Genomic DNA, 57,032 nt, shown 5'->3' on the forward strand with positions numbered 1-57,032 from the left:
GCAGATTATCGCATTGAAGATTATGAACAAACAGGTTTTCAAGGTCATTACACAGTGATTTGCCCAGATAATGAACGTATTAATGTTCTGTTAAATGTTCCTGGAAAACATAATGCGTTAAACGCGACGGCTGCACTTGCTGTAGCAAAAGAAGAAGGTATTGGCAATGAGGCTATTTTAGAAGCCCTTGCTGATTTCCAAGGTGCAGGTCGTCGTTTTGATCAGTTAGGTGAATTTATTCGTCCAAATGGTAAGGTTCGTTTAGTTGATGACTATGGTCATCACCCAACAGAAGTGGGCGTAACGATTAAAGCCGCACGAGAAGGATGGGGAGATAAACGTATTGTTATGATTTTCCAACCTCATCGTTATTCTCGTACTCGTGATTTATTTGATGATTTTGTACAAGTGCTTTCGCAAGTAGACGCATTAATTATGCTTGATGTATACGCAGCGGGAGAAGCGCCTATTGTTGGAGCTGATAGTAAATCGCTTTGTCGTTCCATTAGAAATTTAGGAAAAATCGATCCAATCTTAGTTTCTGACACCTCACAATTAGGCGACGTTCTTGATCAAATTATTCAAGATGGCGATTTGATTTTGGCACAAGGTGCGGGTAGCGTAAGTAAAATCTCTCGTGGCTTAGCTCAATCTTGGAAAAATTAAGACGTTTATAAATAGATTTTAGAAATTTGAGATGGCCTTATCTATTAACTAAGGCCATCAGAATAAGATATATAAGTAGGGCAAAATGAATTTAAAACAAGAAAAAATTGCAGTGTTATTAGGCGGAACATCCGCTGAACGTGAGGTTTCTCTGAATTCAGGTAAAGCAGTATTAGAGGCTTTATTAAACCAAGGTTATGATGCTCATCCTATTGATCCTAAAGAATATAATGTTGCTAATCTTAAAAAGGATGGTTTTCATCGAGTGTTTAATATTTTGCATGGCCGAGGTGGTGAAGATGGCACAATGCAAGGTTTATTAGAGCAAATTGGTTTACCTTACACTGGTTGTGGAGTGATGGCTTCAGCATTAACTATGGATAAAATGCGTACAAAAATGTTGTGGAAAGCATTTGGATTACCTGTAGCAGATATGGAAGTAGTAACCCGAGAAACCTTTGCTGAATTAGATGCTCAGGCTGTAGTGGAAAAACTAGGTTTACCATTAATGGTGAAACCTTCTTTAGAAGGCTCTAGTGTTGGATTAACTAAAGTTAAAGCTGTGGATGAGCTAAAAAGTGCAGTGGAATATGCCCTTAAATTTGATAATACGATTCTGATTGAAGAATGGTTGGCTGGCGATGAATTAACTGTGCCTGTATTGGATAGCCAGGTGCTTCCAGCTATTCGTATTGTTCCTGAAGGTGAGTTCTATGATTACAATGCGAAATATATTTCTAATAATACTCAATATTTCTGCCCAGCAGGTTTAACGCCTGAGCGTGAGCAAGAGTTAGCTATATTAGTAAAACGCGCTTATGATGCAGTGGGATGTCGTGGTTGGAGCCGTATTGATGTCATGTGCGATGCAAAAGGTGATTTTCGTTTAGTTGAAGTGAATACGAATCCAGGAATGACTAGTCACAGTTTATTCCCAAAATCTGCCGCAAGCGTGGGGATTTCTTTTGAACAGCTTGTTGTGAAAATTTTGGAGCTAAGTGTGTAATGAACATTCTGAAAAGGAAAACTCCACAGAATATTCGTTTTGGTGAACAAAAGCCTAAATATTATTTTCATATTCGGGCTTTCTTGGCCTTGCTTGGTATACTTTTTGCTCTAGGTATCTATTTTAATTGGCAAACTCTGCTAGAGAAAATGGATGATAAGCCTATTAGCGGTTTTGCATTGGCTGGACAAAAGGTTTTTACTACGGATGCCGATATTAAGGAAAGCCTACTCAAGATGGGCACGCTTAAAGGCTTTTGGGGGCAAGATGTTGAGCCAATTCAAGCGCAAATAGAAGCTTTACCTTGGGTTAAAAGCTCAATTGTGCGAAAAATATGGCCAAATCGTTTAAGTATTTGGATTACTGAATATCAACCAGTGGCATTTTGGAATCAGAATCAATTTGTTACTCAGGATGGCGTTGTATTCCAACTTCCAATTGAACGATTAAAAGAAAATACTTTGCCTTATTTAGGTGGGCCAGATTATCAAAGTTTAAAAGTATTGGAAGCATGGAATCAGATTTATGCCGATTTTAAATCAAAAAATTTAATTGCAAAAGGCATGAATATTGATGAACGCGGTGCATGGCAAGTAACACTTGATAATGACATTGTGTTAAAGTTAGGTCGTGGAGAATGGAAATCTAAGCTTGAACGATTTGTCACGATTTATCCGCAAGTTGATGTTCCAGAAAATAAAAAAATAGATTATATAGATTTACGATATGCGGCAGGTGCTGCTGTGGGTATGGCTGATAAATAAAAACTAGGTGCGAAAATGGTTAAAGGTGTTGAAGCTAAAACAATTGTAGGATTAGAAGTCGGTACGTCAAAAGTTGTTGCCGTAGTGGGTGAGGTATTTCCTGATGGCGTAGTGAATGTGTTAGGTGTTGGTAGTTGCCCATCTAAAGGGATTGATCGTGGCAGTATCACCGATCTTGAAGCTGTCGTAAATTCTATTCAAAGAGCCATTGAAGCAGCGGAATCTATGGCTGATTGTCAGATTATGAGTGTCACTTTGGCAATTACTGGTGAACATATTCAAAGTTTAAATGAAAGTGGTTTTGTGCCAATTTCAGATGGTGAAGTAACACAAGATGAAATTGATTCCGCACTGCATACAGCGAGCTCCATCAAGTTGCCTGAAGGCTTATCCTTATTACATGTGATTCCACAAGAATATGCGGTGGATCGCCAGTTGAATATTAAAAATCCATTGGGTTTGCAAGGTGTCCGTTTAAAAGCACAAGTACATTTAATTGCCTGTCATCAAGATTGGCAAAACAACCTGAAAAAAGCGGTTGAGCGCTGTGGTTTACAAGTGGATAAAGTGGTTTTCTCTGGTTTTGCAGCCACACATTCAGTATTAACCGAAGATGAAAAAGATCTTGGTGTTTGCTTGATCGATTTCGGTGCAGGCACAATGAATGTGATGGTTTATACGAATGGCGCATTACGTTTCAGTAAGGTTATTCCTTATGCAGGAAATATTGTGACTAACGATATTGCTCATGCTTGTACTATTTCGCGTGCAGAAGCTGAACGAATTAAAGTTAATTATGCAAGTGCATTTTATCCAGCTCGTTTACACGGTGATAAAAAAATTGAAGTTGCAAGTATTGGTGGGCGAGCGCCTCGTTCATTAACAAAGAGTGATTTATCCTTAATTACATCTGCTCGCTACACGGAACTTCTAGGTGTTGTGAAAGACGAATTAGATAAATTAAAGGCTGAATTGGAAACAAAACATGTGAAGTTTGAGCTTATTGCTGGCGTAGTGATTACTGGTGGTGGAGCGCAAATAGAAGATTTGAAAGAATGTGCATCTGACGTATTTAATTGCCAAGTACGTATTGGTAGCCCTCTGAATATTACTGGATTGACAGATTACGTCAATCGCCCTCAATATTCAACGGTGGTGGGTTTGTTGCAGTATAACCATAGTAACAGTGATGATGATTTGATTTCAGGAAATGATGAATCTGATGACGGAGTACTAAAACCAATTTGGAATGGAATTAAAAAAATTGTGAATAAAGTGCGGTCAGAATTTTGATTATTTTGATTTTTCATCTACAATAGAGAGAATTTAGGTTTTATATTGAGCCAGCTTATCTGGCCTTAACGGAGAACATCGATGTTATACCCAGAGTACCCTGAGTACGATAATTTTAATGAGTCCGGCGCACTGATCAAAGTTGTAGGTGTTGGCGGCGGTGGCGGTAATGCTGTAAACCATATGGTTATGAGTATGGTAAAGCAAGAAATGGGTGGAACTTATTTGGGTGAAAGCTCATTAACTTCAGAAGAGCATGGCCGTATTATTTTTTACGCTGTAAATACAGACGCTCAAGCATTACGTAAAAGCCAAGTTCAACAAACCGTACAAATTGGTGGAGAAACTACCAAAGGTTTAGGTGCTGGGGCAAATCCAAATGTTGGTCGTAAGGCTGCGGAAGATGATCAGGAAGAAATTCGCAAAATGCTTGAAGGTGCGGATATGGTCTTTATTGCAGCTGGTATGGGTGGTGGTACTGGTACTGGTGCAGCGCCTGTTGTCGCAAAAATTGCTAAAGAATTGGGCATTTTGACTGTTGCTGTTGTGACTAAACCATTTGCTTTTGAAGGCAAGAAGCGTATGCAATTTGCAGAGCTTGGTATTAAAGATTTAGCTCAGTATGTTGATTCGATGATTATTATTCCTAATCAACAAATCCAAAAAGTTCTCCCTAAAAATGCTAAATTAATTGATGCTTTTGCTGCAGCAAACGATGTGTTACGTAATTCGGTTATGGGCATTTCGGATATGATTACATCGCCAGGCCTAATCAATGTGGACTTTGCCGATGTAAGAACGGTTATGTCTGAAATGGGACAAGCGATGATTGGTTTCGGTTCTGCTATTGGTGCTGCAGGTGAAGGTAGAGCAGAAGAAGCCGCTCGTATTGCAGTACGTAATGATTTATTGGAAAAAATCGATCTTTCTAATGCTAAAGGTATTTTAGTAAATATTACAGCTGGTATGGATCTTTCTTTTGAAGAGTTTAATATCGTTGGTGAAACTGTCGGTAGCTTTGCTTCAGAAGATGCAACAGTGGTTATTGGTACGAGTTTAGTGCCAGAGATGAGTGATGAAATTCGAGTGACTATTGTGGCAACAGGATTAGGAGAAATCGCCCCAACTGAGTCTGTTCAAGTATTGCGTCCTTCTCGTCCAGTTGAGCCAGAAGGTACAGGTCGCGTAAATATTGTGCCTGATATACATACTCGTGAGCCAGTAGAATCTCAAAAAACTCCAGCAGAAGAATATCATCGCCCGCTGGATAAACCTATCACAGATCGTTTAGAAGCATTTAAGAAAAACAGTTTCTTCAATCCTGCGCAACGTGAAGAGAATTAATTTAATTGGTTTTTAGAAATACCTGGAATATTAAGGTAGTAGAATGATTAAACAAAGAACATTAAAACAAAGTATTAAAGTAACAGGTGTTGGTTTACATAGCGGTAAGAAAGTGACTTTAACGTTACGTCCAGCTATACCAAACACTGGTGTTGTTTACTATCGTACAGATTTAAATCCTGCAGTGGCATTCCCTGCTGATCCTAATTCCGTACGTGATACAATGCTTTGCACTGCATTAATTAATGAGCAAGGTGTGCGCATTTCTACTGTTGAACATTTAAATGCCGCATTATCGGGCCTTGGTATTGATAATATCATTATTGAGGTTGATGCGCCTGAGATTCCTATTATGGATGGTAGCGCGAGTCCATTTATCTATTTGTTGTTAGATGCGGGAATTGAAGAACAAAATGCACCTAAGAAATTCATTCGTATTAAAGAACACGTTCGAGTTGAAGATGGTGATAAATGGGCTGAATTTAAACCTTACAATGGTTTCCGTTTAGATTTCACTATTGATTTTGATCATCCAGCTATTGGTAAAAATGTTCGTAATTATGTTATGGATTTCTCTGCTCAAGCATTTGTTCATCAAATTAGTCGAGCAAGAACATTTGGTTTCATGAAAGATATAGAATATCTTCAATCTCAAGGTTTAGCATTAGGTGGTAGCCTTGATAATGCTATTGTTCTTGATGATTATAGAATTTTAAATGAAGATGGCTTACGTTTTAAAGATGAACTTGTTCGTCATAAAATGTTAGACGCAATTGGCGATCTTTATATGGCTGGTTATAACATTATTGGTGATTTTAAAGCTTATAAGTCTGGCCATGGTTTAAATAACAAGTTACTACGTGCTGTATTAGCAAATCAAGAAGCATGGGAGTTTGTAACTTTCGAAGATAAAGAACAAGTACCGCAAGGGTATGTTGCACCTGTTCAAGTATTTATCTAATCATTTTATTTTTGAAAAAGCTATATTTCTGCTAAGAAGTATAGCTTTTTTATTTTCATCGCACTTTAAATGACTAATGCTTAAAAGTGCGGTTTGTTTTTCTTATTTTTTACAAGGGGATGCTATGAAGCTAGAATTATCTGAAATTCGCCAACAAATTACGCAAATAGATCGTAGTTTATTAAAATTGCTTTCTGAGCGTCATCGTTTAGCTTTCGATGTGGTGAGAAGTAAAGAGATCTCTCAAAAAGCTTTACGTGATGTAGAGCGAGAGCAGCAACTTTTACAAGAATTAGTTCAATTTTCAGAAAATGAGAATTATCAACTTGAACCACAATATATCACTTCAATTTTCCAAAAAATCATTGAAGATTCAGTATTGACCCAGCAAGTCTATTTGCAGAATAAACTTAATGAACAACGTAATCAAAATTTACATATTGCTTTTTTAGGTAAGAGAGGTTCTTATTCAAATTTAGCTGCACGTAATTATGCTGCTCGTTATCAAAAACAATTTGTAGAACTGGGATGTCAGTCTTTTGAGCAAGTATTTGAGAAAGTGCAAAATGGTGAAGCAGATTTTGGTATATTGCCTTTAGAAAATACAACATCAGGTGCTATTAATGAAGTCTATGATTTGCTCCAGCATACTGACTTATCATTGGTAGGCGAGCTAGCTTACCCAATTCAACATTGTGTTTTGGTAAATGGCACCACTGAATTAAGTGAAATTGATACTTTATATAGTCATCCTCAAGTGATTCAACAATGTAGTCAATTTATACATAGCCTTGATCGAGTACATATTGAGTATTGTGAAAGTAGCTCACATGCAATGCAACTTATTGCAAGTTTAAATAAGCCGAATATTGCGGCATTAGGAAATGAAGATGGTGGTAAATTATATGGACTTAGCGTATTAAAAACTAATATTGCTAATCAAGAGAACAATATTACCCGTTTTATTGTCGTTGCTAAAGAACAGCGTGAGGTTTCACCACAGATACCGGCAAAAACATTATTGTTAATGACAACTTCACAGCAAATTGGCTCATTAGTTGATGCACTTTTAGTTTTCAAAAAACATCAAATTAATATGACGAAATTAGAGTCTCGTCCCATTTATGGGAAACCTTGGGAGGAAATGTTTTATCTCGAAATAGAAGCGAATATCCATCATCCAGATATTCAGCAAGCGTTGGAAGAGTTAAAGAATTGTAGTAATTATCTAAAGATTTTAGGTTGTTATCCTAGCGAGATTGTAAAACCTGTTAATTTATAAAAAAGTGCGGTCAATAAAATTATTTTTGACCGCACTTTTTTATGCCTTTTTATTTCGTTCTAAAGATTTGTGCTGAATTTGGACGATTTTCCCTTTAGCTTGAAAATATTCGCCTAACTGCTGTGCAATATAAACGGAGCGGTGTTTTCCCCCTGTACATCCAATGGCAATGGTTAAATAGCTACGATTGTTTTTTTCTAACATTGGCAACCAAGTATCAATATAGTTACGAGTGAGGTAGATAAATTCATTTACCTGCGTGTGACTATTTAGAAATTCTGCTACTGGCGCATCTAATCCTGTCATTGGGCGTAATGTTGGATCCCAATGCGGGTTAGGTAAGAAACGTACATCGAAAACATAATCAGCATCTAAAGGAATTCCATATTTAAAGCCAAAAGATTCAACAACGATTTTTAGTTCTTTATCACTATTTCCTCGTAAAAATTCGCGTAGGCGTTCCGCAAGGGTATGGGTAGAAAGATGGGTGGTATCAATAATAAAGTTTGCGTGTTGAATTAATGGCTCAAGGTAGCGATATTCTTCATCTATTGCTGCTTCAAGAGATAGATCTTTCAAGGAAAGTGGGTGCAGACGGCGTGAGTCGCTATAACGACGAATCAATGTGCCACGATCTGCTTCAAGAAAAATAATCTTTAATTGATGATATTTTTGTAAGGTATTTAGAGTTTGTTCAAGAGTATTGGCTGAATTAGGAATATTACGAATATCAAGGCTGATTGCGACCGAAGATTGGGATTGAGATAGAATATCAGTCAATTGAGGAAGTAAATCTAGAGGAATATTATCAACACAATAATATCCGGCATCTTCTAATGCTCGTAAGGCTACGGATTTTCCTGCGCCAGAACGTCCACTAATAATGATAATTTCCATAATTCCCTCTTTAAATTATTCTTGGGTTTCTTCAGGCGAAGTTTCTGCCCTATCTGAAATCTCAAAAACTTGCCAAATTTCATCTGCACTTTTGGCTGAACGTAATTGTTTTAACATATTTTTATCGGTAAGTTTTTCGATTAATGATGCCAATATAGGGATGTATGTTTCGCACTGATTCTCTGGAATAAGTATAGCAAAAATTAAATCTACAGGTTTACCATCAAGCGAATCATAATTAATTGGGTTATCCAATTGCATAAACATGGCAATTGCTTTGTCACATACCTCAAGAGGAATTTTCGCCTTAGGCATTGCTATGCCATTGCCTAGCCCCGAGTTACCCAGCTTTTCTCGATCAAAAAGAGATTCAAAGCACGTTTGCTCACCTTTATCACAGTGAAGTTTTTCTTCTACAAAATGTGCGATAGATTCAAATAATCGTTTTTTGCTAGAAAAACTAACGCCCTGACGAATATTCTCAGGGCTTAATAGTTCAGTTATTTTCATTTTTATAATTTGAATTGTTCGCCTAGATAAACGCGTTTAACGTGTTCATCGTTCATGACTTGTTCTGGTGTGCCTGTTGCGATAATTTTACCTTCGCCAACAATATAAGCGCGTTCACATACATCAAGTGTTTCACGTACATTATGATCGGTAATCAAAACGCCTAATCCTCGGTTACGTAAGTCGGTGATAATTTTCTTAATATCGCTCACAGAAATTGGATCTACACCAGCAAATGGCTCATCTAATAGAATAAACTTGGGATTTGCAGCTAATGCTCGTGCAATTTCAACTCGACGGCGTTCACCGCCAGATAATGACTGACCTAAACTATCCCGAATATGGCCAATATTAAATTCCTCAATCAACTCATCAGCTTTTTCTCGACGTTGTTGAGAGGTTAAATCTTTGCGTATTTCTAATACAGCCATTAGATTTTCATATACAGTCAAACGGCGAAAAATAGAGGCTTCTTGTGGCAAATAACCGATTCCACGTTGCGCACGATTATGCATTGGGAGCAAACTAATGTCTTCTCCGTCAATAATAATTTTACCTTGATCTTGGCGAACTAACCCGACAACCATGTAGAAAGTTGTTGTTTTCCCAGCACCGTTTGGACCCAGTAAACCGACAATTTCATTAGAGTTTACAGTTAAACTTACATCTGAAACAACTTTACGGCTTTTATAGCTCTTAGCTAAATTTTCAGCAGTCAAAATTGACATAAATTACTTCCCTTTAGCTTGTTGTAATTGCGATGGAATAAGGACTGTTGTTACACGTGATTTTCCATTGCCATTAGCTTTAAGTTGCTGTTTTTTCACATCGTAGGTAATTAGTTGTCCATTAATCTTACTATCAAGTTGCTTTAATTCAGCATTATCAGTTAATATCAAAAATTCAGTACCAAGATCATAGTGAACTTTATTTGCTTTTCCATACACTGGCTTACCATTATCTAGCTGTTGATGGAATGTTACTGGGGTACCAAATGCTTCTACGGTTTCTTTTTTACCTGAATTTTCAGGTGGGCGCGTAATGACAACTTTATTTGCCTTGATTAAAATTGAACCCTGAGTAATTGAAACGTTATCAGTAAAAGTAACAACACTTTTTTCCATATCTAATGATTGATTATCAGAAACAATGTTGATTGGTTGATTCGTATCATCTTTCAACGCTAAAGCAGAGAAAGAGGTCATGATTAATGAAGCGAGTAAAATAATTTTATTATTTGTTAATTTCATAATATGTTTTTACCTGTTCTTTTAATGTTGCAATTTGTTGGCGTAGATTGCCAATCATTTTTAAGCCTGTTGAGTTAAAATTTTGCCCGTTTATTTTCACCATTGTATCTGATGAAATATCTTGAGTTTTTAAGTTAACCTCTGCAACTTGTGTTTCGATTCGCTGTAACCGAGAAGTTGGTTCTAAACTTTCAGCAACGACATCACCCTCTAAATAAAGCATTTCATCTTTCGTCAATTTGGCTTTTTTGGCGCTAAGTTTCCAACTTTGAGATTCTAATAATTTTGCTGAATTATTTGATTTTTCAGCATTATTAGATGTAGAGGCATCGAATAAGTACACCAAAGGCATTTCAAATTCAGTATGGCCATCAGATGTATAATGTTTCACTTTGTCTGCGGTCGAAAGATATTGTTTCTTACCTTCAGGGGAAAACACCGTAGTTTCCATTTTATTTCCAATATAATCTGGACTATCTGGTTTTTTTACTAAGTTTAATAAATCAGGTTTATCGCTATTTAAAGAATAAAACCATCCCAGCGAACCGAGAGCGATAAGACCTAAAATTACATTCCAACGAATATTCATATTTTTAAATTTATTACTCGAAAAGTGCGGATAAAAATTTAATATTTTTTAATCTTCTAACATCAATGTTTTGAGCATTTGATAAATTTCTCGATAGGCTTTCGATGGTTTATTTTGCTCACGTTCTTTTTGTGCCGAACGAATAAGATTACGTAGTTGTTGACGATCTACATCGGGATAATCATTGAATAAATAGGTTAGAGCCACGTCACCTTTTTCTACTAATTCATCCCGCACTTTTTCGATTTTGTGCAGCATAGCCTGCTGTTGGTTATGTTTATTTTCGATTTTATCTAATGCTTCACGAATGGGCTCAACATCAATTCCTCGAAATAATTTTCCGATATACTGTAATTGACGGCGACGAGCTTCTTTTTGTAAACGCTGTGCAAGTTCAATGGCATCAAGTAAGGATTCATCAAGTGGGATTTTGGCAAGATTGGCTTTGGTTAAATTTACAATCTTCTCACCAAGTTGTTTTAAATCTTCAGCATCGCGTTTGATTTCGCTTTTACTTACCCAAATAATTTCTTCTTGCTCTTCATCTTCCCAATCGAAAACTTCTTTTTTCTTGCGTTTTGCCATAATTTCTCTCAACTAAAATTTGGCGCGTATTTTAGCACAAAGTTTCAAAATAATATAAAATGTGACAAATTTTTAACGGGAAAAAATAATGAAAATAGCCGAAAATCAAACCGCACTTTTGAAAGCTCAAGAACAAGAATTACGTCAAGCAGTTAGCTTTGCTGTTGAATTAGCAACAAAATCAGGCGCGAGTGCAGAAGTCGCTGTCACTAAAGTGAGCGGATTGTCAGTATCCACACGCTTGCAAGAAATTGAAAATGTTGAATTTACTAATGATGGTGCATTGGGGATCTCCGTTTATATGGGACAACAAAAAGGCAATGCATCAACATCAGATTTAAGTGAAAGCGCTATTCAAAACGCAGTGGAAGCCGCACTTGCTATTGCAAAATACACTTCACCCGATGATTGCACAGGCCTTGCGGATAAGGATTTAATGGCTTTTGATGCGCCTAATTTAGAGCTTTATCATGCTGCTGATGTAGATGTTGATAAAGCAACAGAACTTGCACTTCAGGCTGAAAAGGCGGCTTTAGAGGCGGATGAACGCATTATAAATAGTAATGGCGCAAGTTTTAATTCACATACAGGCGTGAAAGTGTATGGAAATAGCCATGGCATGTTGCAAAGTTATTTATCAAGCCGTTATTCCTTATCTTGTTCGGTTATTGGTGGCGTAGAAGATGCCTTAGAAAATGATTATGAATACACGATCTCTCGTGAATTCGACAAACTCCAATCGCCAATTTGGGTTGGAGAAAATTGTGCAAAGAAAGTCGTTTCTCGTTTAAATCCTCAAAAATTGAGTACACGAGAAGTGCCTGTTATTTTCTTAAATGATGTTGCAACTGGTCTTATTTCTCATTTTGCTGCTGCAATAAGTGGTGGTAGTTTATATAGAAAATCGAGTTTCTTGCTCGATCATTTAGGTAAACAGGTCTTACCTGATTGGTTCAATATCAGTGAGAGACCACATTTATTACGCCGTTTGGCTTCAACGCCTTTTGATAGTGAAGGTGTTCGTACGCAAGATCGTGAGATTGTCGAAGACGGGATATTACAAACTTATTTAGTGACAAGTTACAGTGGTAAAAAACTCGGTATGCCAAGCACTGGTCATGCTGGTGGAATTCACAACTGGCTTGTTAAGCCAAATTTGGCCGGTGGATTGACCGCACTTTTACGTCAAATGGGAACTGGATTGTTAGTAACTGATGTCATGGGACAAGGTGTCAATATTGTTACAGGCGATTATTCGCGTGGTGCATCAGGTTTTTGGGTGGAAAATGGTGAAATTCAGTATCCAGTCGCCGAAATTACTATTGCGGGACAATTGCAAGATATGTTGAAGAATATGGTTGCTGTAGCGGATGATATAGAGCATCGTTCTAACATTCAAACTGGTTCTATTTTGTTAGATAAGATGAAAATTTCAGGAAATTAAAAAATATTTTTAAAATTGAGAATTATTCTTATTGACAATAACTAAATGTCTGCTACTATATGTACATCTGTTAAGCGATTGCAGGTTGCTCCAACAGGTAGAGTAGAAAGTAAATTCGTTAGGGTTCAAAAAGGCTGAAGGTTTAAACTTCAGCCTTTTTTTTGTAAAATAGCAAACGATTTTATCCCCTGTCATTTCATAAGGAAACACAATGAAAAAACACCACGTTGACGTTTTAATCTCAGAGAACGATGTTCATGCTCGTATTGCTGAATTAGGTGCTCAAATCACAAAATTTTATCAAGAAAAACATATCGATAGCCTTGTTGTCGTAGGGCTTTTACGTGGTTCCTTTATGTTTATGGCGGATATTGTTCGTCAGATAAATTTACCTGTGGAAATTGAATTTATGACCACTTCAAGCTACGGCACAGGCATGACCACGAATCACGACGTTCGTATTACCAAAGATTTGGACGGTGATATAAAAGGTAAACACGTTTTAATTGTGGAAGATATTATTGATACGGGTTATACCTTGGAAAAAGTGCGTGATATTTTGAATTTGCGTGATCCTGCTAGTCTTGCAATTTGTACATTACTTGATAAACCTTCTCGTCGCGAAGTGGAAGTTCCTGTTGAATGGATTGGTTTTGAAATTCCTGATGAATTTGTGGTGGGGTATGGTATCGATTACGCGCAACGCCATCGTAATTTAGGCTATATCGGTAAAGTTGTTTTAGAAGAATAATTTGCTTTTATAGAAAAGTGCGGTTGAAATTTTAAATGAATTTTTAACCGCACTTTTTATAACTTAAATCGATGAATAATTTGATTTGCGGAACCTCGCCAAACTAAACTCGGGTCTGCCTGTTCTTGAATAAATTTCCCATCAATTAACACATCAATATAAGGCAACATAGCACGTTGTTGTTCGTCTAATTCATCCAGTTTATAACCCGTCCAAACCCAGATGTCTTTATCTGGGCATTCTCGTTTTACACGTTGCACAAATGGCAATAATGTTTCTACGTTGAGGGGATGAAGAGGATCGCCACCTGAAAGCGTCAACCCTTGGCGTTTAATGCGAGTGTCTTTTAAATCATTGATGATTTGTTGTTCCATCGCTTCATCAAATAATACACCCGCTGAAAATGACCAACTTTTTTGGTTATAGCAACCTTTGCAAGCATGCGTACATCCACTGACGAAAAGAGTGCATCTTGTACCTTCGCCATTGATAACATCGGTCGGGTAGTATTGGAGATAGTTCATTTCATAAAAATCCTAAAGCTTAAATTCTCACCAAATTCACCGCACTTTTTAATTAATCTTTGCAATACGGCGGTAATTTCTGCATAATAGCGCGCAATCGCATTGCGATATCAATGGAAACCTTCTCGGTCTCTCGCAACGGTGTCTGGTTTACTCGGTCAGGTCCGGAAGGAAGCAGCCAAAGTCGGAATTACTGTGTGCCGAGAAGAAGCTGGGAAGGTTTCCGCCTAACTTCCTTTTCTTATACTCGCTCAATCAATCTTTTAAAGAAACCATTTTCTTTGGTGATTAAACTATTGTAATCGCCTTCTTCGATTAATCTTCCGTTATCAATTACACAAATTCTATCGAATTGTTCAATTGAACTTAGACGGTGCGTGACCATAATTAGGGTTTTATTTTCGGCGTGTTGAAGAATCAAACGTAAAATTTGACGTTCAGTTTCGCGATCTAAGCCTTCTGTTGGTTCATCTAACAATAAAATTGGTGCATTATTGAGTAAAATACGAGCTAAACCTAAACGTCGTTGTTCCCCACCAGAAAGCGGGCGACCACCATCCCCAAGCCAAATATTTAAACCTTTTCCTTCTTGCTCAAGTAATTTGCTTAAACCAACCTGATGTAGCACTTCAATCATTTGTTCATCAGAAATTTCATCCGCACTTGCAAATTGTAAATTTTGACGAAGCGTATCACTAAACACATGAACACGTTGAGTTAAAAAACAAATTTGGCCGCGTAATGTCTCTTCTGAATAGGCGGAAATTGGTTTTTCTGCTAATAAAAGCTCACCTTGATTCGCATCATAATTGCGCACTAAAAGTTGAAGAAGTGAAGATTTCCCACTTCCAGTTTTGCCTAAAATAGCAATTTTTTGTCCTTGTTCTAAATCTAATGTAAGATTTTTTAATACAAGTGTTTCTTGCCCTGGATAGGAAAAACTTAAATTCTTCGCAGAAATCAACCGCACTTTTGTTTCAAATTCCTCGTTACTATTAAACTCAACAAGCGGTTTTTGCTCAATGATTTCGGTCACACGTTCTGCTGCAGCAATCACTTGACCTATATGTAAAAATGCAGCACCCAATGGCATGATGATCTCAAAGGCTGCAAGTGCAGCAAAAGTGAAAAGTGCAATATAAGCCGTGCGATATTCATCTGTGCCAAAATCGGCGTTACTTGCAAACCATAGCATTCCAGAAATTAATAAACCATTTAGAAACAGAACAAGTGCGGTAGAGAATCCGCTTAATTTTGCTTCTTTGGCTTGATCTTCCTGCCATGTTTTTTCTGTGGCGGACATTTTCTCTTTTAATTTATCTTCTGCATTAAATAATAAAAGCTCGGCTTGTGCTTGGATAAATTCTAAAAACTGGGTTCGATAGGTCGCGCGTGCTTGGATTAAGCGTTCGCCAAATTCCTGCCCTAGTCGATAGAAAACAGTTGGGATAATTATTAATAAAATTAACAAAAATAAACCTAAACCAAGAGCGAGTGGAATATTGACGAAGCTGAGTCCAATCGTCATGGCAATGATAACAAATGCAACAGTGAAGAATGGTGCAAGTAAACGTAAATAGAGGCTATCAAGTGTATCAACATCGGACACTAAACGATTTAACAAATCGCTGTTGCGATAACGATTTAACACTGCTGGACTTAAAGGGATAATTTTTTCAAAAACTTGTACGCGTAATTTGGACAAAATGCGGAATGTTGCATCATGCGTCACTATTTTTTCAAAATAGCGCATGACGGTTCGTCCGATAGCTAAACCTCGCACACTGGCTGAAGGGTAGAAAAAGTTAAATAGCGTGCCTAGTCCTGCAATGGCTGTAGCGGCTAAAAACCAGCCTGAAACGGTAAGCAGGCCCATGCTAGAGCCTAAGCCTAAAATCATCAGCACCAAGCCTAAAATAAGAGGAAATTTGGCGAATTTAAATAAACGTATAAACGGAAGTAATGTGCGCATTATTGGATATCCTGTTGTCGTTGAGCGAGTAGTTCAGCAAAGAAACCTTCATGTTGTAATTCGGCAAATTTACCTTGCTGTACTATTTCTCCTCGTTGCATCACAAAAATTTGATCACATTGTTTCAAATCTTCAATTCGGTGTGTAATCATCAGCGTAGTTTGATGCTGGCTTGCTTCATTCAGTGCGTGCAAAACAAGATTTTCTGATTGCGCATCTAAGCTTGCGGTTGGCTCATCGAGCAAAAGTACATCGCCTTTGCGTAACAAGGCACGCGCAATGGCAAGACGTTGAGCTTGCCCCACAGAAACGCCTAATCCACCATCTTTGATTTCGTGATGAAGTCCAAGTTTATCGGTAAATTCTTTCGCTTGAGAACGTATTAACGCTTGATTAATTTCTTCATCGTTGGCTTGAATATTGCCAAGTAGTAAGTTTTCTTTAATTGTACCTTGTAATAACAATGGATTTTGTCCTACCCAGGCAATATGTTTGCGCCAGTCAGCTAGATTGCTTTCGCGAAGTTCTTGTCCATTAATTTTGAGAGAACCCTCATAAGGTAAAAAGCCTAAAATTACATTCATTAATGAGGTTTTTCCTGCGCCACTTTGTCCTACAAGCGCAACATTGTGATTTGCTGGAATTTGGAAATTTAACGGCTTGGTTAATGCTGAACCCTGTGTCGAAAGTACCACTAAATTTTCGGCAGAAATTTCAACCGCACTTTCCAAAGAAATTGTTTTTTCATTTTGATGAACGGTTAAATAATCGGATTCTAAGAAATCAACAATGGCATCTGCTGCACCAATACCCGCTGCGCGGTCGTGGTAATAAGCGCCCAGATCGCGTAAGGGTTGATAAAACTCAGGTGCAAGAATTAAACAAAAGAAACCGGTGAAAAGTGTAAGCGGTGCATTATAGGTACCAAATTCAATTTGACCTAAGTAGCTAAAACCAAAATAGACCGCCATCAGTGCGATGGAAATAGAGGTAAAGAATTCCAATACGGCAGAAGAGAGAAAAGCGAGTTTTAGCACATCCATTGTGGTTTCACGGAAATCTTCAGTGGCATTTTCAATATGCTCAGTTTGTTCAGAAGTGCGGTTAAAAAGACGCAAGGTTTCCAAACCACGTAAGCGATCTAAAAATTGGGCACTGAGGCGAGAAAGAGTATCCATATTTTTTTGGCTGTTGTCAGCCGCAGCAATACCGACAATGATCATAAACAGAGGAACAAGCGGTGCGGTAATCATTAAGATTAAGCCAGCAGCCCAGTTCAACGGAAATACAGCAATTAAAATAACGACTGGAACAATGGCTGAAAGACTTTGTTGAGGCAGAAAACGGGCATAGAAATTATGTAAGTTTTCAACTTGTTCCAACATAATGCTTGCCCAACTTCCAGCTGGTTTTTGATTGATTGTCGCAGGGCCGACAAGATGGATTTTATCCAGAATTTTTTGACGAATATGGTTGCGTAATAATTGTCCGCTTTGGAAACCAATTTTTTCTCGTGCCCATAAAATAATAGCACGAATCCCGAAGCCGATAATTAGTCCGAGAAAATAAGGAATGAGTTCATCACGAGGCACATTTTGCATAATCAGTTTATCAAGCAACGTTGCAAGAAAATAAGTTTGCGCGACTAAAGTGAGTGCAGAAAGCGTAGCTAAGACAATGTTTGCGCACATTAATTTTTTGATAGGTTCTTGTTGTGCGCGAAGCCATTTTTGTAAATATTTTTGGCGAAGTTTGTTCATAGTTTTATCGTGATATAGAAAAAGTTCCCCTCTTTTAAAAAGAGGGGAGTTAGTTAGAGAATTTATGCTTCTTGAGCATCTAAATAGCGTTCTGCATCCAAGGCTGCCATACAACCAGTTCCCGCAGAGGTAATGGCTTGGCGATAATTGTGATCCATTACATCGCCTGCTGCGAACACGCCTTCCACAGAAGTGGCTGTTGCATTTCCTTCAAGACCAGATTTTACAACGATATAGCCATTATTCAATTCTAGTTGCCCTTGGAAAATGTCCGTATTTGGCGAGTGACCAATCGCCACGAATAAACCATCTAATTTGAGTTCTTCTTTCTTTCCAGTTTTAGTGTCGGCTAAACGTAATCCGGTTACGCCCATGTTGTCACCTAACACTTCATCTAAAGTGCGGTCAGTATGAAGAACGATTTTTCCTTCTTCTACTTTTTTGTATAAACGGTCGATAAGGATTTTTTCTGCACGGAAGCTATCGCGACGGTGGATTAAATGCACTGTACTTGCAATATTGGCTAAGTAAAGGGCTTCTTCCACTGCAGTATTTCCACCACCAATCACCCCAACTGGCTTATTGCGATAAAAGAAACCATCACAGGTTGCACAAGCAGAAACGCCACGACCTTTGTAGTTTTCTTCTGACGGTAAGCCAATATAGCGTGCAGAGGCGCCTGTTGCGATAATTAACGCATCACAAGTAAAATTTTGCACATCGCCAAAAAGTTTGAATGGACGAGAGGATAAATCTACGCGATTGATATGATCGAAGACGATTTCTGTTTCAAATTTTTCTGCATGTTGCAACATACGTTGCATTAAACCTGAACCAGTAGTCATCTCAAAATCACCTGGCCAGTTTTCGATTTCATCGGTGGTGGTAAGCTGGCCGCCTTGTTGCAAACCCGTCACCAATACTGGTTTTAAGTTTGCACGTGCTGCATAAATGGCAGCTGTATAACCAGCAGGGCCTGAGCCTAAAATTAAAAGTTTTGCGTGTTTGATATCTGACATAAAGAATCCTTGTTTTTTGTAAAGAGAGAATTAATTGAATTTAAGTTTATTCTGATGATTGCTATGTATGAAATTGTTCTATACACCTTATCAATTATAAACCTTTCGATTAATAGAGCAGTGAATAAAGCAATCGGCGAAACTTATTTGTTAACGGATCAGCATTGCCCATTGCACTTAAAATGGATAAAAATTGTTGTTTAACTTCACCATTCTGCGCACCTAAGTCGGTTTTTAAAATATCGAAAAGTAGTGTCAACGCTTCTTCATTTCGTCCAGCTTGATGAAGTTGTATAGCAAGTTTTATTGCAATTTCAGCTGTTGGGTTTTTAGCATAATCGGCCTGTAATTGTTGGATTTCAGGTGTGTCGGCAGCTTGAATTTGTAGCTCAATTTGTGCCTGTAATCCGTGCCAACGACTATCACGATCTTGCAACGGAATTTGTTTTAGAATTTCTTGTGCTGGCTCCGTTTTTTTCATTGCAATATAGGTTTCAGCGTAGAGCAGGGCGACATCACTATTTTTCTTATCTGAAAGTTCCCATGCGTCTTTCAATAATGGCAATGCAGCCTCATAATTTTCTACTTGCAAGAAATCTAATGCTTGTTGGAATTTTAAATCTTCTTCTTTCGGTAAAATAATGCTTAATCGTTGGATTAATGACGCTTTATCAAGCGCACCTGGAAATGCATCTAATGCCTGTGCTTCTTTAAACAAATAGGTGGTTGGCAATGCTTGGATGCGGAATTGTGCGGCAATCATTTGCTCTTTTTCACAATTTACTTTTCCAAGAACAAATTGTCCTTGATATTGTTCTGCAACTTGCTCAAGTAAAGTCAAGAAATCTGATGATTCTTTATGCGTTGGAGCATAAAAATTGATGACAAGTGGTTTTTCTAAGGATTGTTGCAGTATTTCAGTAAGATTTTGTTCGTTGATGTCAACGATAAAAGGAAAATCAGCCATGTTTTATCCTTGTGAAAAAATAATGGCTGATTTTAGCAAAGTGCGGAAGATTTTAGAAACGTTTTACCATTTCTATTATTAAGCAAGTTTTTCTAGGATCAATTTTCCCATCATTTCAATATGTGCATGCTCTACATTAAGTGCAGGAATATATTGATAAGATTGTCCTCCATTGTTTAGGAAATTTTCTCGATTTTCTTTGTCAATTTCTTCAATGGTTTCTAAACAATCTACGGAGAAACCTGGACAAATAACAGCAATTTTTTGAATGTTCTGTGTTGCAGCAGATTCTAAAAATTTATCGGTATAAGGTTGTAGCCATTCTTCACGCCCAAAGCGAGATTGAAACGTCATTCCCCATTGGTTTTCTGTTAATCCCAATTTATTAACAACAGCAATAGTCGTTTGTTTACAATGTTCACGATAATAATCGCCCATTTTTTCATAACGTAAAGGAATACCGTGATAAGAAAATAGCAAAAACTCATCAGGTTTTAACCGCACTTTTATGGAGTCGGCTAAGGCGTTAATGTAATTTTCATCAATATGATAAGAATGGATGAAATCAAAAGGCACTAATCTTCGTTCTTCTTTAAGAGCGTTAGCGAAAGCATCAAATACTGCGCCCGTAGTTGAGCTAGAGTATTGCGGATAAAGTGGCAAAACAATAATTCGCTCAACTTGATTTTTAAGCAAATTCTTCACCGCACTTTGCATTGATGGATTGCCGTATGTCATGGCAATTTCTACTTGAGTATCGATATTTTGATTATCTAAATAGGCTTGTAATGCGTCTTTTTGTTGTCGTGAAATAGCAAGTAAAGGAGAACCTTGCGCAGTCCAAATTGATTGATAATTTTTGGCAATACGTTTAGAACGTAATGGCAAAATAATGGCTTTAAGCAGTGGATACCATTTGCAACGCGGTAGATCGACCACGCGAGGATCCGTTAAAAATTGCCATAAATAACGGCTGATTGACTTCGGTGTCGGGCTATCTGGCGTGCCTAGATTGGCAAGTAATACGCCGATTTTTGCGGATTTTGTCATAAATTGATTACGGAAAGGGTTAATCTAGAAACACAACAAAGTTTATTCTCTTCTGTGCGGATGTCAATTTGCCAAACTTGGATATTTCTGCCTAAATTAATTGGAGTGGCTCTCGCAGTTACTTTACCTGAACGAACAGGGCGAAGATGATTGGCGTTAATATCCAATCCAACTGCAGTTTTGCCTTCTTCTAAACAAAGCGAACCCGCAAGAGAACCAATTGTTTCAGCTAAAGCAACCGAAACCCCGCCATGCAATACACCAAACGGCTGCATAGTACGATGATCCACAGGCATTGTCGCTTCAATCCAATCTTCGCCAAAAGCAGAAATTTCAATTCCAAGATGGCTAACTGCACTGTTGGAGCAAAGTTGATTTAAGTTTTCGAGCGTGAAGTTTTTTTGCCAAATCATGATGTTCCTTTCATTACGCTAAAATTTCTAATAATGCCTGCACTGGGTGTTTTAGCACCACATATTCATAACGTTTTACCTGACTGCGACAAGAATAACCAGTTGCTAAACAAAAGTGCGGATCTTTTCCATGCAGTTTTTTATGCCACGATACATCGTAGATTTCTCGGCTCATTTTTTGATTTTGAACTTCATGTCCAAATACACCAGCCATACCGCAACAGCCTACTTTTTCTACATTAAGTTGTTGCCCAAATCTTCCAAAAATTTCTTGCCATTCTTTTGGACTGTTCGGCATAAAAGTAGATTCCGTACAATGCGGGAATAAATACCAATCGGAAGTGCGGTCAGTTTTGACGATGTTTTTCAGTTTATCTTGTAACGCCGTATTTTGTAAGCGTTGTTTTAACCATTCGTGAGCGGTGAGAACGTGAAAGTCACCATGTTTTTCTTGTAGTGCTTCCTTGTATTCATCTCGATAAGATAGCACGATAGCTGGATCAACGCCTACAAGTGGAATGCCTAATTTTGCCATTCGATTTAAAAACTCGGCTTGGTTTTGTGCTGTTTTGCTAAAGCGTTTTAAAAAACCTTTAATATGCATTGCTTTGCCATTTGGTTTAAATGGCAACAGAATTGGTTTAAAGCCTAATTTCTGCGTAAGCATAACAAAATCGCGTACCACTTTCGCATCATAGTAAGAGGTGTAAGGATCTTGCACAATAAATAAAATATCGTTTTTTTCTACCGCACTTAGACTTTCCAATTTTTCTAAGGATTTGCCTTGATAATGAATTTCCACCAGCTGTTGTTGCAAATTGGGTTCAGAAAGCAAGGGCAAATCGGTCATGCCTAGTGTTTTTTCCACTAATGTTTGCGTGACTTTTAGCTTGGTAAAATAATTAAAGAATTTTGCCTGTTTTGCCATATAAGGCGCAGCGATTTCTAAATTTGCCACAATGTGATCTTTTGCGGGCCGTAAGTAGCGGCTGTGATAAAAATGAAAGAATTTCGCGCGGAAACTTGGTACATCAATTTTAATCGGGCATTGGCTCGCACAGGCTTTACAAGCAAGGCAAGTATCCATTGCAGCTTTTACTTCGTGAGAAAAATCATAATCGCCTCGCCATTTTTGAACCGTATTGCTCAGTCTTTTCACAAGTGAAGTTAGCTTTATTTCTGTTTTACGGAAGTCTAATTGTGCGGGCGAAACATTTTCATTCGCCATCAATCGAAGCCATTCTCGAACCATAGCTGCGCGACCTTTCGGCGAAAATACACGGTTTTTACTGACTTTCATCGATGGGCACATAATGCTGTGTTCATCAAAATTAAAACATAAGCCGTTTCCATTGCAGTTCATCGCCCCCTTAAATTCATCTCGTATTTGGATAGGAATTTGGCGATCGTTATCCGCCCGCATCGGCGAAAGAATAGAATAAAGTTCCTCTTTGGAATCCAAAGGCGTACAGATTTTGCCCGGATTTAAGCGATTGTTTGGATCGAATAAGGTTTTGATATAACGAAGTTCGTACCAGAGTTCTGGCGTAAAGAATTTTTCGCCGTAATGGGAACGTACGCCTTTTCCATGCTCTCCCCAAAGTAATCCACCATATTTAATCGTAAGTTCTGCCACTTCATCTGAAATTTGTTTAAATAATTTCACTTGTTCTTTATCGCATAAATCAAGCGCTGGGCGAACGTGCAATACGCCCGCATCCACGTGCCCAAACATGCCATATTGTAAATGATGCTTGTCTAATAAAGCACGAAATTCACTAATATAATCCGCAAGATTTTCTGGGGGGACACAAGTATCTTCTACAAAAGGAATCGGTTTGGCTGCACCTTTTGCATTACCAAGTAAGCCCACTGCTTTTTTTCGCATTGCATAAATTCGCTCGATAGACGGTAAATCAGAACAGACTTGATAGCCAATAATGTGATCTTGATTGTGTTCGATTTTTTCATCAAGTGAGAGACAAAGTGCGGTGACTTGGCGGTCTATTTTTTCTTTATTATTACCAGCAAATTCCACAATATTTAAACCGAGAATTGGATCTTCTTCATCTTCTGTAAGAAGTTCATTCACCGAGTGCCAAATAATATCTTGTTTGGCGAGGTTTAAGACTTTGGAATCAATGGTTTCCACAGAAAGTGCATTGGCTTTCACCATAAAAGGGGCATTGCGTAATGCCGCATCAAAAGAACGATATTTAATATTGATGAGCGTGCGATACTGAGGAATAGGCAGAAGATTGAGTTTGGCTTCACAAATAAATGCGAGAGAACCTTCAGAACCAGTGAGAATTCTGGTGAGATTAAATTCACTTTCATCTTCATTGAATACATTTTTGAGATCGTATCCCGTTAAAAAACGGTTAAGTTGCGGCAGATCTTTAATGATTGCCGCTCTTTTTTCTTTACAGTGTTGCGCAATGGTTTGATGGAGTCTTTTGCTACTATCACTTAATTCAAGCGCATCGACGTTTTCTAAAACATCGACAGAATTGACCGCACTTGTATCTAAAATTTCACCGTTCATTAATACTGCGCGTAATGCCAAAACGTGATTAGAGGTTTTACCATATTGCAATGAGCCTTGCCCCGAGGCATCCGTATTAATCATTCCACCTAAAGTCGCTCGATTGCTGGTGGATAACTCTGGGGCAAAGAACAAACCATGTGATTTTAAAAATTGATTAAGTTGATCTTTTACTACGCCTGCTTGTACACGAACCCAACGTTCTTTTACATTGAGTTCTAAAATAGCAGTCATATGACGAGAAATATCTACTATTATATTGTTATTGATGGATTGTCCATTTGTGCCAGTGCCTCCACCGCGAGGCGTAAAGGTGAGCAATTGATATTCAGGTAAATTTGCTAATTTTGTTATACGCACTATATCAGCAACAGTTTTCGGAAAAAGAATCGCTTGAGGAAGCTGTTGGTAAACGCTGTTATCCGTAGCAAGACTTAATCTATCTGCATAATTTGTAGAGATATCTCCTTCAAAATGTTGTTTTTTAAGTGCTTGGAGATAGTTAAGGACATCTTGTTCAATTTGTGGAGTGCGATTTAGACTTGGCAACATAGCATTTAACTCATTTAAAGATATAAATAGCTGGGTGTTCTCGATAATATCTTAAGGTGCGAACAATGTCGAATTAGATTTTGAGCATTTTTAAGGAGTGTTTTATGGAGTAAACGAGTCAAGAATAGCATGTTTTTGAGTAAAAAATGAACAAAAAGTTCAAAATAATTTGATCTTTTCAATTTTTATAGGATAATAAGCGCACTTTTGAACGTTCCTTTGGCGTAAACAAAGGAATTGAATTTGTCAAAAGGTAAAAAGTAGGGCAAATTCAAAACCCTAGTTAAGCGACTGTTTAGAATGTAACTTCAATTAAAAGTTCAGTATAAACAAGGACACTTTTTTATTACTATTCGATGACTAAATAGAGGACATCAAAATGAAAAAAACTGCAATCGCATTAGTAGTTGCTGGTTTAGCAGCAGCTTCAGTAGCTCAAGCAGCTCCACAAGAAAACACTTTCTATGCAGGTGTTAAAGCTGGTCAAGCATCTTTCCACGATGGTATCAGAGGTCAAGCTCCAGGTTATCACCGTAATTCTTTCACTTATGGCGTATTCGGTGGTTATCAAATTTTAAATCAAGATAACTTAGGTTTAGCGGTTGAATTAGGTTATGACGATTTTGGTCGTGTTAGATACCGTTCAGATGCTCAACCTTTAGGTAAGCATACTGCTCATGGTGCTCATCTAACTTTAAAAGGTAGTTATGATGTGGGTAGCCTGGTAGGTTTAAATGGGTTAGATTTTTACGGACGTGCAGGTGTTGCTCTAGTTCGATCTGATCTTAAAATTACTAAAGCTGCATATGCAGCAAATCCTCAAGAAAATGCAACTTTTGATGGGAAACGTAAACAACATAATTTACATGTTTCCCCTGTGTTTGCAGCTGGTTTAGAATATGCTATTTTGCCTGAATTAGCAGCACGTTTAGAATATCAATGGGTGAATAAAGTGGGTCGTTTTAATGATGAAAACGGTCATCGTGTAAACTATTCTCCATGGATTGGTTCTATCAATGCAGGTATTTCTTACCGTTTCGGTCAAGGCGCAGCTCCAGTTGTAGCAGCACCTGAAGTTGTAAGCAAAACTTTCAACTTAAACTCTGATGTGACTTTCGCATTCGGTAAAGCAAACTTAAAACCACAAGCTCAAGCAGCTTTAGATGGTATCTATGGTGAAATCGCACAAGTTCACAGCGCTAAAGTAGCTGTTGCTGGTTACACTGACCGTATCGGTTCTGACGCGGGTAACTTAAAACTTTCTCAACGTCGTGCTGACACTGTAGCTAACTACTTCGTAGCTAAAGGTGTTTCTGCAGATGCAATCTCTGCAACTGGTTATGGTAAAGCAAACCCAGTGACTGGCGCAACTTGTGACCAAGTTAAAGGTCGTAAAGCGCTTATCGCATGTCTTGCTCCAGACCGTCGTGTAGAAATCGCAGTTAACGGTACTAAATAATTTTAGTGTTCGTTTAACGAAAGATTAAATACAGCAAAAGGCTTAAACTTCGGTTTAGGCCTTTTGTCTTTTATAAATAAGCCAAGCATTTCAATCAAGTTTTAACTTATGATAGAATGCGGTTCTCATTTATTTATAGGGAACATTATGGAAACCTTAGACAAAATCAAAAAGCAAATTAGTGAAAATCCAATTCTTATTTATATGAAAGGTTCACCAAAATTACCATCTTGTGGCTTTTCTGCTCGTGCATCTGAAGCATTGATGAATTGTAAAGTACCTTTTGGTTATGTAGATATTTTGCAACATCCAGATATTCGTGCTGAATTACCAACATATGCAAATTGGCCAACTTTTCCGCAATTATGGGTAGAGGGAGAATTAATTGGTGGTTGTGATATCATTTTAGAGATGTATCAATCTGGTGAATTACAAACTTTATTGTCTGAAGTTGCAGCAAAACACGCTTAAGATATGAGAAAAATGAAACCCGCTTATAGCGGGTTTTTTATACAAACCAATTTGTTTTTATTGAACAAATAGTCTAGGCAAGTTTTAATACCTTAGAAAGTGCGGTAAAAAATCGATTATTTTCTTCAGGTAAACCAATACTTATACGCAAATGATTCGGCATGCCATACCCACCAATTGGGCGAACAATTACGCCTTCATGTAATAATGCATCATAAATTGGGGCTGCGGGTTGTTTGAAATCAATCGTTATAAAATTTCCTTTGGAAGGAATATATTCTAATTGATGATGTTGGCAGAACTCTTCATAACGTTTCATTTCTACTCGATTATTTTTAGCTACTTTCTCAACAAATTCATCGTCATTCATTACGGCAACAGCAGCGGTTAATGCCAAAGAATTACAATTAAATGGTTGTCTAACTCGATTTAATAAATCTGCGATTTCTGGATTAGATACCGCATAACCAATGCGTAAGCCAGCCAAACCATAGGCTTTAGAAAGAGAGCGGGAAATAATTAAATTTGAATATTTTTTTAATAAACGGAAGGAATCCACTCGTTCTTCAGCTATGGTAAATTCAGTGTAGGCTTCATCTAATACCACGATTACATTTTGGGGGACTTCGGCTAAAAAATCTTCAATTTCTTGTGATGTTAAAAAATTGCCCGTTGGATTATTGGGATTAGCAATGTAAATGAGCTTTGTTTTATCAGAAAGTGCGGTCAAAAATCCTTGTAAATCATGCCCCCAATTTTTAGCAGGAATTTCTTTTGCAACTGCATTTATCGCTTTAGTCACTAAAGGATAAACAATAAAGGCATATTGCGAATAAATGATTTCATCGCCTTCGCTTGCGAAAGTGTGAGCAAAAAGTTCTAATAAATCATTTGAGCCATTTCCGAGTGTAATTTGATTTGGTTGAACGCCAAATTTTCTTGCGATAGTTTGTTTTAGTTCAAAGCCATTCGCATCTGGATAACGAGTCAGTTTATCTAATTGTTCGAAAATTGCTTTTTTTGCACTTTCTGGAAAACCAAATGGGTTTTCGTTTGAGGCAAGTTTAACGATATTGGAAATACCAAGTTCGCGTTCTAATTCTTCAATTGGTTTACCTGCTTGATAAGGTGATAAGGATTTTACGCCACGATTGGCAATATTTATGTACTGCATAGTGTTATTTGAAAATATTGGTGTGGATTAGGATTAATTTTCAAGTAAATTTGGGCGTAGTGAATACGCCCATTGAAAATGTTCTTTAACTATTGAGGAAGATTTTCAGCTTCAAATTTTTTCATAAATGAAATGAGTGCCTCAACGCCTTCTTGTGGCATAGCATTATAGATAGATGCTCGCATTCCACCTAAAACCTTGTGACCTTTCAGGGCTTGCAAGCCCGCAGCAGTAGACTCTGCGACAAATTTTGCATCTAATTCAGGATTGCCAGTGATGAAAGTGACATTCATTGTTGAGCGGTTTTCTTTTGCTATCACATTGCGGTAAAGTTTGCTCGAATCAATATAATCATAAAGCGTTTGTGCTTTTAGCGTATTACGTTTTGCGATCACCGATAAGCCCCCCATCTCTTTAAGATGTTTAAATACTAGGGAGCATAAATACCAAGCAAATGTTGGTGGTGTATTGATCATTGAGTCTGCATCACGTTGAGTTGCATAATTCCAAATAGATGGGGTTTCTTTACGTGCATTACCGATTAAATCATCGCGAATAATGACTAATGTAATGCCCGCTGGACCAAGATTTTTTTGAGCACCTGCATAAATTACCCCAAATTTACTGATATCGATTTGGCGTGAAAGAATATTTGAAGACATATCAGCGACCAATACGGTATTTCCCACATTTGGGACATCAAAAATCTCCACACCACTGATGGTTTCATTTGGGCAATAATGAACGTAGTCATATTGATCAGCGATATGGCTAAAATCAAGATTGGTAATTCGTGTCTGCTCGCCATTTTCTACAATAGTGATTTCATCAATTTCTGCAAAATTTCTTGCTTCTTTTGCCGCTGTAGCTGACCAATGCCCACTATTTAAATAAAGGGCTTTGCCTTTTTTACCGATTAAATTCATCGGAATCGCTGCAAATTGACCGCGAGCACCACCTTGTAGGAAAAGTACGCGATAGTTATCAGGGATATTGTAAACCTCACGTAGATCTTTTTCTGCTTGAGTAATAAGTTCCATGAAATATTTACCGCGATGGCTCACCTCCATCACGGATACGCCTTGATTGAGCCAGTTTGTCAGTTCACCTTGTGCTTTTTGTAGCACTTCTGGAAAAATCATCGCTGGGCCAGCGCTAAAATTAAAGACTTGTGACATTGTGTTTCCTTATTTTTGTAGATAGTTGAATCTGTTTTATCACTAGAAAAGCAGAGAATCAAACGCTTTTTCGGTAAATAAAAAATTTTTTTGAGCTGACTCACAAAATTTACTTTCAGCTTTTGACGAATTACCAAAAAGAGGCTACATTACCGCCATCAATTTGCTTACTAAAAGAGAGTCATTATGGAAACTGTAAACAAGCAATCTTTCCAAGAGGTGTTGGAATACGTGCGTATGTATCGTTCGAAAAACAAAATTAAGCGCGACATGGAAGACAATAATCGTAAAATCCGTGACAATCAAAAACGCGTATTATTGTTAGATAACTTAAATCAATACATTCGTGATGATATGACCATCGAAGAGGTGCGTGGAATTATTGAAAGTATGCGTGATGACTATGAAGGTCGTGTTGATGATTATACGATTCGCAATGCAGAGCTTTCTACACAGCGTCGTGAGATTAGTGCGAAAATGAAAAGTCAGAAAAAAGCGCATGCGGAATTGTTGAAAAATTCTGAAAAATAATTGTAATAAAATAGCCGCCTGAATCAGTCGGCTTATTTTTATAAGCTATTCATTGCATTAATGATTTTAGTTTCATCAAAATTGACAATATCTTCTTGGAATATTGTGCATTCTTGAATTTTCCCTTCTTGTAATAATTTTTCTCGTTGTGTGCCTAAAAGCAATGGCGTGTCTGGTGTGTACCATTTTTTCCCTTGTCGGAAAATTAAATTACCAATGGAACAATCTGTCACTTTTCCATTTTTGATAATAATAATTTCATCACTAGCGCCACGTTGAGCAAATAATGTATTAATTAAACTGCGATCAGAATATTTCAAGCCATATTCGATATCATCACAAATTACAGGTTGAAAAGTGAGGTAAATTTTTCGATGGTATTCAAAATATTGAATTTGTATGGTTTCGGCATTGTAATCAATGCGGCAGCGAACTAATTGATTTTGTAAGGACTCAGGAAGTTGAATGAGTGAAAAAAGATTAAAAATTTTCACCGCACTTTTGCCATAATATGCACGCAAGCTACGTTCATATCGCGCTTGGTGTAAATCGATATTTTGAATTTTCCCGTTTTCAATACAAAGGGTTTCAAATAGAGGATACATTAATCAGCACCTTCAATCGGTAAATAGACTTTTTCTAACAATTCTTCATATTCATCTTGCTCATTGCTATGAATGGTAATTCCACCTCCACTATGAAAATAAAATTTTTCATCTACTTGAGAAATAAATCGAATTGCCACCGCACTTTGTAGTGTTTTACCATCAAATATGCCAAAAATTCCTGTGTAATAACCGCGTTTTTGTTTTTCTGCTTGTTGAATAATTTGTGTGGTTTTTTCTTTTGGGGCGCCACTTATGGAACCAGCAGGCAAGAGTGTCGCTAAAATATCCCCAATTTGATTTTGCCAGTTTTCATGCAATTTTCCGTAAATTTCAGAACTGGTTTGCAGTATTTCACCTTTCTGTGTTTTGATGCGATCGATATAACGAAATTTTTTCACCTGAATGTTTTCTGCCACCATGGATAAATCATTACGCATCAAATCAACAATCGTGTAATGTTCTCGTTGTTCTTTTTCATTTGTGAGTAACTGATTTTCTGCATCGGGCAGAGATGCATTAATTGTCCCTTTCATGGGATAAGTAAAAATGCTGTTGTCATGAATATTGATAAAACATTCTGGTGAGAAGCAAACAAATTGATCTTGTAACCACAATTTATAAGGAGCATTGGTTTGATGAAAAATTTGTTCAAGTGACAGATTACCTGAAATTTCAGTAGGATAAGTTAGATTCAATAAATAAGAATTACCTTTTTTTAATTCACTTTGAACAAGTTCAAAACTTTGTTGATAACTCGAGAAGGGCATTGGATGTTTGGTCAAATTAAGAGGGAGAGGTTGTGGAGAAATTGTGTGATTTCTTTTCCCTAAAATATCAAAATAAATGCCTTGTTGTGCGCAATTTTTTAGAGGACAAATCAATGGTTTTTCTTTTTCAAAATCAATGAGAAAGAAAAATGGCGTGCGTTGTTTGCCATAATGATTAGCCTGTTCAATAAAATGTTGCATTGTGCTTTGTGTCATTTTGCGTAAAATTGCCTGATTATAACGAATGCCGAGCGGTTATGAAATTACTCATCATTAATAATCACGATTCTTTTACTTTTAACTTGGTTGATTTAATTCGAAAATTAAATGTGCCTTATGATGTTTTAAACGTGGAAGATTTGAAAGAAAATACAGCGGAAAACTATAGTCATATATTGATTTCTCCAGGGCCTGATGTACCACAAGTTTATCCACAACTTTTTTCGATGTTGGAAAAATATTATCAGCAAAAATCTATTTTAGGTGTGTGTTTAGGGCATCAAACCTTATGTGAATTTTTTGGTGGTACATTGTATAACTTAGAGAATGTTCGTCACGGTCAGAAAAGAACATTAAAAGTGCGGTCAAATTCTCCATTATTTTTTAGCCTTCCAAGCGAATTTAATATCGGGCTATACCATTCTTGGGGAGTACAGAAAGAAGATTTTCCTAGCGGTCTAGAAATCACCGCACTTTGTGATGAAGATGTGGTAATGGCGATGCAGCATAAATCGTTACCAATTTTTGGTGTTCAGTTTCATCCTGAGTCATATATGTCAGACTTTGGTGAGCAAATTTTGCGTAATTGGTTGACTATTCCTGCTGCGATTAATCAATAATAGCGCTTGCTTATTAAGCAAAAATACGTATTATAGACGTCTATACGTCAATACATCTAAATTTAGAAAAAAAGAGAGAAAATATGTCTAGCTATTTATTTACATCTGAATCTGTATCTGAAGGGCATCCAGATAAAATTGCCGATCAAATTTCTGATGCGGTACTTGATGAAATCCTAAAACAAGATCCAAAAGCACGAGTAGCTTGTGAGACCTACGTAAAAACTGGTATGGCATTGGTGGGGGGGGAAATCACAACATCAGCATGGGTCGATATTGAGAATTTAACGCGTAAAGTGATTTGTGATATTGGTTATGAACATTCTGAAATGGGTTTTGATGGCCATTCTTGTGCGGTGCTTAATGCAATTGGTAAACAATCTGCAGATATTAATCAAGGCGTTGATCGTGAAAATCCATTAGATCAAGGCGCAGGCGACCAAGGTATTATGTTTGGTTATGCCACCAATGAAACGGATGTATTAATGCCAGCAGCTATTACTTATGCACATCGCTTAATGGAAAAACAGGCTGAAGTGCGTAAAAGCGGTAAATTAGCATGGTTACGCCCAGATGCGAAAAGCCAAGTAACGTTAAAATATGAAGATAATAAAATTGTTGGTGTGGATGCGGTTGTGCTTTCTACTCAACATTCTGAAGAAGTTAGCCAAAAAGATTTGCATGAAGGTGTGATGGAAGAAATTATCAAACCGGTATTACCAAGTGAATGGTTTTCTAAAGAAACAAAATTCTTCATTAACCCGACTGGCCGTTTTGTTATTGGTGGACCGATGGGGGATTGTGGTTTAACTGGTCGTAAAATTATCGTAGATACTTACGGTGGTGCCGCTCGTCACGGTGGTGGTGCATTCTCAGGAAAAGATCCATCTAAAGTTGACCGTTCAGCAGCTTATGCTGCACGTTATGTCGCAAAAAATATTGTGGCAGCTGGTTTAGCAGATCGTTGTGAAATCCAACTTTCTTATGCGATTGGTGTGGCTGATCCAACATCTATCATGGTCGAAACCTTTGGAACTGGAAAAGTTGCGAATGAATTATTAGTGTCATTAGTTCGTGAATTCTTTGATTTACGTCCTTATGGCTTAATTAAAATGTTAGATTTAATCCAACCAATCTATCGTGAAACGGCAGCTTATGGTCATTTCGGTCGTGAGCAATTCCCTTGGGAAAAAGTCGATCGTGCAGCAGAATTACGTGTTGCAGCAGGATTAAAATAATCTTATTTTTTAATTTAGTAAATTATATAAAAGCCGCTTATCTAGCGGTTTTTTCTTTTCAATCATGACATCAATAGAGCAAATTCCATTTCGTCATTTAAAAATGCAAGTGCAACGCAAATTGAATCAGTCTTTGCTGCTTGCAGAGGCTTATTTTAAGCGAAAATTTACAATGCCTGAGGTAAATTATGAGTTACGTGGCATAAAGGCGGGAGTGGCTTACCTACAAAAAAATGAAATAAAATTTAACCGCACTTTGCTATTAGAAAATACAGATGAATTTATTCGACAAGTTGTTCCTCATGAGCTTGCGCATTTGATTGTGTATCAAATGTTTGGTCGTGTAAAACCACATGGGCGGGAATGGCAGCTTGTAATGAATGAAATTTTTAATCTTCCTGCGGATACTTGTCATCAATTTGATGTAAAAAGTGTGCAAGGGAAAACCTTTGAATATCATTGTGCATGTCAAACACATTTTCTAAGTATTCGCCGCCATAATAGAATAGTGAGAGAAAAGATTGAATATTTATGTAGAAAATGTAAGGGAAAATTAGTTTTTGTCGATGAAACAGAATAATTTTTGTGATATATTTTTCCAGTTCATTCAATAAATAAAGGAGTTATCCAATGAAAAAATCTTTATTAGCAGTTATTGTTGGTGCATTTGCCTTTGCTTCTATTGCAAATGCGAATATCTATGCTGAAGGCGATATCGGTTTATCTCAAACTAAAGCAAACGGTAGCAATAATACTCGAGTTGAACCTCGTGTAGCGGTTGGTTATAAATTAGGAAATACGCGTGTTGCGGGTGATTATACTCATCATGGAAAAGTTGATGGTGCTAAAATTCACGGTTTAGGTGCATCAGTATTATATGATTTTGACACGAATTCTAAAGTGCAGCCTTATGTAGGCGCTCGTGTAGCAGCTAACCAATTCAAATATGATAATAGAGCTAACCAAGTATATAAAAGTTCTTCTGAAACTAAAATTGGCTATGGTGTTGTAGCGGGTGCTAAATATAAATTAGATGGCAACTGGTATGCAAATGGCGGTGTTGAATACAATCGTCTAGGTAGTTTTGATAACACCAAAGTTAATAACTATGGTGCGAAAGTTGGTGTGGGTTACGGATTCTAATTTTTACAATACGTAAAATTCTTTTATTAAACACTTTAATTTAACGGTGATCGTCTAAGGCGATCACCGTTATTTATTTTAGGGCGGAGTAGAAAAGAGTTGAGTAAAAATGTAGTTAAAAACTCTCGGAAATCTTATTTTTCAATATCTTTTTGAGAGAACTATCACATTAAAATATAAAAAATCCCAACCTAGGTTGGGATTTAAAAATGACTAAAGATTCTACCGCACTTTATGCTTTGCTTACTTCAAAACGTTCAAATGCCAATACTTTTTTCTCTAATTTACGTAGCAATAAAGTCGCAATACCCGTAATAATCAAATAGATGCCGCCCGCAATGCCGTAAATTGTCAGTGCATCATATTCTGTACCATAAAGTTGGCGAGCATAACCCATAATATCCATAATCGTAATGGTAGAAGCTAATGCCGTGCCTTTAAATACCAAAATAATTTCGTTACTGTAAGACGGCAAAGCACGTTTTAAGGCATAAGGAATTAAAATTTTTAAAGTTTGTATGCGGTTTAATCCTAATGCTGCACAACTTTCCCATTGTCCTTTTGGAATGGCTTTCACCGCACCATGAAATAATTGTGTAGAATAGGCCGCACTGTTTAGCGCTAAAGCCAATGCAGCACAGAACCAGGCATTGGACAAGAGATACCATAATGGGCTGTCAATAATCCACTGGAATTGACCAGGCCCCGCATAAATTAAAAAGAACTGTACTAACAATGGCGTGCCAGTGAATAAAGTAAGGTATAAATTAACCGCTCTTTTTACCCATTTATTTTCCATTGAAAGTAAAAAAGTGAGAAATAATGCCAAACAGAAGGCAATCAGTAATGATACGACTGTAAGCAACAAACTCGTTGGAATCCCTTGTGCGATCACGCTTAAATATTCTTGAAACATTATTTCACGCCCCTTTCAAAACGAGTAAAACGTAGCTCTAATTTTCGAATACCAACTTGGCTAATTAATGTTACCGCTAAATAAATTAACGCAGCAATACCGTACCAAGTAAAGGGTTGATGTGTATTGGTATTAATCAGATCCGCTTGGCGCATCAAATCGTCCACACCAATCAATGAAACCAATGCTGTATCTTTTAGTAATACAAGCCATTGATTGCTTAAACCTGGTAAGGCATGACGCCATACTTGTGGCATGACAATGTGAATAAACGTATAGCTTTTGCTTAAGCCTAACGCCGCACCAGACTCCCATTGACCTTTTGGAATAGCTTGAATTGCGCCGCGTAATGTTTGTGAAGCATAAGCTGCAAAAATGAGAGAAAGTGCAAATACACCACAGCCAAATGCACCAAATTCGATATATTCGCCTGTCAGCATTTCTACTAATTCAGTAGAACCAAAATACACGAGTAATACAACGAGAATTTCAGGTAAACCACGCAATAAGGCAATGAGTATTGCCGTTGGTTTACCAACAAAACGATTTGCTTCAAGTAGGGCAAAAATTAGGCTTAAAAATAACCCTAGGATTAATGAACAGACCGCAAGCCCTAAAGTCATTAGGGCTGCGGTAAACATTAAAGAAAGAAAGTCATAACTCATAGATTATTTTGTCATCCATTTATCATAGATTTTTTGGTATTCACCATTTGCTTTAATTGCAGCTAAACCTTTGTTTAATTGCTCAGCTAATTCTTTATTTGATTTATGCATCGCAATGCCTAAACCATTACCAAAATATTTTTTATTTGCTACTTTTTCGCCTACAAATTGCATTTCTGGTTCTTTGCTAATCATATCTGCAAGTACTGCGGTATCACCAAAAATCATATCAATTCTACCGCTCTTTAAGTCTAAAATTGCGCTTTGTAAGCTCGCATAAGCCTTAGTTGTATATTGTTTGGTTTCAGCTACTGTGTATTGTTGGAATGTGGTTCCATTTTGAACGCCAACATTTTTTGCACTTTCTAACGTTGCTTTTCCTTTAAGGGTTACATAGCTTGCAGTGCTATCGTAATATGCATCAGAGAATAAAACCTGTTTTGCTCTCGCATCGGTAATATCAATAGCGGAAATGGATGCATCAAAGCGTTTTGCTTTTAAATTTGGAATTAATGCATCAAAAGCTTCGCCTTTGAATTTACAGGTTGCTTGGATTTCTTTACAAATTGCATTCGCCACATCGACATCAAAGCCAATAATCTCGCCTTTTTCATTTGTGGTTTCAAATGGTGGATAGCTAGGTTCCATGGCAAAAGTAAGCTCTTGTGCGCTTGCTGCTACAGATACGCCTAATAAAATTGCAGTTAATAATGTTTTTTTCATAATAAAATCCTTATTCTCTAGTGAGAAAGATATTGTTTAAATTGTTCGGTTTTCGGGTTTTCAAAACAATCTGCCGAGCCTATTTCGACAATTTTTCCCTGTTCCATATATACCACTTTTGTTGCTACTTTTTGTGCAACATTGACTTCGTGGGTCACAATCACTTGCGTAATGCCGGTTTCTTGTAATTCTTTAATAATATCTACAACTTGTGCCGTAATTTCAGGATCCAATGCAGCCGTTGGTTCATCAAATAATAGAACTTGTGGCTTCATCATCAGTGCCCGGGCTATTGCAACACGTTGTTGCTGACCACCTGATAAATGTAATGGAAAGCGATCTGCTAGTTGTTCTAAACGTAAACGTTTTAACAACTCCATTGCATCTGCTTTAGCTTCATTTTCGCTTACGCCACGCACTTTCATTGGCGCTTCAATTAAGTTTTCAATAACAGTTAAGTGCGGCCAAAGGTGATATTGTTGAAATACCATTCCTACATCTTGACGTAATTGTCGGATGGCTTTGGGATTTGCCATTGCATTGGATAAATTAAAATCATTGTTTGCAATGCTTAATTCACCAGATTTTGGTACTTCTAATAAATTTAATGTGCGAATCAATGTGCTTTTACCTGCGCCACTTGGGCCAAGCAATACAACGGTATCCCCCTCATTAGCTTCAAGATTAATATCAAATAATGCTTGAGATGAACCGTAAAAGAAATTTAGATTTTTAACACAAATAGTCATTTCAATTTTCTCGTCTTCTAAGATGAAAAAATATTACATTTTTATGCATAATTATGCAAGCAACATAAATAAAAAATCCCAAAAAAATTTGGGATTTTAGAAATTCAATTGAAATCAACCGCACTTTAGGCTTCTTTAACCATCTCGAATTCAATTAACATCATTAAAATATGAATGACTTTGATATGGATTTCTTGAATACGATCTGCATAACGGAAATGTGGTACACGAATTTCAACATCCGCTAACCCAGCCATTTTTCCCCCGTCTTTGCCTGTCATTGCAATGACTTTCATGCCTTTTGCTTTTGCAGCTTCAACGGCGTTTAAAATGTTTTTTGAATTGCCAGAGGTTGATAAACCGAATAACACGTCACCTTTTTGACCCACCGCTTCAACATAGCGTGAAAAGACATATTCATAGCCAAAATCATTACTTACACAGCTTAAATGACTTACATCTGAAATCGCAATAGCGGGGTAGCCAGGACGATTTTCACGATAACGACCCGTTAATTCTTCTGCAAAATGCATCGCATCACAGTGCGAACCGCCATTACCACAAGAAAGCACTTTGCCTCCTTGTTTGAAGCTGTTGGAAATTAATAATGCTGCTTCTTGAATTAATTTAATGTTATTTTTGTCAGAAATAAATTTGTTTAATACATCTTGTGCTTCCACAAGTTCCGCTTTTATTTGCTCTAAATACATTGATTGCTCCTTGTTGGGAATAAAATCGCGATGGCATTGTATAGCAGATAAACATTCTTCGCTAGCGTAAATAAAAATTCATCTTTTTCCGATGAAATGATGATTTTTTGCGATTTAGATCGTAATAGTGAATTTGCGTGCTTTAGGATTATTCCGGATAAACGTATTCTGAGAAAAATGATCAGCACTAAAATTTACAAAAACATCATGAAATTTTACCGCACTTTGTTACTTTTCTTCGTGAGCTCTTTCGCTTTGGCTAACACAGATTTAATGCTTCTTCATACCTACGATAATCAATCAATAGAAGGTTGGGTGATGTCTGAAAAATTAGATGGTGTACGCGGTTATTGGGATGGAAAGCAATTATTAACTCGACAAGGGCAACGTTTATCACCGCCAGCCTATTTCACCAAGGATTTTCCACCTTTTGCGATTGATGGTGAATTATTTAGTGAGCGAAATCATTTTGAGGAAATTTCATCAATCACAAAATCTTTCAAAGGCAATGGTTGGGAAAAACTGAAATTGTATGTTTTTGATGTCCCTGATGCAGAAGGTAATTTATTTGATCGTTTAGCTAAATTGAAAGCGTATTTACTTGAACATCCAACAACTTACATTGAAATTATTGAACAAATCCCAGTGAGAGATAAAGCGCATTTATATGAGTTTCTTAATCAAATCGAATCTTTGAAGGGGGAAGGCGTCGTAGTACGAGATCCTTATGCATCTTATGAACGAAAACGTAGCCATCGGATTTTAAAATTGAAAACAACTCAAGATGAAGAGTGTACGGTCATTGCACATCATAAAGGCAAAGGACAATTTGAAAATGTGATGGGCGCTTTAACCTGTAAAAATCATCGGGGAGAATTTAAAATCGGTTCGGGTTTTAATTTAAACGAACGAGAAAATCCGCCTCCGATAGGATCCTTGATTACTTATAAATATCGAGGCCTTACGAATAGTGGAAAACCTCGATTTGCAACCTATTGGCGAGAGAGAAAGTAGTAACGGAGAGTTGAAGCGTTTATTTCATAACTTAAACTTTATAATACCTAGAGAAGATTCAACCGAATCTTTGGTTGATTTCATTAAATAATTCTGAAGGATTTAGCTCTAGGGCTTTACAGTATTCTAATAATTCAAATACATCTAATCGCCGGTCACCAGTTTCAACCTTACCGACAAACGAATGCACAACACCCAATTTTTCAGCTAATGCGCGTTGTGTTAGTCCTAATTCATGACGGCGATTCAGCAGTTTCTGTCTTAGCCAGAAATGTTCTTCTGAATGAACCGATAATCTTAAATTTCCCATTGCACCTATTTTAGGTGCAATGTATACTTGCACCTGTTTTAGGTACAACCTGAACGTTATTTATTAATTTAAATAAACCGAGGAAATTACGATGAAAAAATTAAAACTTATCTCTTGTCTTATTGCTGCTGGATTGCTTTCTGCTTGTGTGACACACCGTGTTGGTGATTTTACTTTAGTTAGTACAAAGAATGTAAACCTTAACTCTAATTCCTTAGTGAGAGGAGATCGTGTTGCCGGAATAGATAAAACAACCAATGTTGTTTATATGAAAAATGCTGTTGATAACGCTATTGAAAAAAATAAATGTGCTGTCGCCCTTTCTGATGCTGTAATTAAATTGGAAAATAATTTCTTTACTGTAAGTTATATTGCAGAAGGTAACTTAGTTATTGATAGAAGTTTGCCAGGATGTGGTAGTAAATAAGATTTAGGAGTTGATATGAAAAAAGCACTATTTTTAGGCATTTTAGGTTCTACTTTTGCTGTTTCATCATTTGCTAATGTAGTTTGGTCACCTGTGGGTAGTAACACTGTTGTGGGGAGTAATGGTTCATCTTATACTCAAATGGGAAATACCATTAGAAATAACAATACAGGTGAAACGTATAGTACGTTTAATGGCACAACATTAGGTTCTGGTGGACAAAATTACCAGACCTATGATCGCGGAAGTTACAGTACAACGATTGATACAAATACTGGTCATTCTTGTACAAATTGGGGAAGTAGCGTTGGCACAGTATGTAATTAACTGTATTACAATGATTTAGCGAGAGCATTATGTAAAGATGCTAAATGCTATTGGTCAACAATCCCCTGATTAATAATCAGGGGATTGTTTTATGTTTAGTTAATATGGAAACAAGCGATTAATTTTCCATCAGTATGTTGCTCCAAGTGCGGTTGATTTTCACGACATTTTTCTGTTGCTTTCCAACAACGAGGATTAAATGCACAGCCTTTTGGCGGATTAATCGGGCTTGGCAATTCACCCGTCAACTTTATACGTTCACGGCGCAAATTTGGTGACAAACGAGGCGTCGCTGAAAGTAACGCTTTGGTGTAAGGATGTTGAGGATTAGAGAAGATTTGCTCTGTCGTCCCTTTTTCGACACAACGACCTAGATACATCACCATCACTTCATCAGCGATATGCTCTACCACAGAAAGATCGTGTGAAATGAACACGTAAGACAAGCCTAATTCATCTTGTAAGTCCATCATTAAATTCAGTACTTGCGCACGCACGGAAACATCCAATGCAGAAACAGGTTCATCGGCAACAACAACATCTGGTTCTAACATTAAGCCACGAGCGATGGCGATACGCTGGCGTTGTCCGCCTGAGAACATGTGAGGATAACGATCATAAAATTCAGCGCGCAATCCCACTTTTTCCATCATTGATAAAACTTTTTCTCGACGTTCTTTGGCTGAAAGTTTTGTATTGATGATTAATGGTTCTTCCAAAATTGAACCAATTTTTTTACGTGGATTTAATGACGCATAAGGATTTTGGAAAACTATTTGAATTTTTTTACGACGTAGTGCCTTTGTTTCAGAATCATTTTCTAAAAAATTATGCCCTTTGTAATACAGTTCGCCTTTGGTTGGTTGTTCAATCATGGTTAGCAAACGCCCTAGCGTTGATTTACCACAACCTGATTCACCCACGACAGCTAAAGTTTTACCTCGTTCAAGCTGAAAAGAGACACCATCTAAGGCTTTCACTTGCTGTGGTTTTGCAAACAAGCCTTTTTTTACAGAGTAATATTTTTTTAAGCCAATCGCATTTAATAATGGCGCATTTTCTTTTACTTCATTCGTCATTATTAAGCTCCTTGATATTCAACGGGATTGCCTTGCTCGTTCAGCGGAGTATGGCATTTTACTTTACGAGAACCGATATGGTGCAATTGAGGTTCGACCTGGCGACAGTATTCGGTTGCATAAGGACAGCGAGGATTTAATAAGCAGCCTGTCGGTCGATCGTATTTTCCAGGTACTACACCTTGTAATGACGCTAAGCGAGATTTTCCTTCTGCAAATTCAGGTAATGAACGTAACAATGCCTGAGTGTAAGGATGTTTTGGCTCGCGGAAAATATCTTTTGCAGTGCCTTCTTCAACGATTTGGCCAGCATACATCACGATAATTCGATCTGCAGCTTCGGCAACAAGCGCAAGATCATGGGTAATCAAAATCAGCGACATGCATTCTTTTTTCTGCAATTCGAGTAAGAGTTCCATAATTTGTGCTTGAATAGTGACATCTAACGCAGTTGTTGGCTCATCGGCAATCAATAATTTAGGTCTACAAGCAATTGCCATAGCAATCATCACCCGCTGGCTCATTCCACCAGACAGCTGATGGGGATAAACATCAATTCGAGATTCAGGATCTGGGATACCGACCAATCTTAAAAGCTCTAAAGTGCGGTCTTTTCTTGCCTTTTTTGTACCGCCTTCATGAGTTTTTAACGCTTCCATAATTTGGAAACCCACAGTATAAGCTGGATTCAAGCTTGTCATCGGATCTTGGAAAATCATCGCAACATCAGCACCAATAAGCTGGCGTTTGACTTTATTATCCAAAGTGAGTAAATTTGTGTTTTCAAATTGCAAGGATTCTGCAGATACACGTCCAGGATGATCAATTAATCCCATAATTGCGAGAGAACTCACGGATTTACCTGAGCCCGATTCACCCACAATGCCAAGCACTTCGCCTTGTGCGACTTGATAGCTGATGCGATCCACTGCTTTAAATGGCGTATTTTTATCGCCAAAGTGAACAGAAAGTTCTTTTACGTCTAATAATGCCATTCTGTTTTCCTATTGTTTGAGTTTTGGATCAAGTGCATCACGCAAGCCATCACCCATTAAGTTAAAGGCGAGCACTAGAGATAAAATAACTAAGCCGGGAATTGTGACTAACCAATTTGCTGCTTGCATAAAACCACGAGCTTCTGAAAGCATTGTGCCAAGCTCAGGTGTAGGTGGTTTTGCTCCAATGCCTAAGAAACCAAGTGTTGCGAGTTCTAAGATCGCATTGGAAATTCCCATCGTCATTTGCACAATCAAGGGCGCTAAACAGTTTGGTAAAATCACAATAAACATGAGGCGAAGAACACCTGCGCCAGCGACTTTAGACGAGGTGACATAATCACGATTTTTTTCATTCATCACCGCTGCTCGAGTTAAACGCACATAGCTAGGAATCGATACAACGGCGATCGCTAAAGTCGCATTGGCGAGTGATGGCTCTAAAATAGAGACGACTACAATCGTCAAAAGTAAGTTTGGAATCGCGAGCATAATATCAATTAGTCGAATAATAATTGTATCTAGCACACCGCCATAATAACCAGAAATCAAGCCAAGACTAGTACCAAAGGCACAAGATAGCAATACAATGACAAATCCCGCAAAGACGGAAATTCGCGTTCCGTAAATGATGCGAGAAAGGATATCTCGCCCAATATCATCTGTTCCGAGTAGATAGGCAGGATTGCCGCCTTCATACCAAGCGGGAGGCAGTAAAAGTGCTGTACGATTTTGTTCTGTTGGATCAAAAGGCGCAATATAAGGCGCGAAAATACTGATTAAGGCAACAATCACAATGAAGGTTAAACCGATTAGCGCGCCTCGGTTTTGTTTGAAGTAAAACCAAAATTCTTGCAAGGGCGTTTTCGGTGCAAAAGTTAAGGGCGTGTCAGACATAATCTCTCCCACAATTAATGACGGATACGCGGATTGACCACGCCGTAAAGTAAATCGACGGTTAAATTCACCACAATAATAATTGTCGCAATAATCAGTACAGAACCCTGTAATACTGGATAATCGCGCGCTTGAATGGCATCAATAATCCATTTTCCAATTCCTGGCCATGAAAAAATGGTTTCTGTGAGTACGGCACCAGAAAGCAATTGACCAACGATTAATCCGACCACAGTGACAACAGGAATTAACGCATTACGTAATGCATGCACAATAACGATTCGAGTATAACTTAGGCCTTTTGCTTTTGCCGTGCGAATGTAATCTTCACCTAACACTTCCAACATTGCAGAGCGTGTCATACGCGTAATAATAGCGAGAGGAACTGTGCCTAGGACTATTGCAGGAAGAATTAAGGATTTAACCGCATTTTCGAAGGCTCCGGGCATACCAGAAAGCCAGCTATCAATGAGCATAAATCCTGTTGGTGTATCGATCCAAAATTCATTATCTAAACGTCCGCCTTGTGGCAAACCGAGTTGTGGTGAAACGTATAAAATTAAAATCAATCCCCACCAGAAAATTGGCATAGAATAACCTGTGAGCGATGCAGCTGTAACTGTGTGAGAAATCCAACTATCTTTTTTTACTGCAGCAATCGTGCCTAAAATCACTCCGCCTAATAACGACCAAAATAACGCAAAAAATGCCAATTCAGCTGTGGCAGGGAAAAGTGTAAAGAATTCCGTAAGAACAGGTTGTTGAGTGCGGAATGATGCCCCAAAATCACCTTGTAGCACTTTAGCAATATAATGAAAATATTGTTCATGCAAAGGAAGATCTAAGCCTAATTGATGCATCATTTGTTGATGTATTTCAGGTGTTAAGCCACGTTCGCCCATCATTATTTCAACTGGATCGCCAGGAATAAAATGCACAAGGGCAAAAGTGATAAAAGTAATGGCAATAAAAGTAGGAATCACCATTAAGATACGTTTGAAAACAAATTTAAACATTCCAGCACTCAATAGACAATAAAAGTGCGGTAAAAATTCACCGCACTTTTCAAAGAAATTAATCGGTAAAAAATAAAAACGCTTCTGGATTCTACCGCACTTTTTCCAGTTTTGCCAAATGCGCAATCAACCATTTAATGCCTTGCGCTTGGAATGCTATTTGTAAACGTGTGTTATTTTCAGATCCTTCCACATTAATCACAGTGCCAAAACCAAATTTTTCGTGTTTGACTTTTTGCCCCATTTTCCATTCATTTTCATTTGTACCGACAGGAGATACTGAACCAACTTTTGCTAGATTCATCGCACGCGTAACAGTTCCTCGTAAACGAATTTCTTGGATACATTCTTGTGGTAATTCTGCGATAAAACGTGATGGCAAATGGCGTTCTTCTTTGGCATATAATCGACGGCTTTCTGCATAAGAAATTGTCAGTTTTTTCTTCGCGCGAGTAATGCCGACATAAGCTAAACGACGTTCTTCTTCTAAACGTCCAGGTTCCTCAAAAGAACGGAAACTAGGGAATAAACCTTCTTCTACGCCAACCATAAATACACGAGGAAATTCTAAGCCTTTAGCGGAGTGTAATGTCATCATTTCTACACAAGATTGATGTGGAGAAGCTTGTTCTTCACCCGCTTCTAAAGAAGCGTGCGTTAAAAAGGCGGTGAGTTCCGTCATATCTTCTGCATCATCAGGTTTGATGAATTCACGGGTCGCGGTAACTAATTCTTCCAAGTTTTCAATACGCACTTCGCCTTTTTCACCTTTTTCTTGTTTATACATTTCATATAAACCCGAATGTTTAATCACAAAATCAGTTTGTGCGAAAAGTGGCATTTCTGTGGTATCAAGTTGTAGTGAATTAATTAATTCCTGGAAACGCAATAATGCTGTTGAGGCTCGCCCAGCTAACATATTTTCTTGTGTTGCGACTTGTACTGCTTGCCATAAGGTAATTTGGCGTTCGCGTGTTAAGTTACGCAATATATCTAAAGTGCGGTCACCAATGCCACGGGTTGGCGTATTAATTACACGCTCAAAAGCTGCATCATCTTGACGATTATTAATCAAACGAAGATAGGCTAAAGCATCTTTAATTTCTTGGCGTTCAAAGAAACGCATACCGCCATAAATACGATATGGAATTTGACAACGAATTAAAGCTTCTTCAATAACGCGTGATTGGCTATTACTACGATAAAGTACAGCGCAATCATCAAGTTTTCCACCATGTTCTACCCAATCCTGAATTTGTGAAGCAACAAATTTTGCTTCGTCTAATTCATTAAAAGCGGCATAGATGCCCACAGGATCGCCTTTTTCACCCTCTGTCCATAAATTTTTACCAAGACGATCACTATTGTTTGCAATTAATTCATTTGCGCTGTTTAGGATATTGGCGGTAGAACGATAGTTTTGTTCAAGGCGAATGGTTTCTGCTTTAAAATCTTTCAAGAATTTTTGAATATTTTCGATTTGTGCGCCACGCCAGCCATAAATAGATTGATCATCATCGCCCACGATCATGACTTTGCCTGTTTCTCCCGCGAGAATTTTGATCCACTTATATTGAATTTTATTGGTATCTTGAAACTCATCCACCAAAATATGTTGAAAACGTTGTTGATAACGTTGCAAAATTAATGGTTTTTTCTCAAATAATTCATAGGCCCGAATTAATAATTCAGCAAAATCGACTAATCCTGCGCGATCGCAGGTGTCTTGATAGATCTTATAAATTTTAATCCATTCTCGTTCTTGGCGATCATTAAAATCTTCAATGTCGTTTGGTCGCAATCCTTCATCTTTTTTGTTATTGATGTACCAACAAGCCTGTTTAGGGGGAAAAGCTTTTTCATCAAAATTATGTAATTTTAATAACCGTTTAATTAAACGAAGTTGATCTTCTGAATCTAAAATTTGGAAATCTTGTGGCAATCCTACATCTAAATGATGAGCTCGCAATAAACGATGGGCAATGCTGTGGAAGGTTCCAATCCACATACCAAATAATTGATGTTGTGCGTGTTTGGCAAGTGTAGATTGAATACGATGACGCATTTCTGCTGCTGCTTTATTGGTAAACGTTACTGCCATAATGCTGCCTTCAGAAATATTTTCTACCGCAATTAACCAAGCGATACGGTGCGTCAATACACGCGTTTTGCCAGAGCCTGCACCAGCTAGCACTAAGTGATTACCAAGAGGAGCTGCTACGGCTTCGCGTTGTTTATCGTTAAGTCCGTCAAGTAATTCAGAAATATCCATGATGAAATTTTTATCTGTTCAAATTTACAGGAATTATAAGTCTAATTTTTTTATATCACAATCAAGAAAATCATAAACTTATCAGACTTTACAAAAATAGTATTACAACTTATATTGATTCGCGGTTAGTCGGGGTGCGGACATCGCTGAGAAAATACCCGTGAACCTGAAACAGTTAGCACTGGCGTAGGAAACTAATCTCTCCTCCTTAAAGGGCTGACTTACTTTTTTCTGTATTCATATAAGTAAGGATGCATCATGACACTCTCTTTTTCTTTAAAAAATTCTTTTAAATTGACCGCACTTTCCAGTGTGCTTGGTTGCGGCTTATTAGGATTAAGTTTATCAACCCCTGCTCAAGCGGAAGGCAAATTAGTGCTGTATTGCAGTGTCCAAAATACGACTTGTGAAAAAGTCGCTCACGCGTTTAGCAAAAAATATAATGTGGACACTCAGTTTGTGCGTAATAGCACTGGGACTGTATTAGGCAAAATCAAAGCCGAAAAAGAAAATCCACAAGCAGATGTGTGGTATGGCGGTACATTGGAACCGCACTTTCAAGCGCGAGATGCTGGTTTGTTAGAAAATTATCGTTCACCTCTGCAAAAAGAAATTATGCCTCAATTCAAAAAGCTCACTGAACAACGTGGCGATACCACGTCGATTATTTATCTTATGGAGCTTGGCATTGGGATGAATGAAAAACTGCTAGCTGAAAAAAATATCGCGAAACCTCAATGTTATGCTGATTTATTAAAACCAGAATTTAAAGGGTTAATTCAATATCCAGATCCTCGAGTATCGGGCACTGGCTACACCATTCTTACAACTTTAATTGAAATTATGGGCGAAGATAAAGCCTTTGCTTATTTGAAAGAACTTGATAAAAACATTGCTCAATACACGAAAACTGGATTAGCAACGGCTAATATTTCTACGGGCGCAGCTGCAGTTGATATTGGTTTTATGCATACTTATGTGCGTGAAAAGGATAAAGGCGCATCGGTTATTGGTGCTTTACCTTGCGAAGGCACAGGATATACGTTAGGGGCGGTCAGTATCATTAAAAATGGGCGCAATTTAGATAATGCTAAACGCTTTGTCGATTTTGTTCTTTCTGCTGAAGCTCAAGAAATTCCTTGGCGTGAGGCGGATTCTTACCAACTGCCAACAAATATTCATGCCAAAGCGCATCCACATCTTTCAGAGCCGGCAAAACTTAAATTACTTGATATTGATTTCATCAAATTTGGTTCGGATCAAGAAGCGAAACGATTAATAGAACGCTGGGTTGAAAATGTGAAGGAAAGAAAAGAGTAATTGATACTAGTCTAAGCAAAGTGAGGTGAAAATTCACCGCACTTTGCTTTTCCCCTTGAAATCTTTCTTTTTATTCTTATATCTGTGACGTTCAATTTTTATCTTTATGAAGGAAAAAATTATGTCACAAAATCAAGAAACTCGCGGCTTCCAATCTGAAGTCAAACAACTTCTCCAATTAATGATTCATTCTTTGTATTCCAACAAAGAAATTTTCTTACGTGAATTAATTTCTAATGCCTCTGATGCAGCAGATAAATTACGCTTTAAAGCACTTTCCAACCCTGCTTTATATGAAGCTGATGGCGACTTGCGTGTCCGTGTTAGCTTTGATGAGGATAAAGGAACGATCACAATTAGCGATAACGGCATTGGTATGACTCGCGAGCAAGTAATCGATCATTTGGGTACGATTGCAAAATCAGGAACAAAAGAATTTTTAACCGCACTTGGCCAAGACCAAGCAAAAAATAGCCAACTTATTGGGCAATTTGGTGTGGGGTTTTATTCAGCTTTTATTGTGGCAGATAAAGTGACTGTAAAAACCAGAGCAGCTGGCGAAGAGGCTGATAAAGCGGTACTTTGGGAATCTGCGGGTGAAGGCGAATATTCTGTGGCGGATATTGAGAAAAAATCCCGTGGCACAGATGTGATTTTACATTTACGCGAAGATGAAAAAGAATTTTTAAACGAATGGCGTTTGCGTGAAATTATCGGTAAATATTCTGACCATATTGGCTTGCCAGTAGAAATGCTAACGAAAGAATATGATGATGAAGGCAAAGAGTGCGGTGAAAAATGGGAGAAAATTAATAAATCCGATGCACTTTGGACGCGTTCTAAAAATGATGTTTCCGATGAGGAATACAAAGAGTTTTATAAACACTTAAGCCATGATTTTGCAGATCCTGTGACTTGGGCGCATAACAAAGTTGAAGGAAATCAAGCATATACTAGTTTGCTTTATGTGCCAGCTAAAGCACCTTGGGATTTATTTAATCGCGAACATAAACACGGCTTAAAACTTTATGTTCAACGCGTATTTATTATGGATGATGCTGAGCAATTTATGCCGAATTATCTCCGTTTTATGCGTGGTTTAATCGATAGCAATGACTTGCCATTAAATGTGTCTCGTGAAATTTTGCAAGATAACAAAATTACGGCTGCATTACGCAAAGCATTAACTAAGCGTTCATTACAAATGCTAGAAAAATTAGCAAAAGATGATGCAGAAAAATATCTTCAATTCTGGAAAGAGTTTGGTTTAGTCTTGAAAGAAGGCCCAGCAGAAGATTTTGCTAACAAAGAAACTGTCGCGAAGTTATTGCGTTTTGCTTCAACGCATAATGATAGCAGCGAGCAAACTGTGTCTTTAGAAGATTACATCTCGCGTATGAAAGAGGGGCAAAAAGCTATCTATTACATTACAGCGGACAGCTATGTGGCAGCGAAAAATAGCCCACACTTGGAATTATTCAATAAAAAAGGCATTGAGGTTTTATTACTTTCCGATCGTATTGATGAATGGATGTTAAGCTATTTAACTGAATTCGATGGTAAACAATTACAAAGTATCACGAAAGCCGATTTGGATTTAGGCGATTTAGCGGATAAAGAATCTGAAACACAAAAACAACAAGATGAAGCCTTGGGTAGTTTTATTGAGCGCGTGAAAAACTTGCTTGGCGAACGTGTGAAAACGGTGCGTTTAACCCACAATTTAACGGATACACCAGCGGTAGTTTCGACAGATAATGATCAAATGACGACCCAAATGGCGAAATTGTTTGCAGCCGCAGGGCAACCTGTACCAGAAGTAAAATACACTTTTGAACTTAATCCAGAACACCATTTAGTGAAAAAAGTGGCTGATATTGCCGATGAAACAGAATTTGCTAATTGGGTGGAATTGTTGCTCGAACAAGCTATGTTAGTAGAGCGCGGATCTTTGGAAAACCCAGCTGTGTTTATTAAGCGCATTAATAAGTTGTTGGCATAATAAATAAACGCCTTGGTGTAGTTCCAAGGCGTTTTTGGTTTCAATCTATTTTTGAATAGATTATTTTATTTATTTCACCACCTAACTTATTTTCATCACTTAGTTGTAAATAAGATAAATGTAGGCTTTTCTTTTTTTTATTGTCCGCCTGGGCGACGATCAGCGGCACGATCTCCACAGGCTGAGCCATCTTTTGCAGTTTGCCAATAATGATCACATCTTCCTGCGTTAGCAAAAGATGAAAATGTACCTAAAGCAAATGTTGCTAATAAAATCATTACAATTTTTTTCATATATACTCCAATGTAAATTAAACGTAGTATGAATAAAACACGACACTAAATTGACTTTAGGTTAAAATCTTCATGCGGTGTATATTCTTAGAAATTATAATTTTATGAATATTATGCAAAAGATAGTAGTTGTAATGATGTTCTATACTATTTGTTACTTGACAAAATATGAGGTCTAAAATGAGCGTTAATGAGAAAGTAAGATTATTCAGAGAGTTAAATCAATGGTCTCAAGAGGAAATGGCTGAAAGAATGAATATGTCTGTGGCTGGATATGCAAAAATTGAAAGAGGTGAAACGAATATAAGCCTTCATAAATTGAAACAGATAGCATCAGTCCTACAAATAGATCTTTTGGATTTGGTATCTACCCATGATAGCGGCGTTATTTTAGTTGGTGGAGAAAATAATCAAAATCATTTTCGTAATAACTATTATGGTAATCAAGCAGCTGAGTTAGAAGTAGAAAAATTAAAGTTAGAATTAAAACATAAAGATGAATTATTGAAACAAAGAGAAAATGAATTAGAAACTTTAAGAGATATAGTAAATTTATTAAAACAACAAATGAAAGATTAGGGGATATTATGCTAATAGTCTATGGTATTAAAAATTGTGATACAGTAAAAAAAGCGTTGAAATGGCTGGCGGATCACAATATTGAACACAAACTTCACGACTACCGTGTTGATGGTTTAGATTCGAATTTTTTAGTCCAAGCAGAAGCTAAATTTGGTTGGGATGTGTTGGTAAATAAACGCAGTACAACTTGGCGTAATTTGGATGAGCAAGTTAAAAATTCTCTTGATAAAACCACCGCACTTTCCGTGTTGGCTGAGAATCCAACTTTAATTAAACGTCCAATTATTTTACAAGATGGAAAGGCATTAATTGGATTTAATGAAAAGGAATATCAGGCTGCTTTTGCTTAAAGTGCGGTTATTTTTTAGGAGTTTTTATGAGAGAAAAAGTGGTTTTGTTGGCGCAAGATTTAATTCGTCGCCCGTCTATTAGCCCTAATGATGAAGGCTGTCAGAAAATTATTGCCGAACGTTTAGAAAAATTAGGTTTTCAAATTGAATGGATGCCTTTTAATGATACGTTGAATTTATGGGCAAAACATGGAACGGGTGAGCCAGTTATTGCTTTTGTAGGTCATACGGATGTTGTGCCTACAGGTGATGAAAATCAGTGGTCGTCTCCGCCGTTTTCTGCTGAGATTATTGATGGCATGCTTTATGGTCGTGGTGCGGCGGATATGAAAGGATCTCTTGCTGCAATGATTGTGGCGGCAGAAGAATATGTAAAAGCAAATCCTAATCATAAAGGTACCATTGCATTATTGATTACGTCTGATGAAGAGGCAGCTGCAAAAGATGGTACTGTGCGTGTGGTTGAGACTTTAATGGCGCGTGATGAAAAAATTACTTATTGTATGGTTGGCGAGCCATCGAGTGCTAAAAACTTAGGCGATGTTGTCAAAAATGGTCGCCGCGGCTCAATTACGGGAAACCTTTATATTCAGGGGATTCAAGGACACGTAGCATATCCGCATTTAGCTGAAAATCCAATCCATAAAGCAGCCCCATTTTTGCGAGAATTAACAACTTACCAATGGGATGAAGGTAATGAGTTTTTCCCTCCAACAAGCCTACAAATTGCTAATATTCACGCAGGTACGGGAAGTAATAATGTAATTCCAGGCGAGTTATATATTCAGTTCAATTTGCGTTATTGCACAGAAGTAACAGATAAAATCATTAAGCAAAAAGTAGCTGAAATGCTAGAAAAACATAATTTGAAATATCGTATTGAATGGAATTTATCAGGTAAGCCGTTTTTAACAAAACCGGGTAAATTATTAGATTCGATAACCTCCGCTATTGAGGAAATCACAGGCATAACGCCAAAGGCTGAAACAGGTGGTGGCACGTCAGATGGTCGTTTTATTGCATTGATGGGCGCTGAAGTAGTGGAATTTGGTCCACTTAACGCAACAATTCATAAAGTAAATGAATGCGTCAGTGTAGAAGACCTTGGCAAGTGCGGTGAAATTTATCACAAAATGTTAGTGAATTTATTGGATAGCTAAAATGAAATTAACGCCAGAAATGCTTACAGGAAAGTCTCGTGAGCATTTAGTCAATTTACCGGCAACTCATTCATCAAATCATTTTTTGCAAATACAAGCTGTGAACGCATTTCAAGGGCTGCAAAAAAGTTCGGCAAAAAATGGATTTAATTTACAGCCAGCGAGTAGTTTTCGTGATTTTGAACGCCAGCAGCTTATTTGGAACAGCAAGTTTAAGGGCGAGCGAAAAGTCCATGATGACGCAGGCAATGCATTAGAATTGAGCCAATTAGATGACTGGCAAAAATGTCAGGCGATTTTACGTTGGTCTGCATTGCCGGGTGCTAGCCGTCATCATTGGGGAACGGAAGTGGATATTTTCGATCCTGATCTTTTGCCACAAGGTCAATCTTTACAACTGGATCCTTGGGAATATGAAAAAGGCGGCTATTTCTTTGAATTGAGTGAATTTCTTACCGAAAATTTACCGCACTTTGATTTTGCTTTACCTTTTATGAATATGAAGTCCAATAAGAAAGTGGGGCGGGAGCCTTGGCATATCAGTTATTTGCCGTTAGCTGAATTGGCAAGCCAGCAATTTTCTCCAGACATATTGCAACAGGCGTGGAAAGAGGAAAATATTTTAGGCGCAGACTGTTTAATATCAAATCTTGAACAAATTTTTTCTGAATATATTGTTTAAAAATAAAGCCTTATCGTGAAGATAAGGCTTTATTCTTAGGCGTAAAAAAGCCCTTTTCCATGCAAATAAATAGGCAGCTCATCGCCAATAGATAAATCAGGGAAAATGATGTTCTCAATCCATATTGCGTAGCCATTAATTTCAATTTGAATAGCGGTAATTTTCCCTTTAAATTTAATTTGTTTTACTTGCCCTTTTAAAAGTGCGGTTGGATTTTCCGATGTTTTAAACAGGCTGAATTGTTCTGGACGAAGCAAAATCTTACCTTGTTTCAGAGTGATTGATTTATTTTTTACAGGAATATTACCTAATTGGCATTGAACTGTGTTTTCATCAATCAGATTCGCCAATAGCACGATGTTGTCACCAATAAAACTTGCGGTTTCAATATGATTAGGCGACCAATAAAGTGTACGAGGCGTATCGATTTGCAAGATTTTTCCTTGCTGAATTACGGCAATTTTATCCGCGTAACGTAATGCTTCATCACGATCATGGGTGACGAAAATCGCTGATGCACCACTTTGACGTAGTGCTTTCAGCATATCATGACGAATTTGCTGGCGAAGATGTTCATCTAAGGCACTAAAAGGTTCGTCTAATAAAATCAGTTCTGGATTTGGTGCTAGTGCTCGAGCTAGCGCCACACGTTGTTGTTGTCCGCCTGAGAGTTGGTGAGGAAAACGTTCTGCCAGTTCACTAATTCCAGTGAGTTGCATTGCCTGCTCAATCCGCATTTTCTCCTCATCAGTTTTCCCTTTTCCATTCCCCAATCCGTAAGCAATATTGCGATAGACATTTAAGTGAGGGAACAGAACGCCTTCTTGTACCACATAACCTAAATGGCGCTGTTGCGTTGGTATATTAGCATTCTCGCCAAAAATTAACCGCTCTTTTAGCCAAATTTCGCCAGTATTGGGTTGTTCAAATCCAGCAATTGCGCGTAATAACGTTGTTTTTCCACAACCAGAAGCGCCAAGCAAAAAGAGGATTTCACCTCGTTGCAGGGTAAAGGAAATATCGTGTAGAACTTGTTGTTCATTAAAAAATTTATTGATATTTTTAACAGTTAATAACGGATTATTTATCATTTTATTTGAATGCATATTTTTTCAATAAAAACACAGGAATCCCTGAAAAGAGAACGAGCATTAAGGCATAAGGCGTTGCTGCAGCGTATTGCGCATCACTAGTATATTCCCAAACGGCAATCGAAAGGGTTTTGATGTCGTTTGGCGTGAGCAAAAGTGTTGCAGTAAGCTCTTTCATTAAATTCAAAAATACTAGAGAGAATGCCGCCGCAATGCCTGGTAGCATTGCGGGTAATGTTAAAGTTCGGAAAATATAGAATGGGCTTCGTCCTAGGCTTTGTCCTACTTTCTCAATATTATCAGAAAGTTGCTCAAGTGAGGATCTAAGTGTGGTTTGTGCCATTGGTAAATAGAGCATAAAGTAAGCCACGATGATAATTAAAAAGGTTTGATATAAGCTGTTGGCATAGTTGATCGTAAAGTAGATAAGCGATAATGCGATAACTAAGCCAGGTACGGCGTGTAATAGGTAAGGTAACCGATCAATCCAAAAGGTTAATTTGCTACGATAGCGTACTGCTGCCCAAACCAATGGCAAAGCACAAACTACGGTAAGTAATGCGCCTAGGCCTGAAATGATAAATGAGTTGCTGAATGCAGATAAAAATTCTGAAAAATCACCCGCACTTTCTAGTGAAGTTCCCACAATAAGCCAGTAAATTAACATAATCACAGGCACGCCAATGCTTAAGATGAATATGCTAGAGAAAAAAACGAAGGTTAAACATTGTTTGCCAAAAGAAAGCGTTTTTATTGGATAAGGACGAGTAACGCCTTTACCACTGTTGTAAAGCGTTTGTTTACCACGGAAGAATGTTTCTCCTAGCACAATAATGCTACAAATTGCCATTAATACAGCTGAAAGTAGTGCTGCAGTGCTGTTATTAAAAGACATTTCATATTCTTGAAAAATCGCAGTGGTGAATGTTTGGTAATTTAAAATTGAAACTGCACCGAAATCTACCAGCATATGTAATGCTATTAGCAATAAACTACTACCGATTGCTGGTTTTAATTGTGGGAAAATAGCGTACCAAAAGGTGTAGGTTTGGCTTTTCCCAAGTGAAAGGCTTACTTCTTCAAGGGACCGATCTAGTCGTTTAAGTGTAGCTGAAATAGGCAAGTAAGCGAGTGGGAAAGAGCTTAATGTCATGATGCCAATTGTTCCCCAAAAACCTTCGACTCGAAAGGTGAGGCTTATCCAAGTAAAACAGCTCACAAAGGCTGGAATACAAAGTGGCAAACTCATCGCCACTTCAAAAAATGATTTACCGAAAAAACGATAGCGTTCAAGCAAAAATGCACAAAGCGTACCGAGAAAAATGGAACCAATGGTTACACAGACCATGAGAAGCATTGTGTTGGTGAGTAATTCCGCCATTCTTGGGCGAATAAGAAGCTCAAAGCTACGATCTAATCCGACTTCAATCGCACGGAAAAGAATATACAGAAATGGTAATAAGAGCGGTAAACCAATAAGTAAAATAATGATGGTGAGCCAAAGTGGGGGAGTTCGGGTCAAAAGATAATCCTTTATATGTTACAACTGTATTTTCACTTTTGGTGAAAATACAGTTGCGACGTTAGCGGGCTTATTTTAAACCAGCTTCTTCAATTAATTTATTTGCTTGTTCTTTATCTTGAGCCGTAGTTGCTGAAACTACTGGCGCTTGCAATTTAGCATAAGGTTCCATATTGAATGGAGAAATCACATCTGTACGTAATGGATATTCTGCACGTACAGCAACTAAGGCTTCTTGGCCTTTTTTGCTTGCTAAGAAGTCCACGAATTTTTTCGCTTCTTCTTTATTTTTAGATGATTTTAAGATTGCAGCACCAGAGTAAGTGACTAACGCACCAGGGTCTTTATGACGAATAAAGTACAAGCGAGTTTTTAAGTTTTCTGCGCCTTTTTCTTTTGCTAATGCATACCAGTAGTAGTTATTAATTAAGGCTGCAGGTACTTCGCCATTTTCAACAGCTTGCAATGCAACACTGTTTTTCGCGTAAAGTTTACCATTTTCTTTTAAGCCTTTTAACCAATTAAGCGCAACTTTCTCGCCTTTTAGTTTAACAATGGCTACAACTTGTTCTAAGAATGCACCTGAGGTTGGTACATAACCGATTTTATCTTTCCATTTTGGTGTCGCGTAATCAAGCACTGATTTTTCCATATCTTTTTCAGATAATTTAGTGTGATCATAAACCACAACACGAGAACGACCACTTAATGCAATCCAGTCTTTTTTAGGCGCAACAGGTACACCTTGGTGAGAGGTTTGTTTGATCGTATTGGCTGAAAGTGGTTCTAATAAACCCGCTTCAGAAAGTGCGGCAAATGGAGATGTTTGTTCTGAATAGAATACATCGGCTGGGCTTTTATCGCCTTCTTCTTTAAGTTGACCAGCTAACTGTTCACTTTTAGCACTATTTAAAGTAACTTTGATGCCAGTTTCTTGCGTAAATGCATCAGCTACGGCTTTTGCAGCTTCTTTATGTTGACCGTTGTAAACGGTAATGTCGGCAAAGCTACTTGCTGAGAATGTAAGTGCGGCAGCGAGTGTCGCAATTTTGAAAGATTTGAATGTCATTGAAAACTCCTTGTTTTATGAGAATGAATGTTTTAATTAAGTTTGAATAGCCTTCATTCTATTTATAAATTCATTCAAATGCAAATAATTCTCAATTTTTCTTTTGACAAAGAAAAAGGAGAGCGGTTAGCTCCCCTTCAATATATTGATTGCTTTGAATTTTGTTTATAGTGTGGTTGGTTGGATGTAACCCAAGTTTGCTAATACTGTACAAATAGAATCACATAATCCTGAACAATCAAACTCTTCATCAATGAGTTTTTCGTTGTTGTTCATATCTTTGTAGCCACTTTCAATTAAATACGCTTTGAGTGACGAATTAAGTGTTGCTTTAGTTGTCGGTTTTTCCATTTGAGACATCATATAAACATGCAGTTCATTTAAATCTTCAACTCCACAGTTATACATATTGCCTGCACCGATATATTGATCTGCACCTTCTAATAAGACCTGTACATATTGAGTAAATCGTTTTGGTACATAAGTTTTGTTATCTTCAAATGTATATGTTTGATAAGGTGTGAGAAAAACATTGATATAACCCAAGATAATTGCTAACAATACGGAAGAGTAAATTTCCTGTTCAGTGATATTTTCAAAACTTTTGTTGTTAGATACATAATCGGTTAAGGATTTAATTGTAAAACTATCTACTTGATAGATAAATTGTTCAAGTAATTTTGAAACGTCTTGATTATTGAATATGTTACCTAGATTATTTTCTCTACCTTTATTAATGAAGGTTAATTTATCCAATAAACTTATATCTATATTTTCAGTGCGATTAATTTTATCTTGTAAATGAGCATGGCATAGTAAACTTCTTCTAAATGCTACATCGTAAAGATAATCGAGGCATTGCTCACGTGCAACATAATCTGTTTCGGATAATTGATTGATCATGTCACGGAGATGTTGCGGCATCCAAGAAATATATGAAAGTTGAAAATCCGTATCGCCAATATAAGCCAATTGATGTTGATGTAGGCTATCAACAAATTGATTTAAATAGAGAGGGTGGTTGTGATATTCGAGATATTCATGTGCTACGTAATGATCACCTTTTGTTTGAATATCATCAAAGTTTTCAATTCGTTTTTGATTTTTTACTTTTTCAGATTCAATCGATTTAATTGCATCAGAGAATAATTGAACAACGGCTTTGCCACGACGAGTTTGTTCAGAGAGCGGTAAATCCTGAGTGTATTTATTGGCATAGAGCATAATATCCCGTGCAACTTCGCGGCTTTTCCAACCGGGATAAGTGTTGTAAGAAATATAAGCAATACCGTTCGGGGTTAAATTCTCA

The 57,032-nt window shown here is 37.5% G+C and carries 59 protein-coding genes, 1 other RNA gene and 1 riboswitch (2 of these 61 cut by a window edge); of the genes, 26 read left to right on the forward strand and 34 right to left on the reverse strand.

Annotated elements, in window-relative coordinates; translation table 11 throughout:
* The 7 genes from murC to HMPREF9096_RS02475 all read left to right on the forward strand — a co-directional run.
* Positions 1-666, forward strand: the final stretch of a protein-coding gene (gene murC, locus HMPREF9096_RS02505) for a UDP-N-acetylmuramate--L-alanine ligase (protein ID WP_009766831.1). 762 nt of this gene lie to the left of the window's left edge; 666 of the gene's 1,428 nt are visible here — the last part of the coding sequence; its start codon lies off the left edge, out of view; its stop codon occupies positions 664-666.
* A gap of 85 nt (positions 667-751) precedes the next feature.
* On the forward strand, positions 752-1,672 hold the full coding sequence (locus HMPREF9096_RS02500) for a D-alanine--D-alanine ligase (RefSeq protein WP_009766832.1): 921 nt from the start codon (positions 752-754) through the stop codon (positions 1,670-1,672).
* The gene (locus HMPREF9096_RS02495; protein ID WP_009766833.1) at positions 1,672-2,436 is read left to right on the forward strand and encodes a cell division protein FtsQ/DivIB; all 765 of its coding nucleotides are present in this window, start codon (positions 1,672-1,674) and stop codon (positions 2,434-2,436) included. The genes HMPREF9096_RS02500 and HMPREF9096_RS02495 overlap by 1 nt, the downstream gene beginning before the upstream one ends.
* A gap of 15 nt (positions 2,437-2,451) precedes the next feature.
* Positions 2,452-3,729, forward strand: coding sequence for a cell division protein FtsA (gene ftsA / locus HMPREF9096_RS02490; RefSeq protein ID WP_009766834.1), 1,278 nt, complete (start codon positions 2,452-2,454; stop codon positions 3,727-3,729).
* Between the two features lie 81 nt (positions 3,730-3,810).
* A complete protein-coding gene (ftsZ, locus tag HMPREF9096_RS02485) occupies positions 3,811-5,073 on the forward strand; it encodes a cell division protein FtsZ (RefSeq protein ID WP_009766835.1) in 1,263 nt (420 codons plus the stop codon).
* 43 nt (positions 5,074-5,116) lie between these two features.
* Complete coding sequence (lpxC, locus tag HMPREF9096_RS02480) at positions 5,117-6,034, forward strand: UDP-3-O-acyl-N-acetylglucosamine deacetylase (protein ID WP_009766836.1); 918 nt, start codon at positions 5,117-5,119, stop codon at positions 6,032-6,034.
* Between the two features lie 124 nt (positions 6,035-6,158).
* Positions 6,159-7,316, forward strand: coding sequence for a chorismate mutase (locus HMPREF9096_RS02475; protein WP_032803528.1), 1,158 nt, complete (start codon positions 6,159-6,161; stop codon positions 7,314-7,316).
* A 39-nt stretch (positions 7,317-7,355) separates the two neighbouring features.
* Here HMPREF9096_RS02475 and rapZ read toward each other — a convergent pair whose 3' ends face one another.
* From rapZ to yjgA, 6 genes are read right to left on the reverse strand one after another with little or no spacing between them, the layout of a single operon-like run.
* Positions 7,356-8,213, reverse strand: a complete 858-nt coding sequence (rapZ, locus tag HMPREF9096_RS02470) for an RNase adapter RapZ (RefSeq protein WP_005637682.1) — start codon at positions 8,211-8,213, stop codon at positions 7,356-7,358.
* A 15-nt stretch (positions 8,214-8,228) separates the two neighbouring features.
* Complete coding sequence (ptsN, locus tag HMPREF9096_RS02465; protein WP_009766838.1) at positions 8,229-8,723, reverse strand: PTS IIA-like nitrogen regulatory protein PtsN; 495 nt, start codon at positions 8,721-8,723, stop codon at positions 8,229-8,231.
* Positions 8,724-8,725: 2 nt separating this feature from the next.
* A complete protein-coding gene (gene lptB / locus HMPREF9096_RS02460) occupies positions 8,726-9,451 on the reverse strand; it encodes an LPS export ABC transporter ATP-binding protein (protein ID WP_005627189.1) in 726 nt (241 codons plus the stop codon).
* A gap of 3 nt (positions 9,452-9,454) precedes the next feature.
* Positions 9,455-9,973, reverse strand: a complete 519-nt coding sequence (gene lptA / locus HMPREF9096_RS02455; RefSeq protein WP_009766839.1) for a lipopolysaccharide transport periplasmic protein LptA — start codon at positions 9,971-9,973, stop codon at positions 9,455-9,457.
* Complete coding sequence (gene lptC / locus HMPREF9096_RS02450) at positions 9,957-10,562, reverse strand: LPS export ABC transporter periplasmic protein LptC (protein WP_009766840.1); 606 nt, start codon at positions 10,560-10,562, stop codon at positions 9,957-9,959. Before lptC ends, lptA begins: the two co-directional genes overlap by 17 nt.
* 48 nt (positions 10,563-10,610) lie before the next feature.
* Positions 10,611-11,147 carry a ribosome biogenesis factor YjgA gene (gene yjgA, locus HMPREF9096_RS02445; RefSeq protein ID WP_009766841.1) on the reverse strand — a complete coding sequence of 179 codons (537 nt, stop codon included), beginning with the start codon at positions 11,145-11,147 and terminating at the stop codon, positions 10,611-10,613.
* A gap of 88 nt (positions 11,148-11,235) precedes the next feature.
* On the opposite strand from yjgA, the gene pmbA reads away from it, so the two are divergent.
* Together pmbA and hpt are read left to right on the forward strand one after the other, a co-directional pair.
* Positions 11,236-12,591: a metalloprotease PmbA gene (gene pmbA / locus HMPREF9096_RS02440; protein ID WP_009766842.1), complete on the forward strand. Its 1,356-nt coding sequence runs from the start codon at positions 11,236-11,238 to the stop codon at positions 12,589-12,591.
* A 211-nt stretch (positions 12,592-12,802) separates the two neighbouring features.
* Positions 12,803-13,342, forward strand: a complete 540-nt coding sequence (hpt, locus tag HMPREF9096_RS02435) for a hypoxanthine phosphoribosyltransferase (protein WP_009766843.1) — start codon at positions 12,803-12,805, stop codon at positions 13,340-13,342.
* A 56-nt stretch (positions 13,343-13,398) separates the two neighbouring features.
* On the opposite strand, the gene nrdG is transcribed toward hpt, so the two are convergent.
* Positions 13,399-13,866: an anaerobic ribonucleoside-triphosphate reductase-activating protein gene (nrdG, locus tag HMPREF9096_RS02430; protein ID WP_005637703.1), complete on the reverse strand. Its 468-nt coding sequence runs from the start codon at positions 13,864-13,866 to the stop codon at positions 13,399-13,401.
* 122 nt (positions 13,867-13,988) lie between these two features.
* On the opposite strand from nrdG, the gene ffs reads away from it, so the two are divergent.
* An RNA gene (gene ffs / locus HMPREF9096_RS09185) (signal recognition particle sRNA small type) lies at positions 13,989-14,087 on the forward strand.
* Between the two features lie 20 nt (positions 14,088-14,107).
* Here ffs and cydC read toward each other — a convergent pair.
* From cydC to HMPREF9096_RS02395, 7 genes are all read right to left on the reverse strand, one after another.
* Positions 14,108-15,838: a cysteine/glutathione ABC transporter ATP-binding protein/permease CydC gene (gene cydC, locus HMPREF9096_RS02425; protein ID WP_009766844.1), complete on the reverse strand. Its 1,731-nt coding sequence runs from the start codon at positions 15,836-15,838 to the stop codon at positions 14,108-14,110.
* On the reverse strand, positions 15,838-17,598 hold the full coding sequence (gene cydD / locus HMPREF9096_RS02420) for a cysteine/glutathione ABC transporter permease/ATP-binding protein CydD (RefSeq protein ID WP_009766845.1): 1,761 nt from the start codon (positions 17,596-17,598) through the stop codon (positions 15,838-15,840). Before cydD ends, cydC begins: the two co-directional genes overlap by 1 nt.
* Positions 17,599-17,660: 62 nt before the next feature.
* Positions 17,661-18,617 carry a thioredoxin-disulfide reductase gene (trxB, locus tag HMPREF9096_RS02415; protein WP_009766846.1) on the reverse strand — a complete coding sequence of 319 codons (957 nt, stop codon included), beginning with the start codon at positions 18,615-18,617 and terminating at the stop codon, positions 17,661-17,663.
* A gap of 109 nt (positions 18,618-18,726) precedes the next feature.
* The gene (locus HMPREF9096_RS02410; protein WP_009766847.1) at positions 18,727-19,584 is read right to left on the reverse strand and encodes a co-chaperone YbbN; all 858 of its coding nucleotides are present in this window, start codon (positions 19,582-19,584) and stop codon (positions 18,727-18,729) included.
* A 78-nt stretch (positions 19,585-19,662) separates the two neighbouring features.
* On the reverse strand, positions 19,663-20,634 hold the full coding sequence (hemH, locus tag HMPREF9096_RS02405; RefSeq protein WP_009766848.1) for a ferrochelatase: 972 nt from the start codon (positions 20,632-20,634) through the stop codon (positions 19,663-19,665).
* Positions 20,631-21,047: a hotdog fold thioesterase gene (locus tag HMPREF9096_RS02400; protein ID WP_009766849.1), complete on the reverse strand. Its 417-nt coding sequence runs from the start codon at positions 21,045-21,047 to the stop codon at positions 20,631-20,633. The genes hemH and HMPREF9096_RS02400 overlap by 4 nt, the downstream gene beginning before the upstream one ends.
* Positions 21,048-21,060: 13 nt before the next feature.
* Entirely contained in the window at positions 21,061-24,144 is a 3,084-nt protein-coding gene (locus HMPREF9096_RS02395) for an FAD-binding and (Fe-S)-binding domain-containing protein (protein ID WP_009766850.1), read from the reverse strand.
* A gap of 379 nt (positions 24,145-24,523) precedes the next feature.
* Here HMPREF9096_RS02395 and ompA point away from each other — a divergent pair, with 379 nt between their 5' ends.
* Positions 24,524-25,603, forward strand: coding sequence for a porin OmpA (gene ompA, locus HMPREF9096_RS02390; RefSeq protein WP_009766851.1), 1,080 nt, complete (start codon positions 24,524-24,526; stop codon positions 25,601-25,603).
* 147 nt (positions 25,604-25,750) lie between these two features.
* Positions 25,751-26,074, forward strand: a complete 324-nt coding sequence (gene grxD / locus HMPREF9096_RS02385; RefSeq protein ID WP_032803529.1) for a Grx4 family monothiol glutaredoxin — start codon at positions 25,751-25,753, stop codon at positions 26,072-26,074.
* 73 nt (positions 26,075-26,147) lie between these two features.
* On the opposite strand, the gene hisC is transcribed toward grxD, so the two are convergent.
* Both hisC and serC read right to left on the reverse strand, forming a co-directional pair.
* The gene (hisC, locus tag HMPREF9096_RS02380) at positions 26,148-27,248 is read right to left on the reverse strand and encodes a histidinol-phosphate transaminase (protein ID WP_009766853.1); all 1,101 of its coding nucleotides are present in this window, start codon (positions 27,246-27,248) and stop codon (positions 26,148-26,150) included.
* Positions 27,249-27,337: 89 nt separating this feature from the next.
* Positions 27,338-28,426, reverse strand: a complete 1,089-nt coding sequence (serC, locus tag HMPREF9096_RS02375) for a 3-phosphoserine/phosphohydroxythreonine transaminase (RefSeq protein WP_009766854.1) — start codon at positions 28,424-28,426, stop codon at positions 27,338-27,340.
* Positions 28,427-28,612: 186 nt separating this feature from the next.
* Here serC and HMPREF9096_RS02370 point away from each other — a divergent pair, with 186 nt between their 5' ends.
* Entirely contained in the window at positions 28,613-28,957 is a 345-nt protein-coding gene (locus HMPREF9096_RS02370; protein WP_005630430.1) for a DUF496 family protein, read from the forward strand.
* Between the two features lie 38 nt (positions 28,958-28,995).
* Here the strand turns inward: HMPREF9096_RS02370 and HMPREF9096_RS02365 are convergent, their stop codons facing one another.
* Together HMPREF9096_RS02365 and HMPREF9096_RS02360 are read right to left on the reverse strand one after the other, a co-directional pair.
* Positions 28,996-29,562, reverse strand: a complete 567-nt coding sequence (locus tag HMPREF9096_RS02365) for an aminotransferase class IV family protein (protein ID WP_009766855.1) — start codon at positions 29,560-29,562, stop codon at positions 28,996-28,998.
* Complete coding sequence (locus tag HMPREF9096_RS02360; protein WP_009766856.1) at positions 29,562-30,548, reverse strand: aminodeoxychorismate synthase component I; 987 nt, start codon at positions 30,546-30,548, stop codon at positions 29,562-29,564. The genes HMPREF9096_RS02365 and HMPREF9096_RS02360 overlap by 1 nt, the downstream gene beginning before the upstream one ends.
* Before the next feature lie 41 nt (positions 30,549-30,589).
* Here HMPREF9096_RS02360 and HMPREF9096_RS02355 point away from each other — a divergent pair, with 41 nt between their 5' ends.
* From HMPREF9096_RS02355 to HMPREF9096_RS02340, 4 genes are all read left to right on the forward strand, one after another.
* Positions 30,590-31,171: an anthranilate synthase component II gene (locus tag HMPREF9096_RS02355; RefSeq protein ID WP_009766857.1), complete on the forward strand. Its 582-nt coding sequence runs from the start codon at positions 30,590-30,592 to the stop codon at positions 31,169-31,171.
* Positions 31,172-31,254: 83 nt separating this feature from the next.
* Positions 31,255-32,409 carry a methionine adenosyltransferase gene (metK, locus tag HMPREF9096_RS02350; protein ID WP_009766858.1) on the forward strand — a complete coding sequence of 385 codons (1,155 nt, stop codon included), beginning with the start codon at positions 31,255-31,257 and terminating at the stop codon, positions 32,407-32,409.
* A gap of 64 nt (positions 32,410-32,473) precedes the next feature.
* Positions 32,474-32,989 carry a SprT family zinc-dependent metalloprotease gene (locus tag HMPREF9096_RS02345; protein ID WP_009766859.1) on the forward strand — a complete coding sequence of 172 codons (516 nt, stop codon included), beginning with the start codon at positions 32,474-32,476 and terminating at the stop codon, positions 32,987-32,989.
* A gap of 50 nt (positions 32,990-33,039) precedes the next feature.
* Positions 33,040-33,552 (forward strand): OmpW family outer membrane protein, encoded by a 513-nt coding sequence (locus HMPREF9096_RS02340; RefSeq protein ID WP_009766860.1) that lies wholly within the window; start codon positions 33,040-33,042, stop codon positions 33,550-33,552.
* Positions 33,553-33,784: 232 nt separating this feature from the next.
* Here the strand turns inward: HMPREF9096_RS02340 and artM are convergent, their stop codons facing one another.
* The 5 genes from artM to lpcA form a co-directional block, all read right to left on the reverse strand.
* Positions 33,785-34,468: an arginine ABC transporter permease ArtM gene (artM, locus tag HMPREF9096_RS02335; protein WP_009766861.1), complete on the reverse strand. Its 684-nt coding sequence runs from the start codon at positions 34,466-34,468 to the stop codon at positions 33,785-33,787.
* Positions 34,468-35,133, reverse strand: a complete 666-nt coding sequence (gene artQ, locus HMPREF9096_RS02330; RefSeq protein ID WP_009766862.1) for an arginine ABC transporter permease ArtQ — start codon at positions 35,131-35,133, stop codon at positions 34,468-34,470. Before artQ ends, artM begins: the two co-directional genes overlap by 1 nt.
* 3 nt (positions 35,134-35,136) lie before the next feature.
* Positions 35,137-35,856, reverse strand: a complete 720-nt coding sequence (locus HMPREF9096_RS02325) for a lysine/arginine/ornithine ABC transporter substrate-binding protein (RefSeq protein WP_009766863.1) — start codon at positions 35,854-35,856, stop codon at positions 35,137-35,139.
* Positions 35,857-35,873: 17 nt separating this feature from the next.
* Positions 35,874-36,605 (reverse strand): arginine ABC transporter ATP-binding protein ArtP, encoded by a 732-nt coding sequence (artP, locus tag HMPREF9096_RS02320; RefSeq protein ID WP_009766864.1) that lies wholly within the window; start codon positions 36,603-36,605, stop codon positions 35,874-35,876.
* A 125-nt stretch (positions 36,606-36,730) separates the two neighbouring features.
* On the reverse strand, positions 36,731-37,315 hold the full coding sequence (gene lpcA / locus HMPREF9096_RS02315; protein ID WP_009766866.1) for a D-sedoheptulose 7-phosphate isomerase: 585 nt from the start codon (positions 37,313-37,315) through the stop codon (positions 36,731-36,733).
* Between the two features lie 207 nt (positions 37,316-37,522).
* Between lpcA and HMPREF9096_RS02310 the strand changes: the two genes are divergently transcribed.
* The gene (locus HMPREF9096_RS02310) at positions 37,523-38,329 is read left to right on the forward strand and encodes a DNA ligase (protein ID WP_032803539.1); all 807 of its coding nucleotides are present in this window, start codon (positions 37,523-37,525) and stop codon (positions 38,327-38,329) included.
* A 58-nt stretch (positions 38,330-38,387) separates the two neighbouring features.
* Here HMPREF9096_RS02310 and HMPREF9096_RS02305 read toward each other — a convergent pair whose 3' ends face one another.
* A complete protein-coding gene (locus tag HMPREF9096_RS02305) occupies positions 38,388-38,639 on the reverse strand; it encodes a helix-turn-helix domain-containing protein (protein WP_032803530.1) in 252 nt (83 codons plus the stop codon).
* Between the two features lie 91 nt (positions 38,640-38,730).
* Here HMPREF9096_RS02305 and HMPREF9096_RS02300 point away from each other — a divergent pair, with 91 nt between their 5' ends.
* Both HMPREF9096_RS02300 and HMPREF9096_RS02295 read left to right on the forward strand, forming a co-directional pair.
* Positions 38,731-39,066 carry a hypothetical protein gene (locus HMPREF9096_RS02300; RefSeq protein ID WP_009766869.1) on the forward strand — a complete coding sequence of 112 codons (336 nt, stop codon included), beginning with the start codon at positions 38,731-38,733 and terminating at the stop codon, positions 39,064-39,066.
* Positions 39,067-39,081: 15 nt separating this feature from the next.
* Positions 39,082-39,393 (forward strand): hypothetical protein, encoded by a 312-nt coding sequence (locus HMPREF9096_RS02295; protein WP_009766870.1) that lies wholly within the window; start codon positions 39,082-39,084, stop codon positions 39,391-39,393.
* A gap of 95 nt (positions 39,394-39,488) precedes the next feature.
* Here HMPREF9096_RS02295 and HMPREF9096_RS02290 read toward each other — a convergent pair whose 3' ends face one another.
* The 5 genes from HMPREF9096_RS02290 to uvrD form a co-directional block, all read right to left on the reverse strand.
* Entirely contained in the window at positions 39,489-40,472 is a 984-nt protein-coding gene (locus tag HMPREF9096_RS02290; protein WP_009766871.1) for a peptide ABC transporter ATP-binding protein, read from the reverse strand.
* Positions 40,473-40,474: 2 nt separating this feature from the next.
* Complete coding sequence (gene dppD / locus HMPREF9096_RS02285) at positions 40,475-41,467, reverse strand: dipeptide ABC transporter ATP-binding protein (RefSeq protein WP_009766872.1); 993 nt, start codon at positions 41,465-41,467, stop codon at positions 40,475-40,477.
* Positions 41,468-41,476: 9 nt separating this feature from the next.
* Positions 41,477-42,364 (reverse strand): ABC transporter permease subunit, encoded by an 888-nt coding sequence (locus HMPREF9096_RS02280; protein ID WP_032803531.1) that lies wholly within the window; start codon positions 42,362-42,364, stop codon positions 41,477-41,479.
* A 14-nt stretch (positions 42,365-42,378) separates the two neighbouring features.
* Entirely contained in the window at positions 42,379-43,380 is a 1,002-nt protein-coding gene (locus HMPREF9096_RS02275; protein WP_009766874.1) for an ABC transporter permease subunit, read from the reverse strand.
* 91 nt (positions 43,381-43,471) lie between these two features.
* Positions 43,472-45,652 carry a DNA helicase II gene (gene uvrD / locus HMPREF9096_RS02270; protein ID WP_009766875.1) on the reverse strand — a complete coding sequence of 727 codons (2,181 nt, stop codon included), beginning with the start codon at positions 45,650-45,652 and terminating at the stop codon, positions 43,472-43,474.
* Between the two features lie 120 nt (positions 45,653-45,772).
* A riboswitch (TPP riboswitch) is annotated at positions 45,773-45,862 on the forward strand.
* A 48-nt stretch (positions 45,863-45,910) separates the two neighbouring features.
* Here uvrD and HMPREF9096_RS02265 point away from each other — a divergent pair.
* Complete coding sequence (locus tag HMPREF9096_RS02265) at positions 45,911-46,972, forward strand: ABC transporter substrate-binding protein (RefSeq protein ID WP_009766876.1); 1,062 nt, start codon at positions 45,911-45,913, stop codon at positions 46,970-46,972.
* Positions 46,973-47,093: 121 nt separating this feature from the next.
* A complete protein-coding gene (gene htpG, locus HMPREF9096_RS02260) occupies positions 47,094-48,974 on the forward strand; it encodes a molecular chaperone HtpG (protein ID WP_032803533.1) in 1,881 nt (626 codons plus the stop codon).
* Between the two features lie 137 nt (positions 48,975-49,111).
* On the opposite strand, the gene HMPREF9096_RS09335 is transcribed toward htpG, so the two are convergent.
* On the reverse strand, positions 49,112-49,267 hold the full coding sequence (locus HMPREF9096_RS09335) for a hypothetical protein (protein ID WP_162836956.1): 156 nt from the start codon (positions 49,265-49,267) through the stop codon (positions 49,112-49,114).
* A gap of 180 nt (positions 49,268-49,447) precedes the next feature.
* Here HMPREF9096_RS09335 and HMPREF9096_RS02255 point away from each other — a divergent pair, with 180 nt between their 5' ends.
* The 4 genes from HMPREF9096_RS02255 to HMPREF9096_RS02240 are packed head-to-tail and all read left to right on the forward strand — an operon-like array spanning position 49,448 to position 52,041.
* Positions 49,448-49,846: a helix-turn-helix domain-containing protein gene (locus HMPREF9096_RS02255; protein WP_032803534.1), complete on the forward strand. Its 399-nt coding sequence runs from the start codon at positions 49,448-49,450 to the stop codon at positions 49,844-49,846.
* An 8-nt stretch (positions 49,847-49,854) separates the two neighbouring features.
* Positions 49,855-50,199 carry an ArsC family reductase gene (locus tag HMPREF9096_RS02250; protein ID WP_009766880.1) on the forward strand — a complete coding sequence of 115 codons (345 nt, stop codon included), beginning with the start codon at positions 49,855-49,857 and terminating at the stop codon, positions 50,197-50,199.
* 26 nt (positions 50,200-50,225) lie between these two features.
* Positions 50,226-51,359 (forward strand): succinyl-diaminopimelate desuccinylase, encoded by a 1,134-nt coding sequence (dapE, locus tag HMPREF9096_RS02245; RefSeq protein WP_009766881.1) that lies wholly within the window; start codon positions 50,226-50,228, stop codon positions 51,357-51,359.
* A gap of 1 nt (position 51,360) precedes the next feature.
* Entirely contained in the window at positions 51,361-52,041 is a 681-nt protein-coding gene (locus tag HMPREF9096_RS02240) for a M15 family metallopeptidase (RefSeq protein WP_009766882.1), read from the forward strand.
* 35 nt (positions 52,042-52,076) lie between these two features.
* On the opposite strand, the gene fbpC is transcribed toward HMPREF9096_RS02240, so the two are convergent.
* The 4 genes from fbpC to HMPREF9096_RS02220 form a co-directional block, all read right to left on the reverse strand.
* Positions 52,077-53,147: a Fe(3+) ABC transporter ATP-binding protein FbpC gene (gene fbpC, locus HMPREF9096_RS02235; RefSeq protein WP_009766883.1), complete on the reverse strand. Its 1,071-nt coding sequence runs from the start codon at positions 53,145-53,147 to the stop codon at positions 52,077-52,079.
* Positions 53,134-54,654 carry an iron ABC transporter permease gene (locus HMPREF9096_RS02230; protein WP_032803535.1) on the reverse strand — a complete coding sequence of 507 codons (1,521 nt, stop codon included), beginning with the start codon at positions 54,652-54,654 and terminating at the stop codon, positions 53,134-53,136. The genes fbpC and HMPREF9096_RS02230 overlap by 14 nt, the downstream gene beginning before the upstream one ends.
* A gap of 70 nt (positions 54,655-54,724) precedes the next feature.
* A complete protein-coding gene (locus tag HMPREF9096_RS02225; RefSeq protein WP_009766885.1) occupies positions 54,725-55,723 on the reverse strand; it encodes an iron ABC transporter substrate-binding protein in 999 nt (332 codons plus the stop codon).
* Positions 55,724-55,888: 165 nt separating this feature from the next.
* Positions 55,889-57,032: the 3' portion of a class I SAM-dependent methyltransferase gene (locus HMPREF9096_RS02220; RefSeq protein WP_009766887.1), read on the reverse strand. The gene runs 404 nt beyond the window's last position; 1,144 of the gene's 1,548 nt are visible here — the last part of the coding sequence; the start codon falls outside the window, past its right edge; its stop codon occupies positions 55,889-55,891.

The organism is Haemophilus sp. oral taxon 851 str. F0397 (genome assembly GCF_000242295.1).
Classification (GTDB): Bacteria; Pseudomonadota; Gammaproteobacteria; order Enterobacterales; family Pasteurellaceae; genus Haemophilus.

Bases quoted from the DNA above. Each gene is read 5' to 3' on its own strand.
- HMPREF9096_RS02500 (WP_009766832.1), top strand. From the start codon at position 752: ATGAATTTAAAACAAGAAAAAATTGCAGTGTTATTAGGCGGAACATCC.
- HMPREF9096_RS02495 (WP_009766833.1), top strand. From the start codon at position 1,672: ATGAACATTCTGAAAAGGAAAACTCCACAGAATATTCGTTTTGGTGAA.
- ftsA (WP_009766834.1), top strand. From the start codon at position 2,452: ATGGTTAAAGGTGTTGAAGCTAAAACAATTGTAGGATTAGAAGTCGGT.
- ftsZ (WP_009766835.1), top strand. From the start codon at position 3,811: ATGTTATACCCAGAGTACCCTGAGTACGATAATTTTAATGAGTCCGGC.
- lpxC (WP_009766836.1), top strand. From the start codon at position 5,117: ATGATTAAACAAAGAACATTAAAACAAAGTATTAAAGTAACAGGTGTT.
- HMPREF9096_RS02475 (WP_032803528.1), top strand. From the start codon at position 6,159: ATGAAGCTAGAATTATCTGAAATTCGCCAACAAATTACGCAAATAGAT.
- rapZ (WP_005637682.1), bottom strand. From the start codon at position 8,213: ATGGAAATTATCATTATTAGTGGACGTTCTGGCGCAGGAAAATCCGTA.
- ptsN (WP_009766838.1), bottom strand. From the start codon at position 8,723: ATGAAAATAACTGAACTATTAAGCCCTGAGAATATTCGTCAGGGCGTT.
- lptB (WP_005627189.1), bottom strand. From the start codon at position 9,451: ATGTCAATTTTGACTGCTGAAAATTTAGCTAAGAGCTATAAAAGCCGT.
- lptA (WP_009766839.1), bottom strand. From the start codon at position 9,973: ATGAAATTAACAAATAATAAAATTATTTTACTCGCTTCATTAATCATG.
- lptC (WP_009766840.1), bottom strand. From the start codon at position 10,562: ATGAATATTCGTTGGAATGTAATTTTAGGTCTTATCGCTCTCGGTTCG.
- yjgA (WP_009766841.1), bottom strand. From the start codon at position 11,147: ATGGCAAAACGCAAGAAAAAAGAAGTTTTCGATTGGGAAGATGAAGAG.
- pmbA (WP_009766842.1), top strand. From the start codon at position 11,236: ATGAAAATAGCCGAAAATCAAACCGCACTTTTGAAAGCTCAAGAACAA.
- hpt (WP_009766843.1), top strand. From the start codon at position 12,803: ATGAAAAAACACCACGTTGACGTTTTAATCTCAGAGAACGATGTTCAT.
- nrdG (WP_005637703.1), bottom strand. From the start codon at position 13,866: ATGAACTATCTCCAATACTACCCGACCGATGTTATCAATGGCGAAGGT.
- cydC (WP_009766844.1), bottom strand. From the start codon at position 15,838: ATGCGCACATTACTTCCGTTTATACGTTTATTTAAATTCGCCAAATTT.
- cydD (WP_009766845.1), bottom strand. From the start codon at position 17,598: ATGAACAAACTTCGCCAAAAATATTTACAAAAATGGCTTCGCGCACAA.
- trxB (WP_009766846.1), bottom strand. From the start codon at position 18,617: ATGTCAGATATCAAACACGCAAAACTTTTAATTTTAGGCTCAGGCCCT.
- HMPREF9096_RS02410 (WP_009766847.1), bottom strand. From the start codon at position 19,584: ATGGCTGATTTTCCTTTTATCGTTGACATCAACGAACAAAATCTTACT.
- hemH (WP_009766848.1), bottom strand. From the start codon at position 20,634: ATGACAAAATCCGCAAAAATCGGCGTATTACTTGCCAATCTAGGCACG.
- HMPREF9096_RS02400 (WP_009766849.1), bottom strand. From the start codon at position 21,047: ATGATTTGGCAAAAAAACTTCACGCTCGAAAACTTAAATCAACTTTGC.
- HMPREF9096_RS02395 (WP_009766850.1), bottom strand. From the start codon at position 24,144: ATGTTGCCAAGTCTAAATCGCACTCCACAAATTGAACAAGATGTCCTT.
- ompA (WP_009766851.1), top strand. From the start codon at position 24,524: ATGAAAAAAACTGCAATCGCATTAGTAGTTGCTGGTTTAGCAGCAGCT.
- grxD (WP_032803529.1), top strand. From the start codon at position 25,751: ATGGAAACCTTAGACAAAATCAAAAAGCAAATTAGTGAAAATCCAATT.
- hisC (WP_009766853.1), bottom strand. From the start codon at position 27,248: ATGCAGTACATAAATATTGCCAATCGTGGCGTAAAATCCTTATCACCT.
- serC (WP_009766854.1), bottom strand. From the start codon at position 28,426: ATGTCACAAGTCTTTAATTTTAGCGCTGGCCCAGCGATGATTTTTCCA.
- HMPREF9096_RS02370 (WP_005630430.1), top strand. From the start codon at position 28,613: ATGGAAACTGTAAACAAGCAATCTTTCCAAGAGGTGTTGGAATACGTG.
- HMPREF9096_RS02365 (WP_009766855.1), bottom strand. From the start codon at position 29,562: ATGTATCCTCTATTTGAAACCCTTTGTATTGAAAACGGGAAAATTCAA.
- HMPREF9096_RS02360 (WP_009766856.1), bottom strand. From the start codon at position 30,548: ATGACACAAAGCACAATGCAACATTTTATTGAACAGGCTAATCATTAT.
- HMPREF9096_RS02355 (WP_009766857.1), top strand. From the start codon at position 30,590: ATGAAATTACTCATCATTAATAATCACGATTCTTTTACTTTTAACTTG.
- metK (WP_009766858.1), top strand. From the start codon at position 31,255: ATGTCTAGCTATTTATTTACATCTGAATCTGTATCTGAAGGGCATCCA.
- HMPREF9096_RS02345 (WP_009766859.1), top strand. From the start codon at position 32,474: ATGACATCAATAGAGCAAATTCCATTTCGTCATTTAAAAATGCAAGTG.
- HMPREF9096_RS02340 (WP_009766860.1), top strand. From the start codon at position 33,040: ATGAAAAAATCTTTATTAGCAGTTATTGTTGGTGCATTTGCCTTTGCT.
- artM (WP_009766861.1), bottom strand. From the start codon at position 34,468: ATGTTTCAAGAATATTTAAGCGTGATCGCACAAGGGATTCCAACGAGT.
- artQ (WP_009766862.1), bottom strand. From the start codon at position 35,133: ATGAGTTATGACTTTCTTTCTTTAATGTTTACCGCAGCCCTAATGACT.
- HMPREF9096_RS02325 (WP_009766863.1), bottom strand. From the start codon at position 35,856: ATGAAAAAAACATTATTAACTGCAATTTTATTAGGCGTATCTGTAGCA.
- artP (WP_009766864.1), bottom strand. From the start codon at position 36,605: ATGACTATTTGTGTTAAAAATCTAAATTTCTTTTACGGTTCATCTCAA.
- lpcA (WP_009766866.1), bottom strand. From the start codon at position 37,315: ATGTATTTAGAGCAAATAAAAGCGGAACTTGTGGAAGCACAAGATGTA.
- HMPREF9096_RS02310 (WP_032803539.1), top strand. From the start codon at position 37,523: ATGAAATTTTACCGCACTTTGTTACTTTTCTTCGTGAGCTCTTTCGCT.
- HMPREF9096_RS02305 (WP_032803530.1), bottom strand. From the start codon at position 38,639: ATGGGAAATTTAAGATTATCGGTTCATTCAGAAGAACATTTCTGGCTA.
- HMPREF9096_RS02300 (WP_009766869.1), top strand. From the start codon at position 38,731: ATGAAAAAATTAAAACTTATCTCTTGTCTTATTGCTGCTGGATTGCTT.
- HMPREF9096_RS02295 (WP_009766870.1), top strand. From the start codon at position 39,082: ATGAAAAAAGCACTATTTTTAGGCATTTTAGGTTCTACTTTTGCTGTT.
- HMPREF9096_RS02290 (WP_009766871.1), bottom strand. From the start codon at position 40,472: ATGACGAATGAAGTAAAAGAAAATGCGCCATTATTAAATGCGATTGGC.
- dppD (WP_009766872.1), bottom strand. From the start codon at position 41,467: ATGGCATTATTAGACGTAAAAGAACTTTCTGTTCACTTTGGCGATAAA.
- HMPREF9096_RS02280 (WP_032803531.1), bottom strand. From the start codon at position 42,364: ATGTCTGACACGCCCTTAACTTTTGCACCGAAAACGCCCTTGCAAGAA.
- HMPREF9096_RS02275 (WP_009766874.1), bottom strand. From the start codon at position 43,380: ATGTTTAAATTTGTTTTCAAACGTATCTTAATGGTGATTCCTACTTTT.
- uvrD (WP_009766875.1), bottom strand. From the start codon at position 45,652: ATGGATATTTCTGAATTACTTGACGGACTTAACGATAAACAACGCGAA.
- HMPREF9096_RS02265 (WP_009766876.1), top strand. From the start codon at position 45,911: ATGACACTCTCTTTTTCTTTAAAAAATTCTTTTAAATTGACCGCACTT.
- htpG (WP_032803533.1), top strand. From the start codon at position 47,094: ATGTCACAAAATCAAGAAACTCGCGGCTTCCAATCTGAAGTCAAACAA.
- HMPREF9096_RS09335 (WP_162836956.1), bottom strand. From the start codon at position 49,267: ATGAAAAAAATTGTAATGATTTTATTAGCAACATTTGCTTTAGGTACA.
- HMPREF9096_RS02255 (WP_032803534.1), top strand. From the start codon at position 49,448: ATGAGCGTTAATGAGAAAGTAAGATTATTCAGAGAGTTAAATCAATGG.
- HMPREF9096_RS02250 (WP_009766880.1), top strand. From the start codon at position 49,855: ATGCTAATAGTCTATGGTATTAAAAATTGTGATACAGTAAAAAAAGCG.
- dapE (WP_009766881.1), top strand. From the start codon at position 50,226: ATGAGAGAAAAAGTGGTTTTGTTGGCGCAAGATTTAATTCGTCGCCCG.
- HMPREF9096_RS02240 (WP_009766882.1), top strand. From the start codon at position 51,361: ATGAAATTAACGCCAGAAATGCTTACAGGAAAGTCTCGTGAGCATTTA.
- fbpC (WP_009766883.1), bottom strand. From the start codon at position 53,147: ATGCATTCAAATAAAATGATAAATAATCCGTTATTAACTGTTAAAAAT.
- HMPREF9096_RS02225 (WP_009766885.1), bottom strand. From the start codon at position 55,723: ATGACATTCAAATCTTTCAAAATTGCGACACTCGCTGCCGCACTTACA.